Annotated in this window: 41 protein-coding genes, 1 tRNA gene and 3 pseudogenes; 29 read left to right on the top strand and 16 right to left on the bottom strand. The window is 70.6% G+C overall.

Annotated elements, in window-relative coordinates; all coding sequences use genetic code 11:
• The 4 genes from DY240_RS20950 to DY240_RS20935 form a co-directional block, all read left to right on the top strand.
• Positions 1–3,091: DddA-like double-stranded DNA deaminase toxin (locus DY240_RS20950; protein WP_199701910.1), on the top strand; the 3,091-nt coding region annotated here is incomplete at its 5' end.
• A gap of 364 nt (positions 3,092–3,455) precedes the next feature.
• Positions 3,456–3,692, top strand: a complete 237-nt coding sequence (locus DY240_RS20945) for an addiction module protein (RefSeq protein WP_119661783.1) — start codon at positions 3,456–3,458, stop codon at positions 3,690–3,692.
• A gap of 8 nt (positions 3,693–3,700) precedes the next feature.
• Complete coding sequence (locus DY240_RS20940; protein WP_158602926.1) at positions 3,701–4,021, top strand: type II toxin-antitoxin system RelE/ParE family toxin; 321 nt, start codon at positions 3,701–3,703, stop codon at positions 4,019–4,021.
• A gap of 53 nt (positions 4,022–4,074) precedes the next feature.
• Positions 4,075–4,323: a hypothetical protein gene (locus DY240_RS20935; protein ID WP_119661781.1), complete on the top strand. Its 249-nt coding sequence runs from the start codon at positions 4,075–4,077 to the stop codon at positions 4,321–4,323.
• Positions 4,324–4,377: 54 nt separating this feature from the next.
• Here the strand turns inward: DY240_RS20935 and DY240_RS33440 are convergent.
• Together DY240_RS33440 and DY240_RS32945 are read right to left on the bottom strand one after the other, a co-directional pair.
• Positions 4,378–5,094 (bottom strand): annotated as a pseudogene (locus DY240_RS33440) (protein kinase family protein).
• A gap of 207 nt (positions 5,095–5,301) precedes the next feature.
• Entirely contained in the window at positions 5,302–5,553 is a 252-nt protein-coding gene (locus DY240_RS32945) for a hypothetical protein (RefSeq protein ID WP_199701902.1), read from the bottom strand.
• Between the two features lie 401 nt (positions 5,554–5,954).
• Between DY240_RS32945 and DY240_RS20925 the strand changes: the two genes are divergently transcribed.
• The 7 genes from DY240_RS20925 (at position 5,955) to DY240_RS20895 (ending at position 11,004) form a co-directional block, all read left to right on the top strand.
• Positions 5,955–6,548 carry a PadR family transcriptional regulator gene (locus DY240_RS20925; protein ID WP_119661780.1) on the top strand — a complete coding sequence of 198 codons (594 nt, stop codon included), beginning with the start codon at positions 5,955–5,957 and terminating at the stop codon, positions 6,546–6,548.
• Positions 6,549–6,651: 103 nt separating this feature from the next.
• Positions 6,652–7,617 carry an ATP-binding cassette domain-containing protein gene (locus tag DY240_RS20920; RefSeq protein ID WP_119661779.1) on the top strand — a complete coding sequence of 322 codons (966 nt, stop codon included), beginning with the start codon at positions 6,652–6,654 and terminating at the stop codon, positions 7,615–7,617.
• Positions 7,614–8,456, top strand: a complete 843-nt coding sequence (locus tag DY240_RS20915) for an ABC transporter permease (protein WP_119661778.1) — start codon at positions 7,614–7,616, stop codon at positions 8,454–8,456. Before DY240_RS20920 ends, DY240_RS20915 begins: the two co-directional genes overlap by 4 nt.
• A gap of 103 nt (positions 8,457–8,559) precedes the next feature.
• Entirely contained in the window at positions 8,560–8,982 is a 423-nt protein-coding gene (locus DY240_RS20910) for a DoxX family protein (RefSeq protein WP_119661777.1), read from the top strand.
• A 27-nt stretch (positions 8,983–9,009) separates the two neighbouring features.
• Positions 9,010–9,843 (top strand): alpha/beta fold hydrolase, encoded by an 834-nt coding sequence (locus DY240_RS20905; RefSeq protein WP_119661776.1) that lies wholly within the window; start codon positions 9,010–9,012, stop codon positions 9,841–9,843.
• Between the two features lie 142 nt (positions 9,844–9,985).
• Positions 9,986–10,570 carry a recombinase family protein gene (locus tag DY240_RS20900; RefSeq protein WP_119661775.1) on the top strand — a complete coding sequence of 195 codons (585 nt, stop codon included), beginning with the start codon at positions 9,986–9,988 and terminating at the stop codon, positions 10,568–10,570.
• A 44-nt stretch (positions 10,571–10,614) separates the two neighbouring features.
• Positions 10,615–11,004, top strand: a complete 390-nt coding sequence (locus DY240_RS20895) for a hypothetical protein (RefSeq protein WP_119661774.1) — start codon at positions 10,615–10,617, stop codon at positions 11,002–11,004.
• Between the two features lie 106 nt (positions 11,005–11,110).
• On the opposite strand, the gene DY240_RS31445 is transcribed toward DY240_RS20895, so the two are convergent.
• Complete coding sequence (locus DY240_RS31445; protein ID WP_147375422.1) at positions 11,111–12,160, bottom strand: hypothetical protein; 1,050 nt, start codon at positions 12,158–12,160, stop codon at positions 11,111–11,113.
• A 171-nt stretch (positions 12,161–12,331) separates the two neighbouring features.
• Between DY240_RS31445 and DY240_RS20880 the strand changes: the two genes are divergently transcribed.
• Both DY240_RS20880 and DY240_RS20875 read left to right on the top strand, forming a co-directional pair.
• Positions 12,332–12,688, top strand: coding sequence for a type II toxin-antitoxin system RelE/ParE family toxin (locus DY240_RS20880; RefSeq protein WP_119661789.1), 357 nt, complete (start codon positions 12,332–12,334; stop codon positions 12,686–12,688).
• Complete coding sequence (locus tag DY240_RS20875) at positions 12,685–13,005, top strand: helix-turn-helix domain-containing protein (RefSeq protein WP_119661771.1); 321 nt, start codon at positions 12,685–12,687, stop codon at positions 13,003–13,005. Before DY240_RS20880 ends, DY240_RS20875 begins: the two co-directional genes overlap by 4 nt.
• 1,509 nt (positions 13,006–14,514) lie before the next feature.
• Here DY240_RS20875 and DY240_RS31440 read toward each other — a convergent pair.
• Entirely contained in the window at positions 14,515–16,056 is a 1,542-nt protein-coding gene (locus DY240_RS31440) for a DUF5343 domain-containing protein (RefSeq protein WP_147375421.1), read from the bottom strand.
• A 1,234-nt stretch (positions 16,057–17,290) separates the two neighbouring features.
• Here DY240_RS31440 and DY240_RS34165 point away from each other — a divergent pair.
• Both DY240_RS34165 and DY240_RS34160 read left to right on the top strand, forming a co-directional pair.
• Positions 17,291–18,112: pseudogene (locus DY240_RS34165) on the top strand (recombinase family protein); the annotation flags it as partial.
• Positions 18,113–18,270: 158 nt separating this feature from the next.
• Complete coding sequence (locus DY240_RS34160) at positions 18,271–18,894, top strand: hypothetical protein (RefSeq protein ID WP_407659357.1); 624 nt, start codon at positions 18,271–18,273, stop codon at positions 18,892–18,894.
• On the opposite strand, the gene DY240_RS20860 is transcribed toward DY240_RS34160, so the two are convergent.
• Positions 18,850–18,934, bottom strand: a tRNA-Leu gene (locus DY240_RS20860). The two genes, DY240_RS34160 and DY240_RS20860, sit on opposite strands and share 45 nt — an antisense overlap.
• Before the next feature lie 209 nt (positions 18,935–19,143).
• Here DY240_RS20860 and DY240_RS20855 point away from each other — a divergent pair.
• The 5 genes from DY240_RS20855 to DY240_RS20835 are packed head-to-tail and all read left to right on the top strand — an operon-like array spanning position 19,144 to position 27,014.
• Positions 19,144–22,809, top strand: coding sequence for a nitrate reductase subunit alpha (locus DY240_RS20855; RefSeq protein WP_119661769.1), 3,666 nt, complete (start codon positions 19,144–19,146; stop codon positions 22,807–22,809).
• Positions 22,809–24,470: a nitrate reductase subunit beta gene (gene narH, locus DY240_RS20850; protein WP_119661768.1), complete on the top strand. Its 1,662-nt coding sequence runs from the start codon at positions 22,809–22,811 to the stop codon at positions 24,468–24,470. The genes DY240_RS20855 and narH overlap by 1 nt, the downstream gene beginning before the upstream one ends.
• Positions 24,467–25,096, top strand: a complete 630-nt coding sequence (gene narJ / locus DY240_RS20845) for a nitrate reductase molybdenum cofactor assembly chaperone (RefSeq protein ID WP_119661767.1) — start codon at positions 24,467–24,469, stop codon at positions 25,094–25,096. Before narH ends, narJ begins: the two co-directional genes overlap by 4 nt.
• Positions 25,093–25,806 (top strand): respiratory nitrate reductase subunit gamma, encoded by a 714-nt coding sequence (narI, locus tag DY240_RS20840; RefSeq protein ID WP_119661766.1) that lies wholly within the window; start codon positions 25,093–25,095, stop codon positions 25,804–25,806. The genes narJ and narI overlap by 4 nt, the downstream gene beginning before the upstream one ends.
• Positions 25,803–27,014, top strand: a complete 1,212-nt coding sequence (locus DY240_RS20835; protein WP_119661765.1) for an MFS transporter — start codon at positions 25,803–25,805, stop codon at positions 27,012–27,014. The genes narI and DY240_RS20835 overlap by 4 nt, the downstream gene beginning before the upstream one ends.
• A gap of 27 nt (positions 27,015–27,041) precedes the next feature.
• Here the strand turns inward: DY240_RS20835 and DY240_RS20830 are convergent, their stop codons facing one another.
• The 4 genes from DY240_RS20830 to DY240_RS20820 all read right to left on the bottom strand — a co-directional run bounded on the left by DY240_RS20830 (position 27,042) and on the right by DY240_RS20820 (position 29,325).
• Complete coding sequence (locus DY240_RS20830; RefSeq protein WP_119661764.1) at positions 27,042–27,614, bottom strand: SH3 domain-containing protein; 573 nt, start codon at positions 27,612–27,614, stop codon at positions 27,042–27,044.
• Between the two features lie 300 nt (positions 27,615–27,914).
• A complete protein-coding gene (locus tag DY240_RS31435; protein ID WP_147375420.1) occupies positions 27,915–28,235 on the bottom strand; it encodes a sigma-70 family RNA polymerase sigma factor family protein in 321 nt (106 codons plus the stop codon).
• 125 nt (positions 28,236–28,360) lie between these two features.
• Positions 28,361–28,624: a hypothetical protein gene (locus DY240_RS34155; protein WP_199701898.1), complete on the bottom strand. Its 264-nt coding sequence runs from the start codon at positions 28,622–28,624 to the stop codon at positions 28,361–28,363.
• Positions 28,534–29,325 (bottom strand): RNA polymerase subunit sigma-70, encoded by a 792-nt coding sequence (locus tag DY240_RS20820; protein ID WP_199701896.1) that lies wholly within the window; start codon positions 29,323–29,325, stop codon positions 28,534–28,536. Before DY240_RS20820 ends, DY240_RS34155 begins: the two co-directional genes overlap by 91 nt.
• A 311-nt stretch (positions 29,326–29,636) precedes the next feature.
• Between DY240_RS20820 and DY240_RS20815 the strand changes: the two genes are divergently transcribed.
• Together DY240_RS20815 and DY240_RS20810 are read left to right on the top strand one after the other, a co-directional pair.
• Positions 29,637–29,978 carry an ArsR/SmtB family transcription factor gene (locus DY240_RS20815; protein ID WP_119661762.1) on the top strand — a complete coding sequence of 114 codons (342 nt, stop codon included), beginning with the start codon at positions 29,637–29,639 and terminating at the stop codon, positions 29,976–29,978.
• Positions 29,975–30,463, top strand: coding sequence for an SRPBCC domain-containing protein (locus DY240_RS20810; RefSeq protein ID WP_119661761.1), 489 nt, complete (start codon positions 29,975–29,977; stop codon positions 30,461–30,463). Before DY240_RS20815 ends, DY240_RS20810 begins: the two co-directional genes overlap by 4 nt.
• On the opposite strand, the gene DY240_RS20805 is transcribed toward DY240_RS20810, so the two are convergent.
• From DY240_RS20805 to DY240_RS20785, 5 genes are all read right to left on the bottom strand, one after another.
• Entirely contained in the window at positions 30,454–31,677 is a 1,224-nt protein-coding gene (locus DY240_RS20805) for an MFS transporter (RefSeq protein ID WP_199701894.1), read from the bottom strand. The two genes, DY240_RS20810 and DY240_RS20805, sit on opposite strands and share 10 nt — an antisense overlap.
• Positions 31,678–31,719: 42 nt before the next feature.
• Entirely contained in the window at positions 31,720–33,135 is a 1,416-nt protein-coding gene (locus tag DY240_RS20800) for an MFS transporter (RefSeq protein ID WP_199701888.1), read from the bottom strand.
• A 104-nt stretch (positions 33,136–33,239) separates the two neighbouring features.
• Complete coding sequence (locus DY240_RS20795; protein WP_119661760.1) at positions 33,240–34,460, bottom strand: RNA polymerase sigma factor; 1,221 nt, start codon at positions 34,458–34,460, stop codon at positions 33,240–33,242.
• On the bottom strand, positions 34,457–34,792 hold the full coding sequence (locus tag DY240_RS20790) for a YciI family protein (RefSeq protein ID WP_119661759.1): 336 nt from the start codon (positions 34,790–34,792) through the stop codon (positions 34,457–34,459). Before DY240_RS20790 ends, DY240_RS20795 begins: the two co-directional genes overlap by 4 nt.
• Positions 34,793–34,833: 41 nt before the next feature.
• Entirely contained in the window at positions 34,834–35,301 is a 468-nt protein-coding gene (locus DY240_RS20785) for a nitroreductase family deazaflavin-dependent oxidoreductase (protein ID WP_119661786.1), read from the bottom strand.
• A gap of 131 nt (positions 35,302–35,432) precedes the next feature.
• Between DY240_RS20785 and DY240_RS20780 the strand changes: the two genes are divergently transcribed.
• From DY240_RS20780 to DY240_RS20750, 7 genes are read left to right on the top strand one after another with little or no spacing between them, the layout of a single operon-like run.
• Complete coding sequence (locus DY240_RS20780) at positions 35,433–35,873, top strand: helix-turn-helix domain-containing protein (RefSeq protein WP_199701887.1); 441 nt, start codon at positions 35,433–35,435, stop codon at positions 35,871–35,873.
• A complete protein-coding gene (locus DY240_RS20775) occupies positions 35,870–36,748 on the top strand; it encodes an alpha/beta fold hydrolase (RefSeq protein WP_119661758.1) in 879 nt (292 codons plus the stop codon). The genes DY240_RS20780 and DY240_RS20775 overlap by 4 nt, the downstream gene beginning before the upstream one ends.
• Positions 36,745–37,113, top strand: coding sequence for a GatB/YqeY domain-containing protein (locus tag DY240_RS20770; RefSeq protein ID WP_119661757.1), 369 nt, complete (start codon positions 36,745–36,747; stop codon positions 37,111–37,113). Before DY240_RS20775 ends, DY240_RS20770 begins: the two co-directional genes overlap by 4 nt.
• Positions 37,114–37,157: 44 nt before the next feature.
• Positions 37,158–38,045 carry an AAA family ATPase gene (locus DY240_RS20765; protein WP_119661756.1) on the top strand — a complete coding sequence of 296 codons (888 nt, stop codon included), beginning with the start codon at positions 37,158–37,160 and terminating at the stop codon, positions 38,043–38,045.
• Positions 38,042–39,184, top strand: a complete 1,143-nt coding sequence (locus DY240_RS20760) for a vWA domain-containing protein (protein ID WP_119661755.1) — start codon at positions 38,042–38,044, stop codon at positions 39,182–39,184. The genes DY240_RS20765 and DY240_RS20760 overlap by 4 nt, the downstream gene beginning before the upstream one ends.
• A 14-nt stretch (positions 39,185–39,198) precedes the next feature.
• Positions 39,199–40,305: an XdhC family protein gene (locus DY240_RS20755; RefSeq protein WP_119661754.1), complete on the top strand. Its 1,107-nt coding sequence runs from the start codon at positions 39,199–39,201 to the stop codon at positions 40,303–40,305.
• A complete protein-coding gene (locus DY240_RS20750; protein WP_119661784.1) occupies positions 40,295–40,879 on the top strand; it encodes a nucleotidyltransferase family protein in 585 nt (194 codons plus the stop codon). The genes DY240_RS20755 and DY240_RS20750 overlap by 11 nt, the downstream gene beginning before the upstream one ends.
• Positions 40,880–41,058: 179 nt before the next feature.
• Here DY240_RS20750 and DY240_RS20745 read toward each other — a convergent pair whose 3' ends face one another.
• Complete coding sequence (locus DY240_RS20745; RefSeq protein ID WP_119661753.1) at positions 41,059–42,471, bottom strand: YlbE family protein; 1,413 nt, start codon at positions 42,469–42,471, stop codon at positions 41,059–41,061.
• Positions 42,468–43,632: pseudogene (locus DY240_RS20740) on the bottom strand (DUF1116 domain-containing protein); the annotation flags it as partial. The gene DY240_RS20745 and the pseudogene DY240_RS20740, both read right to left, overlap by 4 nt.

Raw genomic sequence — 43,632 nt, 5'->3', positions numbered from 1 at the left:
CGCCGCCGGTGCCGCCGGGCGGGCCGCGACCGCGGCGGCGCAGGCGCATCTGAAGTCTGACGAGGCATGGGCGGCCGCGGCCGCGGCGGAACTGGATGCGAACGCCGCCGCCGCGGCAGCGGATCACAACCGGTTCATGCAGCAGTACGGCCCCCAGATCACGGCCCTGATCTCGCCCATCAACCAGATCGAGGACGTCACCGAACAGGCGCTGGCGGCCGTCGCCGCCGCGGAGTCGGCGAGCGCGAACACCGAGGCGGCCGGGCGCGCCGCGGAGGCCGCCGGCCGGTACGCGGGGGCGGCGAGCGCCGAGGCCCAAGCCGCGTTCGCCGCGGCCGGGCGGGCGCGGGCGAGTGCGGAAGAGGCACGGCGAGCGACGGCCGAGACGGTGCGGCACGCGAACATCGCCAAGGACGCGGCCGGCAAGGCGCGCGACGCCGCCACCCGTGCGGTGTCCTATGCGGAGGCGGCGGCGAGGGCGGCGGAGAGCGCCGCCGAACACGCCGGCAGCGCCGTCAATGCGGCGGAGCTGGCGACGGAGCACGCGAACAACGCCTTCCGCGCGGCGGAGGACGCCTTGCGAGCGGCCGAGACGGCCCAGACTGTCTACGCGACGGCGCGTGAGGGCGACGCCGCACGGCTCCAGGACGAGTTCGAGATCCAGCTGTCCTTCGCCCGATACCACAGCGCTGAAGCCGCCCAGGTGCGGCTGGAGGACGCGAACGGCTTCGACGTGCCCATGCGGGAGTACCACACGGCGGAGATCGACGCGTTGATCGCCGAGGCCGCCGACCCGCGGACCGACGAAGCGGTGGCGGTCGGCAAGGCTCGCCAGGTCGCCCGGTACTTCGCGACCGTGCCGGGCACATGGACCAGCGCGGCCGCCATGGCCGCCCTCGGGGAGGACGACGACGTCCTCGTCCTCGAGTTCGTCCGGGCCGGGCTCGCCGCCGCTGAGGAGCAGGACGACCGCACCACGTTGACCGGTCTCATGGTCACCGGCACCGACGCCATGCGGGCCGCGGCGCAGCAGGCCCTCGACGGTGACTGGGCCGCCGTCGTCGCGTTCCTCGCCGATCCGGACTACCCCGAGCGGGCCGGCGAGGACCGGTTGCGCGTCGGGCGGATCCTCGCCGAGGCCCGCGCAGCCGGGCATGCCCAGACCGAGGAAGCGGCGAACACCGCCCTGCGCTCGACAGACCCCGAGGCGCTCGAGAAGTTCCTGGCGTCGACGTACAACACCGCGCACGCGATGGACATCCGGGCGCGGGTCGGCGCGATCGCCGGCAACGACTCCTACGGCACCGAGGTACGCAACGGCGCTCGAGTCGCGCTTGCCGGCACGACGGCGATGCAGGTCGACTTCCTCGAGGTGGAGCGGCACCGCGCGGCCCAACGCGACTACGCGACCGCGACCCACAACTACATCGCCACCTCTCTGATGATCGAGACGGCACGGATCGCGCAGCGCGCCGTCGAGCTCGCCCGCACCGCGCAGGCCGCGGCGGCCCGGGCCCGCGGCGACGCGGAGGAGGCGATCGGGCACGCGAACGCCGCCGACGTCGCCCGGGAGCAGGCGCGGACGTTCGCGGTCCAGGCCGTCGGCCACGCCCAGGACGCCGCCGCGTCCGCGGAACGAGCCGCGGAGGCCGTCCGCACCGCCGCGGCCGCGACCCAGCAGGCCCAGCTGTCGGCCGGCCAGGCGTCGCTCTCGGCGCGGTGGGCCCGCGCCTCGGCCGTCTCGGCGGCTCAGGACGCGGCCAGCGCGTTCGCGGCCTACGACGCCGCGTATGAGGCACACCTCCGGGCCCACGGTAGCGCGTCCGAGGCGGCCCGGATCGCCGTCGAGGTGTTCGAGACCTACCGGCGGAAGGCCGAGAGCAAGCTGGTCCAACTCGAGGCGGCGTGGCGGGAGTCCTGCGAGCACGGACCCGAGATCGGCGGGCCCGGCTACCACGACTGCGACCGTCGCGTCGAGGACATCCTCAACGATCCCAACGGGCCGCTGCACGACCCCGACGGGTACGCGAAGGACCGCATCGCGCACTGCCGGAAACAGTTCGTCGGCCGGGCCCAGGAGGCCTGCCTGTCGATCGTCCTGAGCCCGATCTTCAGCTACGCGGCAAAGGGAATCGCGGGCCGGGAGGCCCAGGCCCACCGTCTCTACGAGGAGTACCTCACGGCCACCGGGATGGACCTGGTCGATGCCGCCATGAGCTTCTTCGTGGTCAGGGACTGCCTGGCCGCCACCAAGGGAGAATTCAAGGAGTTCGGCCAGGGCGTATCGGACTGTCTCAACGGGGTCTGGGAGCTCAAGGATCCCGACTGGAACAAGCACTCGAGCAAGTGGAACGGCACGTTCATCGAGTCGTTGGTTCCGGAGGAGCTCCGGTTCGCTCAGGACACCTCGCCCTGGGGCCCGATGTTCCTGCTCGAGAGTGGCTATGACAAGACCATCACGCTCGCGGTCGAGGAGTCGGCGCTGGCGACGTCACTCCTGCGCCTTCTCCCCATCGGCTGCGTCGTCGACGGCGGCGACTGCCCCTACGCGGACGCCGCGCGCCGCCTCGAGCTCCTGAGCGAGTCGATCAAGCCCGAGAACAACCAGGGCTACATCGTCGACGAGTCCGGGCGGGTCCTCGACGCTAGCGGCCTGCCCATCGCGAGCCTCCCGCCGAGCGACGATCTCGAGGCGTGGGCGAACTACACCGTCGAGAGCGGGCTGCACGAGGACCTGGCGGCGCTCGAGCAGCGCATCGGGCTGCTGTTCAGACAGACGTTCGGGCTGCCCATGGCGCCTCCGGCGTGGCATCTCGAGACGCAGCTCGCGTATCGCGTGTCGACACGGGAGGTGGCGCTGCGCGACAACACGCTGCGGCTGGTCATGAACAACCCGGGCGGTCCCTGCGACGCGGTGCCGATCGAGGGCACCGGTCCCGACGAGCAGCGGCAGGTCGTGGCGGGCTGCATCCAGGCCGTCAAGCTGCTGCTCCCGGCCGGCACGACCATGATCATCTACTATCCCGACCCGGAGGACCCGGCAGAGCTGCTGACGGTCACGGTACGTGGCATCGGCCGGTGGCTGGACTGAGCCGGCCTCGCCACGCTCGGATCATCCAGACCGGCGGGCGAGTCGAGCGGCGGGTGCGGCAGCACGGCGTGCCCACCGACAGCGTGGTCGACACGATGCCGGGCACGGCGGAGGACGAGAAGCAGCTCAAGGCGACCGGCCAGTGCCTGCGCTGTGGAACGCTGCTGGCGCCCGAGTGCCTGGGTGCTGCGCCACAGCGGCGCCGACGAACCGAATGTTGACTGCTCACCGTCAACTCGCCCGCGATACGTTTCCTGTCGCTCGTGGCGACCGGCCAAGGCCGGAAACGGGGAGCGGCTCGTCCGAGCCGAGGCGGACCGAGCTGGGACTGCGGTGAGGCACCGCTGACGCCTACAATGGGCCCATGACCAGCCAGGCTCAGGAACTTCTTCGCGCCGCGCTCGCGCTGCCGGTCAACGACCGTGCCGATGTCGCGGCCGAGCTGCTCGCCAGCCTCGACGAGCCAGCCGACACCGATCGGCAGGCTGTCGAGGATGCCTGGGCACACGAGATCGAGCGCCGCGCGCGTCGAGTGCTGGCCGGCGAGTCTGCCGGTGAGCCGTGGGGGGACGTCCGCGCACGACTCATGCCGAACACCTGACTCCGCCGTTGAAGCATCAGGTACGGATCGAGCCGGAAGCCTCCGCCGAGTTCGAGGACGCCATCCCCTGGTACGACAAGCAGCACGCCGGCCTCGGTGCAGACTTTCTCGGCGCGGTGGATGCGACCATCGCCCATGTCGACCGGTGGCCTGAGAGCGCCCCGCCCATGCTTCACGTTGCCGCGGAGACCCCGGTTCGTCGCGTGCCCGTGCCGCGGTTCCCGTACGGCGTCGTCTACCTGGTTGTCGACGACACGATCCGGATCCTCGCCTTCGCCCACGAGCGACGTGAGCCGAATTACTGGCATAGCCGAACGGGCGGACGATAAGCGGCTTCCGCACGTAACACGTACTTGCAAGAGCGTCGGCAGGAGTTGGGGCGATGAGCCGGTACCGCAAGTGGCGTGACACCGACCGCCTCGAGCGCGCTGTGGAGACCGCTGGTGGTCCGGAAATCTTCGACGACGAGTTCGGCAGCTACACGGCCGGGCTCAACGGCTGGCGGCTCGTCGCTGATTTGGTCGGCGTTCCGGTGCAGCGCGTAGTTGACCAAGTTCGGTGGAAGGAAGCGATTTCGGCTCAGGAGCTCATCGCGAACGATGGCCGGAACATGGATTCCGTCCAGTACTGACTTCGGTATCCGCATCTGTGATCTAGTGCGACGCCGACCCCAACGATCCGCTGGTCAGGCCGGCGCGTCGGTGGGCGTCGCCACAAGCGCTTCGGTATCAGCGATGAGATCGAGGACCGACTGGTAGCGCTTGTCGGGGTCGTGGTCGGTGCACTTCTTCACGATCTCGGCTGCAGCATCGTTGCCGTGTCGCAAAGCCTCCCTGCCGGTGAAGATGAACGACAGGACCCACCCGATCGCATAAGTCTCGTTGGTGACGTTGTAGTCCTTGAGGCTCTCCAACTGCGGGTCCCGGATGGTGCCGCGTAACTCAGTCTGGGTCATGGTGAAATCCGACGTCGCCTCCTTGACAAGGCCGAAGTCCGAGAGCTTCACGAGTACGGCTCCGCTGGAGTACACCTTCAGGAGAACGTTCTGCAGACTGATGTCGCGGTGCAGTTAGCCCTGGCTGTGGATGTAGTTGAGGCCGTACAGGAACTGCAGCGCGATGCGCTTCCTTGTCGAGAATGTCAGCTTGCTGTTGCGCCTTTTCACATAGTCGCCCAGCGTCTCCTCGCAGAACTCCATCCGATACTCGTTGCGGTCCTCGTAGTAACGGAACACCTGGACGACGTACGGGAAGCTGAGGCGCTTCATCACCTCGAACTCCAGTTTGAACCTAGCCAAGTCGCGCTCGGAGATGTCGCGCCTGGCGAGCTTGACAGCGAACTTGACGTCGTACTCCGGATCAACGTACGAGTAAACGTGGGCGTATGACCCTTCGCCGACCATCGTCAACTTCACCTTCTCCCACTGGTTCGCGAGTGGGATGGAGTCGGTCTGTCGAGTGAAGACCCGCTCGAACTTGATGATCTTGATCTGCTCGAAGTCCTCCGGGACGGCGCTGCCCCCGCTGCGGGACAGCCATGGCTCGCACCGCTCGAGTGCTTCCTGGTAGGTCGGGTCGAACGTGACGTCGATGCCGGCTCCCTTGAGGCTCTACGGGTCTGTGTTGATCTCGTCGATGAGCGCGATCAGGTCGCGGCTCGGGGGGTCGGCCCAGTAGTGGTGGGTGCTCCGCGCACGGTCGTTGATGCCGTCGAAGTGCTCGTTGAGCCGCTTGTGCAGCACGCTGAACATGTGGCCGAACTCGACGTCCTCCTCGTAGAGGCGGTCGAACGTCGCTGAGCTGGCCTGCTCTTCGTACTTCGCCTTCATGCCCGCGAGCATGAGCTCATTGGGCGTTGCCATCCTGCTGATCTCCTCCGCGGAAGGTTCTGTGCCTGCGCGGAGCCAACCTACGCCGTTGCTACGACATTTCGCGTCAGCTGACCTGCCGCGTCATTTGGGCCGAGTGACGCAATGGCGTGACATCCTTGGCCGTCGCGTGCCAGCGATCGCGCCGATCGCCGACCGCGATCCGGTCATCCGAACCATCTGGCCGCCAGTCGTCCCAGAGTCGAGACCGCCGTGCGGAGCAGATCGGATGGCGTGCCTGCGTAGTCGACCTGGTCATCGCTAGACATCGCAGCCCGACGGGTCTGCTGACACCACCCGGACCAGGAGGGCACCCTAGTGTTGGTGGGACTTGACACCACCCTGGCGGGCGCGCAAGCGGAGCGAGTCCGAGCAGGTTGAGCGGAGGTGGGCGTATGTCGGCGACGAAGCTCCTGGTACTCGGTATCGTGCACCTCTCCGGCGGCGCGCATGGCTACCAGGTGCGGTCGGAACTGCAGAGCTGGGGTGCGGAGATTTGGGCCAAGATCAAGCCCGGCTCGATTTATCACGCGCTGAAGAAGGCGGCGGCTGATGGCCTCCTCACCGAACACGCCGAGCCGGGCAACTCCGGGCCGGAGCGCGTTTTGTACCGCGCGACAGCTCGGGGACGTGACGAGATAGTCGAACTGGTCCGCGACGGTCTGCGGCGCACCCACGACCCGGCCATGCTCGACGCGGCCATCGCCATGTTGCCCATGCTGACCAGGGCAGATGCCATCGCGCACGTTAACGAGCGGGTTGCGCGCCTGGAAGCGGAGCTCGTAGAGCAGGCCAAGGGGTGGGAGAACCCGAACCCCGACATTCCCGAGCACGTCCGCGATCAGGCCGAACTGTGGGCGGGACACGCACGCACCGAACTGGAGTGGGCGAAGAGCCTGAGCAAACGACTGTCTGAGGGCGCCTACACCATGGCCGATGATCCGGGTTCGTGGCGAACGGTCCACGATCCCCTCAAGATGCGCTTCTAATCAACCTTGACTAGACGTTTCCCCCTCGCGTACTCTGGCCAAGTAGTCAAACTTGATTAGCTCGGCCAATCCGTTCGCAACACCGAGAGAAGGACTCGAACCCATGGGAAAGCTCGCGATCGAGACGAGAGGGTTGAAGAAGAGCTTCGGCACGACCCACGCGGTCGCCGGTGTGGATCTGGCCGTGAGCGCCGGCGGCGTGTACGGCGTGCTCGGCCCGAACGGGGCGGGCAAGACCACCACGATCCGCATGCTGGCCACGCTCCTGCGCCCCGACGCCGGAGAGGCGCAAGTGCTCGGCTACGACGTCGTGCGTGACGCCCAGGCGGTGCGAAGCAGGGTGGGCCTCACCGGGCAGTTCGCGTCGGTCGACGAGGACCTCACCGGGGTGGAGAACCTGTTGCTGCTCGCCAGGCTGCTCGGCTACTCACGCCGCCGAGGCAGGGAGCGGGCGACCGACCTGCTCGACGCGTTCGGTCTTGCCGAGGCGGCCGACCGGCAGGTGAAGAAGTACTCCGGCGGGATGCGCCGGCGCATCGACATCGCGGCGAGCCTTGTCGTCACCCCCGAACTGATCTTCCTCGACGAGCCCACGACCGGGCTCGACCCGCGCAGCAGGAACCAGGTCTGGGAGATCGTCAGGGGCATGGTCGCCGAGGGCGCCACCGTGTTGCTGACCACGCAGTACCTCGACGAGGCCGACCAGCTGGCCGACCGCATCGCGGTGATCGACCACGGGAAGGTCATCGCCGAGGGCTCCAGCGGCCAGCTCAAGGCATCGTTCGGCGCCGGCTCGCTGCACGTACGCCTCCGTAGTCCCGAGCAGCGGGCCGAGGCCGAGCGGGTCCTCGCCACCGCTCTCGAGGTGCAGGTCGAGCCGTCCGCCGACCCGGTCGCGCTGTCCGCGCGGATCTCCGACCCCGAGCGGGTCGCCCGTTCCCTCGCCGAGCTGTCCCGCGGCGGCATCGACGTCACCGAGTTCGCGCTCGGTCAGCCGAGCCTGGACGAGGTGTTCCTCGCCCTGACCGGACACGCCCCCGAGGAGACACCCGAGGAGGATGCCGCATGAATGCCACGTCCGCGGAGCAGGCGTCGGCGCCGGTCACCGAGGACGCGCTGCGCAGTGTGCTGGCCGGCGAGCGGCCGTCTCGCCCCGGTCCGGTGCTCACCTCGTTGACATTCGGCTGGCGCGCCCTCCTGAAGATCAAGCACGTGCCCGAGCAACTCGTCGACGTGACCATGTTCCCGATCATGTTCACGTTGATGTTCACCTACCTGTTCGGTGGTGCGCTCGCCGGGTCGACTCAGGAATACCTGCAGTTCCTATTGCCGGGCATCCTGGTGCAGGCGAACGTCATGATCACCATGAACACCGGCATTACGCTGAACACCGACATTCAGAAGGGCGTTTTCGACAGATTCAGGTCGCTCCCGGTGTGGCGACCGTCGCCGCTGGTCGGCGCTCTGCTCGGCGATCTGGTGCGCTACTCGATCGGGTCGGCGATCGTCATCATGCTCGGCCTGGTCCTAGGGTTCCGGCCGGAGGGTGGCGCCGTCGGGGTGGTGCTGTCGGTCGCGTTGCTGCTGGTGTTCTCGTTCTGCCTGTCGTGGCTGTGGACGATGCTCAGCCTGATCCTGCGCACGCCGAACTCGGTGGCGGGGGTCAGCATGATGGTGATGTTCCCGCTGACGTTCGTGAGCAACATCTTCGTGGACCCGAAGACGATGCCCGGGTGGTTGCAGGCGGTCGTCGAGGTCAACCCGATCACCCACCTGGCGACCGTGGTACGCGGCCTGATGCACGGCTCGGTGCCCGCCGGGGAAATCGGCTGGGTGCTCGTCTCGTCAGTACTTCTCGTCGCGGTCTTCGGTCCCATCACCATGGTCCTCTACCGCAACAAGAAATAGATCCCGCTACCGCGAGCACTTGGTCGACATCAACTCCGACAACTCGGCCCGCTCGGCCAACGCCATCACCGGTACCAGGCCCGGACACGACAAGGAGAGACGCGTGAGCGCCATCCCCAAGAACAACTCGGAAACCGTTGTGCACACGCCCGGGCGGGCGAGCAGCATCGGGGTCTGGATTCTGCAAGTCGTGCTGGCGGCGATAATCGCCGGCGGCGGAATCTCGAAGCTCGCCGGCGACCCGGTCATGGTGGACATGTTCGCCGACATCGGGGCTGGCCAGTGGCTCCGGTACCTGGTCGGAGCGCTGGAGGTCGCGGGAGGGGTTGGACTTCTGATCCCGGCTCTGGCGGGCCTGGCCAGTCTCGGGTTGGCGGCATTGCTGACCGGTGCTGTCATCACCGATCAGTTCGTGCTCGAGCAGAGCCCTTGGCTGCCGCTCGCCTTACTCGTCGTCGCGGCCGTGATCGCAAGGACGCGCTGGTCGCGCACCGAGGCCGTCGTCGGCACGCTGCTCAGGCGCTGAGACAAACCTCTCGAACGGAGATGTGAGATGAACGAGATGGCGTTTCGCGTGACATCAAACGATGGCACCACCATCGCCTACGACAGGGAAGGAAGCGGTCCGGCCGTCATTCTGGTGGGCGGAGCACTCGACGTGGGGGTGGAGAACGCTCCCTTGGTGCCTGCTCTCGCCGAGCACTTCACGGTCTACAACTATGCCCGTCGGGGACGCGGCGCGAGCGGCTTCACCGAGCCGTACGCCGTGGAAAGGGAGATCGAGGACCTGGATGCGTTGATCGCGGAGGCGGGCGGCTCGGCACACCTGTTCGGGGCGTCCTCTGGCGGCGCGCTGGCGCTGGAAGCCGCCGCGGCAGGGTCAGCCATCGACACGATCGCCGTCTGGGAGGTGCCCTACGCGGTCGGGGACGACATCCGCCCGCGATTCGAGGAGTACATCGCAGACACCCGACGCGCCTTCGATGCCGGGCGAGACGAGGAGGTTCTCGAACTGTTCATGCGCATGACCGGCGCCTCCGACGACAACATCGCGGCCAGGAAAGCGGCAGGCAAGCAGACGGCGCATTGGGCGGATTCGGTCGCCCTCGCGCCCACGCTGGTCCACGACAGCGTCTTCCTCAACCGCTACCAGTTGCCGGCCGATCGACTGGCAACGGTCACCCAACCGGTCCTGGTCATCACCGGAGGACCGATCACGGTCCCCTACATGGCAGGCCTGCCCTCGGACTTCTTCGACCGCGCGGCCGACGAGCTCGCAGACCTACTACCCCACGCTCAACGGGAGACCCTCGAGGGGCCGGATCACGTCGTCGACCCACAGACCGTCGGCCCGCTGTTGCTACGGTTCTTCAGCACCGAACACTGAGGGGCCCGCGAGGTGCTGCAGGAAGACCGACCTCCGCAGTCACGATGCCGAAGTCCAGCGCGGCCAGAGCTACCAGCTGGTCGACGCCGGCCCGCATCCGAACCCGGCCAAAGCGGCGCTCGGGCAGCATCTGAGGAAGCTGGTGCCCGACCCGGTCACGGCGGCGGTGGTTGTCCTCATTTTCGAGATGTACCGCGACGGCTTCGGACTGCGTGCCATCGCCCAGCACCTCACCGATCAAGGAATGCCGTCACCGTCAGAGCACGACCCCCGTCGGAACCCGCATCGCGACCCGCGCGGCTGGGTGCACGCGACGGTCCGGGCCATCTTGGCCAATCCTGCCTACCGCAGTGTGCGTGTGTGGGGGAAGCAGGAGAAGTTCGAGTCGCTGGTCGACCCGACTGATGTGGCGGCCGGCTACGTCACTCGGATGCGGTGGCGCGATCCCGAGACATGGGTGGTGCCGGAGAAGCGGACCCACGAGCCGATCGTCGATGACGAGCTGTTCGAGGCGGTGCAGCGGCGGCTGCACGGGGGCCGGCGGCCGCGGATCACGCGCCGTGCTCAGGCTCAGCGCGCCTACCCATTGTCCGGGCTGCTGCACTGTGGTCTCTGCGGGTTCAAGATGGAGGCGCAGCACCGCGCCTCCAGGTCGGGTGATGGGCCGGGTGGGAATCGCTACCGCTGCCGGCCGAGTGGCTGGCAGCCGGCCAGGAAGCCGCAGTAGGCGAGAACCCGGCCGCCGCGGCTCTGCACGGCCGGATCAAGGAGTTGGACCGCAAGATCGAGAACCTCGTCGTCGCGATCGAGAACGCTCCTGAGAGCGCTGCCGTCCTCGCCAAGAAGCTGGCGCAGCGCACGAGCGAGCGAGACGAGGCGGCAGCCAGGCTCAAGCGCCTCACGACGACGGCCGAGCTCACTGTGGTCGACATCACGACACTGATCGACCAACTCGGCGGCATCGTCAAGGCGCTGAGGCACGCGACGGCCGAGGAGCGCGCCGAGATCTACGAGGCGCTGGCGCTGAAACTGACCTACGAACCAGAACCGCGCCTGGTCAGAGTAGATGTTGACCAAGCGCTGGGGGTATGGATGTGTCCGAGGGCCGATCTGGACCACAACCCCACCGTCGTCCTACGGACGAAGTTCGCCCTTCGGTAGGAACCGCCGACTGAATACTCCGCACGGCCCAAATCGGCAGTGGAGCTACAACAGTCGATCTTGGTTCGCAGACGCTTCTGCCCGTACGGCTTGGACGAAGTCTTCGTCAGGATCGTCTGCGTCGGCGGAGACGTCGACGTTGCTGCCTGCGTACTCGTGAAAGAGCAGCCTGCAGCCGCGAATACCGTCGAGCAGGTCCTCCAGAAGATCGTGCGCGGGTTCGCGCGGGATCCAAGGGTGTGGCTCGTGGCATCAGGCCTGCCAGCAACTCATGATCTCCGGGTCCGAACCGCTCGGCTTTTCGTCGAGCCTCCTTGATCTGTTCGACCAGCAGTTCGGGGTCGGGCAGCTTGCCTTCTGCCACCGTCATCGCAGCCCTGATCAGGTCCGTGACGATTGCACGCGGCATCTCTCCGCCGTAAGCCCGTTCGAGGACCAGGGTTGGCGTCTCAACGGCGAGCGCCTCGATGTTGTCTGCCTCGCGCACTACGGCAGTCGGATTGCAGTCGGCTACTTCGCCAGCCACCACCGCTGCCGCCTGGAGCCAGTGAGCCGCAGCAACCGCAGCGGCCGCAGGATCGACGACTTCGAAGAGCCTCGAGGAGCCGTGAGGGTTCTCTTTGAACAGCTCGTTTGCAGCGCTCACCTGCAGAGGCGAGACGTCGGCGCGTGACAGCGCAACCGCCTGCCTCCCCCGCCCCGACAGGTCGCCGCGCTCGGCTTGTTCAACCGCGGCCAACTCGGCCGCGACGTCGGTCTCGATGTGAGCGGCCAGCACGGGTTCTTGGACCGCATGAAGTGCGCGACCCACTCGGTGCGCGGCTTCCTCGACGAGAATGTACGACTGATCAATGTAGCCATCGTGCGGCAGATTGGGGTTCCTGAGCGCTTCGAGCACATCGGTGAACGCGTCGCGCTCGCCCTGCCGACGCCAACCCTCGCTATTGGGCTCCAGGCTGTCGGCAGCGCTTGCCGGATGGGTGTAGGTCCGCCACAACAGCCTCGAGAGGTTCGACAGGCTCTCCGCGAGCGGCAGTAGATCGCTCTGCCGACCCGACACAGGGGCGTCCCCGAGCGTGTGGGCGACCAGGCCGGTACCGGTGTCCCAGGTCGTGATCAAGACGCCTTGTTTCTCGTCATAGGCGTAGAGCGTCATGTAACGATCTTGCCGGAGTCGATAGGTTCCCGCTGGAGTGTCCGGACTGGTTCACTCTGCGGCTGTGATCACAAGGCCGCGGCGGGTGGCCCAGCAGCCGGCACTGGTTTATAATTTTCTAAACGCGGCTCGCCGGGGTAGGAGGTGTCGGTGGAGGCCTGGGAGATCCTCATGACAGATGAGGTCGAGCAGTTCCTTGACGCGTTGTACGAGACTGACCGCGAGACGCACAAGCTGGTCAACCAGGCCATTCTGGTGTTGGAGCACAACGGGCCGGCCGAGGGACGACCGCTGGTGGACACGATCGCCGGGTCGTCGCTCCCGAACCTGAAGGAGCTGCGTCCCGGATCGGTGGGCAAGAGTGAGATCCGTATCCTGTTCGTCTTCGACCCGTGGCGATCGGCGATCCTGCTGATCGCCGGTGATAAGGCTGGTCAGTGGCAGCGCTGGTATCGGCAGGCGATCCCGCTCGCGGAGCAGTTGTACGAGACATACTTGCAGGAGCGTCGGAGGGAGATGGGACGATGAGCGGGTACCGCAAGTGGCGCGACACCGATCACCTCGAGCGCGCTGTCGCGACCGCGGGTGGTCCAGAAGTTTTCGACGACGAGGTTCAGCGGCTGCGCGACCAGGCCCGGGGTTGGCGGCTTGCGGAGCTGCGCAAGCGGCGGGGGCTGACGCAGGCGCAGGTTGCAACGCGGATGGGCATTTCGGTGTCCAGGGTGTCGCAGATCGAGAAGGGCGACGTCTCAACCCGAGACGTCATGGACCGCTACGTCGCCGCGCTCGGCGGAACACTCAACCTTGTCGCTGACTTCGGTGACGAACAGCTCAAGGTTGGCTGACAAGCCCCTCCGGGCGCTCGCCGCTATCCAATCCTCTAGCGGATGTGGTCTTCCAACTCATGCCGCGGTAAGAGTGCCTCGGCAACGCTCTTTCGCTCGATCGCTTGGTGCACCTCGCGTCCTTCGCGGCGCTATGACACACCTCGATGCGGGGCTGCAACCCTCCTATCATGCCGGACAACGGACGCAGGCGTCGAGGGCGTTGGAAATGGCGGCGTTTCGCCGCAAGTGGGGACTGAGGTGGCGCCGGTTGCGGCAGTCTTCGCGATCCGGCCCACCATCTGGTAGACATCGCTGCGGTCATTTGGCCGGCCGGTCATCGGTCGCAGCATGAGCGGTCCCTTGGACCCGTTCACCGCGGAAAAGCTTCGAGTACACGCAGCACCGGAACCGTGAGGAGCATGGTGGCGGGATTGTTGTCCTTTCCGATCAAGTGGCGGGCGCGGTAGCCGGGGCGAGGCCTCGGTGCAATCCTCGATTTCCGCTGCGGCGGCATCGGGGACGCGGAGGGCATTAATCCCAGCAGGCCAAGCCTACTCCGTTTAGAGGCCAGGCACAGCTGGCGTTAGGACATCCCCATCTACGATCCACCATGTGGCCCTTATGCTTATGATAAGAGACTGAACTATGGCGTAGTCCCTGACGGCTTCTAGGGTTTCGCCTGGGATGTCCGCGGCTTGTCTCACATTTCCAATCCAGGAATCGACCAGACGCGATCGGCTCGCTGCAATCTCACGACATACACGCGAGAGCGCTGCTAGGTGCTCGCGCAGGCCATCTCGCCTCGCGAGTTCACCTCTACCAGTCGGTGGCGCTGGCGCAAACAAGGCTCCGAATGATGCGAACAGCAACTCCTCACCGTCCGGGTTCGCGCGACCCACGGTACCTGGCCGAATGTAGGTCCAGACGGAATGTCGGCCCAGGCGGGTGGGTGAGACGAAACCTGTGGAAGCCACCACACATTCTTCCAATTGCGCCCGCTCCAAGTCGGCCAGCCGATGAAGCGCTGGTGATGCGTACATGATCGTAGCGGCGCCAGCGAGCTGAGTCTCGAGCCGACGAAGTTGCTTGTGCTGATGTTGGAGGCGTGTGAATCGGTAGTACGGCTGGTTCCACAATCGATACTGTGATGCGCTGCTCCCTTGAAGGTACTCTGGCCGCTTGAACTGGACGATGAAGCTCACGGGATGTTCTGGCAGCTTGCCAAGGTCAGGTCGCATGCGTCGTGCAGCAGGCGACCAGTGATCCGGGACAAGGCGGATTCCCGGTGGTCGCGGAATGGCTAAGATTCGCCAAAGCACGTGGTTGGCTCCCGGTGTCGCTACCGCGTCGTACCCAGTGAGCTTCTCAAGTACCTGTCCGGACGCGAATACTGGCCCCGACGAGCCCAGTTCGACGTTGAAAGCGCACTCGTACTGCTTCTCCTCAAACTCAGCCGCAGTCACGTCTGCACTATTCCTGTTGGTCGTTGATCGAGGTCTCTATGGCCGCTGCGCTCCACCTCGCCAGCTAGTCCTCGATGGTGAGTTCGGCGTCGATAAATCCGCGGGTCGCGGCTTCCGACAGATCTAGACGCTCCCGCTCGGCGTTCGCCGCTTGGGACCGCTTGTTCGTTAGCTGCTTCTTGCGTTTCTCGATCTCGTTCAGACGCTCACGCAGCGTCACCAGCGCTGAAGACTCCTCGTAGGCAGCTACAGCCCTGAATACGGGAACCTCGCCGACCGGCGGCTTGGGATACCGCGGCTGTTCAGTGAGCATGCGGATCAGTTGTTCGAACGAGTCTGGGTCGACCGGATCGACCGACACCCTCGCGACCCGTTGCAGGTCGGGGGGTACGACATTGGAGCTGACCTCCGGGAACATGACGATGACGACGCGGCGCTGCCACGCGTCTTGATCGTGGGTGAACAAGCCCTTTAGGGTGTCGGCCTCCGCGGCCGCGCCTGCTCCCTCGCGCGGCGAGTTGGTCCCGCTCCAACGCTCGGCCCAAGCCTCGGACATCACGATCAGCGTGTACTTCGCCCTCTGAACCTGGAGGGGGCCGTAGCGTGTCCAGTCCTCGGGCTCGTCCAGGTGAAACAGATCAACGTCAGCGCGGATGCCAAAGCGCCGTAGGAGAGCAGCAAACGCCGCTACCTGCGACTCCCAGTCGCCGGTTTGCTCCCTACTCCACGAGGCATGCGAATGCGCCCAAGACACAAACGCCGTTGGTGGCTCGACGCCGCCGTCGACCGTTACCGGCGGGGGCGGGTCGGGCTCCTCCGCTGCTGCGCTTCGCGGCGCTGGCGGCGGCGTGAGAGAGCCGACAGCGGCTTGGACCTCTCGGACTAGGCGGAGGCCGCGCTTCACCTCCTCACTCACGGCCATAAAGGTGCTTGGCCATGCTCTTGAAGATCGTGTCGATCTGGGTGTCTGACGCGTCTGCAGAGATGTGAATCTGCATATCAATATGGAGGTTCGGGCCGAAGCTACCGCCCGGCGGGGGCGACATTTGCTGAGGTTCAGTCTGGACCGCAGCGTCTTCCTTGGGCTTGTCGGCGAGCTTGGCGGTAGCCCTCGTGGTAGGCGCCGCCGCCGCCTTCTTCGGAACGGCCTTTTTGCCGCATCCTCGGGCGATGGAAGGTCCGCCTTTAACAGGAGTAGGTAGAGCTTCGCCTGCACCTTTGCCGTCGAGGCTCCGGTGCCCGCGTTGCGCATGAACCACGCAGCGACCTTATCGGGATCCTCGTCCGGGTTGTCCCACGCGGTAAGGAGGGTAGGCGGATAGAGCTTCTCCAGAATCCGTCTGCATGCTGAGGGGTAGGTCTCGTCGTCACGCAGATCGTGAACGAGTTCGGCATTGGGCTTGCCGTCGTTGTTGATCAGCCCGACCGCTCTGAGTTGGGGCACTGTGTTCCGAGCGACCTTCTCTGAGGTACCCAAAGCAGCCATGACCCAGTCGACGTCGATGCTGCTCGGCAGCGACTGGCGAAGCTTCGCGCGGATGCCGAACCACTGCGCGGACGTCATGTACGGGTATGAAACCTTCGCTCCGGACTGGTCGTCAGCCATGTTCAATCTCCTCGAGAGTCGCGCCCGCAAGTATCTCATGCCATATCCCGACAACGCCGGCACAAAGGCCGTGTCGTCTGGATCCGTTCTAGCAGAACGGTCGGACACATCACTCGATCAGAAACTCAACGGCACCTTGTGGATGGCGAGACCATCTCGCGGTCGGCGCGGGCCAGGCGGGCTGGCTGACAGTATCCTCAGACTTCGGGTCCGCCGCCGCAGCGGCCGTCAGGGCGGGTGGGACGCCGACAACGGTGAGCCTCGATTCGGGCGCGCCATCGGCTAGCGAACGACGTCGACACGGCCCGCAGGTAAGGGATGGCCGGTGTCTATTTGGCGGTGTGAGGCAATGTCGTGACGTCCGAGGCTGTATCGTGCCGATCGCCGGCGGCGGTCCGGTCATCTGAACGGTCGGTCGGTCGTGCCGGATTCGGCGAAGTCCGCAGGAGCGCTGTCGACGTCATGCCGCACGGCGATCCTATGGATACTGCACACTTGTAGCCAAGTCTGGGAAGCCATCGGATCCGGGCTTCAACCCTGTGACCAGCGGGGCCCTGTCAGCGCAAGGGTGGTTGCTTAAGAGGATCCCCAATCGGAAGGCCAATCGGAACCCCGACTGGATGAACGATCTGACGGTCCCGATCCCGGAGATATGCTCCTGGCGGGAGCGCACTGTCCGTCTGCACTGCTGGCCGTTCGTCCGCAGCCTGTGCCGTCGACGTCAACCGCGCTGGGAGCACTGCGCGTCCCCGCGCAGGATCGCGGCGCGGAGTTCAGGGCATGGACAGCGAACCAGAACTCCGGTCGCCTCGGCCGTGCGGACCATCCGGCTCGTCGGACTTGACGTCTGCATGGAGCGGAGCGTCCATGGATGGGCGACGAGACCATTCCTGTGGATGTTGCGCAGGTGGCTGCAAGCCAAGCCGGACCGGCGCGACGGTCAGGCGGACGGAACGCTCTGGTGATGCTCGTAGGAGGGCTCGCTGTGGCCACGAGCATGCGCGGCGGCTGCGGGTCGTTGTGCCGAAGGAGGCACCGGCTCTCGCGCCGGCCGTCGCCCGGGCGCTGCTTCGGCTGCTGCGCAACGCGTCGCACCGCCCGCCAGCCGAGCAGACCGGCACGGACGCAGCAGAATCCCAGAAGGAGAGGAGGCGCGCGTGTCGCGACAGTTCGCGTTCTACGGGCGCGTGTCGACTGAGGACCAACAAGACCCCGAAGCGTCTCGGAACTGGCAATGTGCGCGCGCCCGGGCGCTGACAGAGCGGCACGGCGAGATCGTCACCGAGTTCTTCGATGTCGGCCAGTCGCGTTCGATCCCGTGGAGCGCCGCCCAGAGGCGAACGCCCTGCTGGCGCAGCTCAAGAACCCCGATCGCGGGTTCGACGGCGTCGTCATAGGCGAGCCGCAGCGGGCGTTCTACGGCAACCAGTACGGCCTGACCTTCCCGGTCTTCACGCACTACGGCGTCCAGTTGTGGGTGCCTCAGGTCGGCGGTCCGATCGATCCGGAGTCCGAGGCGCACGATCTGGTCATGTCGGTCTTCGGCGGGATGAGCAAGGGGGAGCGCAGCCGGATCAAGGTCCGCGTCCGTGCGGCGATGTCCGCGCAGGCGCAGATCGAGGGACGCTTCCTCGGCGGCCGTCCACCGTACGGATACCGGCTCGCCGACGCCGGCCCAAATCCGAACCCGGCCAAGGCCGCCGACGGCAAGCGGCTGCACCGCCTCGAACCGGACCCCGTCGCCGCGCCCCTCGTGGAGCGGATCTTCGTCGAGTACGTCGCCGGGCGGGGCATGTTCGCGATCGCCGAGGCGCTGACACGTGACGGCATCGCGTCGCCGTCGGCACATGATCCGGCGCGTAACCGGCACCGTAGCGGCAGCGCCTGGTCGAAGGGCGCCGTCCGAGTCATCCTCTCCAACCCGCGCTACACCGGCCGGCAGGTGTGGAACAGACAGCGCAAGGACGAGGTCCTCATCGACGTCGACGACGTCGCACTCGGCCACGAGACGCGGATGCGCTGGAACACTCCCGACGCCTGGGTCTGGTCCACCGAGGTCGTCCACGAACCGCTCGTCGACACCGAGACGTTCGAACAGGCTCAGCGGCTCCTCGCCGCCAAGGGAGCAGGACGCAAGACCCGCGAGCGCCACCACACGCGCCACCCGTACGCGCTGCGCGCGGCCTGCTCCTCTGTGGCGTGTGCGATCGGCGCATGCAGGGCCAGTGGAACCACGACGAGGCCTACTACCGCTGCCGCTACCCGCAGGAGGACGCGCTCGCGAACACGATCGACCATCCGCGCAACATCTACCTCGCCGAACGAGACGTGCTCCCGCGGCTGGACGACTGGCTCGCGCAGGCATTCGCGCCTACGCGCCTCGAGACCACGATCGACCAGCTCTACGAGGCGCAGGACGACCAGCCGAGCACGACCGACGACGCCGATGCCGTCCTTGCCGATTGCGACGCCAAGCTGGCCCGCTACCGTCAGGCACTCGAAGCCGGCGCCGACCCGGCCCTCGTCGCCACCTGGACGGCCGACGTCCAGGCCCGCAAGGCTGCGGCTCTCGCCCGCAAGCGATCACGTCGGCGGCAACAGCGGATGACGAGGGCCGAGATCGAAACGCTCGTCGACGCGCTCGGCAACCTCCACACCGTGCTGAGCGCAGCCGATCCGAACGACAAGGCGGAGATCTACCGACAGCTGAACCTGAGGTTGACCTACCGGCCGGAGAAACGGCTCGTCCGAGCCGAGACCACACTCCACCCTGGAGCGTGGGGTTCTGGTGAGTGTCCGAGGGGGGACTTGAACCCCCACCCCCTTGACGGGGACTAGCACCTCAAGCTAGCGCGTCTGCCTATTCCGCCACCCGGACTTGCGGCGCTTCGTGGAGCGCCAGCGGCTGCGTAACCATACCAAACCCGTGGGGCCCTCTGTCCAACTCGGGGCGGACCGCGAGGCGCGACCAGTGTGAAGAGAGTTTCGTGTGATCCGTCTCTCATCGTCGTGATCTTGTCTATGCTCGATCGCAACGCCTCGTGCAGGGGAAGGCGGGGCTGCGACCACGAGGAATCGAGGTGGCAGATGGCCGGGCCGGCGCCACGACCAGGGGTGGACGGGCCGGCGTCGGCGGCCCTGTTGAAGGCGGGCCGGTTCTTCAGCCGCTGGGACGAGTCCGACGACGGGCGGGTGGTGTTCCGGGAGGGCGGCCGGCAGGGCGATGTGTTCTATCGGGACCGCTGGAGCCACGACAAGGTCGTCCGGTCCACGCACGGCGTGAACTGCACGGGGTCGTGCTCGTGGAAGGTGTACGTCAAGGACGGCATCATCACCTGGGAGACCCAGCAGACGGATTATCCCTCGGTGGGGCCGGACCGACCCGAGTACGAGCCGCGCGGCTGCCCGCGCGGCGCGGCGTTCTCCTGGTACACCTACTCACCCACGAGGGCGCGCTACCCGTACGTCCGCGGCGTCCTCCTGGAGCTGTACCGCGAGGCGAAGCAGCGCCTCGGCGACCCGGTCCTCGCCTGGGCGGACGTCACCGGCGACCCGGCCAAAAGGCGCAGCTACCAGCAGGCCAGAGGCAAGGGCGGGCTGGTCCGGGCGACCTGGGACGAGGCGATCGAGATCGCCGCCGCCGCGCACGTGCACACGATCAAGGAGTACGGGCCGGACCGCTGCGCCGGCTTCTCGCCGATCCCGGCGATGTCGATGGTCTCGCACGCCGTCGGGACGCGTTTCATGCAGCTCATCGGCGGCGTCATGACGTCGTTCTACGACTGGTACGCCGACCTCCCGGTGGCCAGCCCGCAGGTCTTCGGCGACCAGACCGACGTGCCGGAGTCGGGGGACTGGTGGGACGCCACGTACCTGATGATGTGGGGCTCGAACGTCCCGGTGACGCGCACGCCCGACGCGCACTGGATGGCCGAGGTCCGCTACCGCGGCACCAAGGTCGTCACCGTCAGCCCCGACTACGCCGACAACACCAAGTTCGCCGACGAGTGGCTGCCGGCCCAGGCGGGCACCGACGCCGCCCTTGCGATGGCCATGGGCCACGTCATCCTCAAGGAACACTTCGCCGACCGGCGCACTCCGTTCTTCGAGGACTACGTCCGCACCTACACCGACCTGCCGATGCTCATCCGGCTGGACGAGCACTCCGACGGGCTCACCCCAGGCAAGTTCCTCACCGCCGCCGACCTGGGCGGGGCGACACCCGAGGACCAGTGGAAGACCGTCGTGCTCGACGAGGCCACCGGCGAGCTACGCGTCCCGAACGGCTCGATCGGCTTCCGGTACGCCGAATCGGGCAAGGGCCGCTGGAACCTCGACCTCCACGGCATCACGCCCGCCCTCACCATGCAGGGCGACGACGCCGAGAACGTCGAGGTGCTGCTGCCCGCCTTCACCAACCCCGACGGCTCCGGCGACGTGCTCCGGCGCGGCGTCCCGGCCCGCCGGGTCGGCGGCCACCTGGTGACGACGGTGCTCGACCTCATGCTCGCCCAGTACGGCGTCCAGCGCGACGGCCTGCCCGGCGACTGGCCGACCGGCTACGACGACAGCAGCACGCCGTACACGCCGGCCTGGCAGGCGGAGATCACCAGCGTCCCGGCGGAGCAGTGCATCCGCATCGCCCGCGAGTTCGCCGCCAACGCCGAGGAGTCCGGCGGCCGCTCGATGATCATCCTGGGCGCCGGCGTCTGCCAGTGGTTCCACGGCGACGCGACGTACCGGGCCATCCTCGCGCTGCTCATCCTCACCGGCTGCATGGGCCGCAACGGCGGCGGCTGGGCGCATTACGTCGGGCAGGAGAAGTGCCGCCCGATCACCGGCTGGATCTCGCTGGCCAACGCGCTGGACTGGTCGCGCCCGCCGCGCACCATGATCGGCACGGCCTACTGGTACATGCACACCGGCCAGTGGCGGGGCGACGGCTACTCGACGGCGTCGCTGGCGTCCCCGCTCAGCACCACCACAGAAGAGAAGCACACCGCCGACGCCATCGCGGAGTCGGCGAAGCTCGGCTGGATGCCGTTCTACCCGCAGTTCGACGCGAACCCGCTCCAGGTCGCCGACGACGCGACGGCGGCGGTCGAGAACGGCACAGCACGAGACCCCGCCGACTACGTCGCGCGAGCACTGGACGACGGCACGCTCACCCCCGCCATCCAGGACGTCGACGACCCGCGGAACTGGCCGCGGACGCTCGTTCTCTGGCGCTCGAACCTCATGGGCTCGTCGGCGAAGGGCAACGAGTACTTCCTCAAGCACCTGCTCGGCACCCACTCCAACGTCATGGGCACCGAGAACCCCAACGCCCCGCGCCCACGCGACATCGCCTGGCACGACCAAGCCCCGGAGGGCAAGCTCGACCTGCTGCTCTCGGCGGACTTCCGCATGACGTCGACGACCCTGCTCTCCGACGTCGTGCTGCCGGCCGCCACCTGGTACGAGAAGCACGACCTCTCGTCGACGGACATGCACCCGTTCGTGCACGCGTTCACCCCGGCCATCGACCCGCCGTGGGAGGCGAAGACCGACTTCGACGCGTTCCACCTGCTGGCCCGCAAGCTCTCCGAGCTGGCGACACAGCACCTGGGCACCCGCCGCGACCTCGTCACCGTCCCCCTCCAGCACGACACCCCCGGCGAACTCGGCCGGCCACACGGCAGAGCCGACGGCACCAGGCCGGTCGTCACCGTCGTCGAGCGCGACTACACCGCCATCGCCGACAAGCTGGCCGCCGTCGGCCCGCTCGCCGACACCCTCGGCTTCACCGTCAAGAACGTCACCTACCGGCTCGAGGAGCAGACCGCACGACTGGCCAGGGCCAACGGCGTCATGCTCGGCGGCGCCGCCGACGGCCGCCCGGCCGTCGACACCGACGAGAAGCTGGCCGAGGCGATCCTCATGTTCTCGGGGACGACCAACGGCGAGCTGGCCGTGCAGGGTTTCCGAACGCTGGAGGAACGCGTCGGCAAGCCGCTGGCCGACCTGGCCGAGGGCTCGGAAGAAAGACGCATCACCTTCGAAGACACGCAGACCGCCCCGGTCCCCGTCATCACCTCGCCCGAGTGGTCCGGCTCGGAGACCGGCGGCCGGAGGTACGCCCCGTTCACCGTCAACATCGAGCGGCTCAAGCCGTTCCACACGCTCACCGGCCGCATGCACTTCTACCTCGACCACGACTGGATGCTGGAGTACGGCGAGGCGCTGCCGATCTACCGCCCGCCGCTGGCCCTGCACCGGCTGTTCGGCGAGCCGCGGCTGGGCCCGGACGGCGCCAGCCAGGTCACCGTCCGCTACCTGACGCCGCACTCGAAGTGGTCGATCCACTCCGAGTACCAGGACAACCTGCTCATGCTGTCGCTGTCGCGCGGCGGCCCGGTGGTGTGGATGAGTCCCGCCGACGCCGCCGCCATCGACGTCAAGGACAACGACTGGGTCGAGTGCGTCAACGCCAACGGCGTCTTCGTCGGCCGCGCCATCGTGTCGCATCGGATGCCGCAGAGCGTCGTCTACGTGCACCACGCGCAGGAGCGCACCATCGACGTCCCGAAGTCGGAGGCGACCGGGCGGCGCGGCGGCATCCACAATTCCGTCACCCGGCTGCTGGTGAAGCCGACGCACCTGATCGGCGGCTACGCCCAGCTCTCTTACACGTTCAACTACCTCGGCCCGACGGGGAACCAGCGCGACATGGTCTCGACCATCCGCAAGCGCTCTCAGGAGGTGACGTACTGATGCGGGTCATGGCGCAAATGGCGATGGTGATGAACCTCGACAAGTGCATCGGGTGCCACACCTGCTCGGTCACCTGCAAACAGGCGTGGACCAACCGGGCCGGCACGGAGTACGTCTGGTTCAACAACGTCGAGACCCGGCCCGGACAGGGCTACCCCCGTCGCTACGAGGACCAGGACCACTGGAAGGGCGGCTGGACGCTCAACAAGCGCGGCAAGCTCGAGCTGCGCACCGGAAGCCGGGCGAGACGGCTGCTCGGCATCTTCGCCAGCCCGGTGCAGCCGGAGCTGGCCGACTACTACGAGCCGTGGACCTACGACTACCGCACGCTCACCGAGGCGCCGCTGGGCGACGACTTCCCGGTCGCCCGGCCGAAATCGCTCATCACGGGTGAGGACACCAAGGTCACGTGGTCGGCGAACTGGGACGACAACCTCGGCGGCACCAGCGAGCTCGGCCACCTCGACCCCATCGTCGAGAAGGTGCGGCGCGAGTCGGAGGAGAAGATCCGCTTCGAGTTCGAGCGGACGTTCATGTTCTACCTGCCGCGCATCTGCGAACACTGCCTGAACCCGTCGTGCATGGCCTCGTGCCCGTCCGGCGCCATCTACAAGCGCAGCGAGGACGGCATCGTGCTGGTCGACCAGGACCGCTGCCGCGGCTGGCGGCAGTGCGTCACCGGCTGCCCGTACAAGAAGATCTACTTCAACCACCGCTCCGGCAAGGCCGAGAAGTGCACGTTCTGCTACCCGCGGGTCGAGGTCGGGCTGCCGACGGTGTGCTCGGAGACCTGCGTGGGCCGGCTGCGCTACCTGGGGCTGTTCCTGTACGACGCCGACGCCGTCACCGCGGCCGCGTCGACCCCCGATCCGCAGGACCTGTACGAGGCGCAGCTGGGCCTCATGCTCGACCCGTCCGACCCCGCGGTGGTCGCGGCGGCGCGGGCCGGCGGCATCCCGGACGACTGGATCGACGCCGCCCGGCGCTCGCCCGTCTACGCGCTGGCCAAGACGTACCGCGTCGCGCTGCCGCTGCACCCGGAGTACCGGACGATGCCGATGGTCTGGTACGTGCCGCCGCTGTCGCCGGTGGTCGACCTACTGTCGTCGCAGGGCCACGACGCCGAGGACCGCGCGACGCTGTTCGGCGCGATCGACGCGCTACGCATCCCCGTCGAGTACCTCGCCGAGCTGTTCACCGCCGGCCGGACGGCGACGGTGACGGCGGTGCTGCGCAAGCTCGCCGCCATGCGGGCCTACATGCGCGACGTGACGCTCGGCCGCGACCCCGACCCGTCCATCCCGGCCTCCGTCGGGATGACCGAGGAGTCGCTGTACGCGATGTACCGGCTGATGGCCATCGCCAAGTACGACGAGCGCTACGTCATCCCGACCGCGCACGCCGAGCAGGCGCACGACCTGGAGGAGCTCGGCTGCTCCCTCGACGTCGAGGACGGCCCCGGCATGTACGAGTCCGGGCCGTTCGGCGAGGCCAGCGGGCGGCCGGTGCCGGTCGCCGTCGAGACGTTCCAGGCGCTGAAGCAGCGGCAGACCACCGACACGCCGCCGGGCGACCTGAGCGGCCGGGTCAACCTGCTCAACTGGGACGGCAACGGCCGGCCGGAGGGCCTGTTCCCGCCGCGCAAGGACGGAGCGTCGTGATCGGCCGCCGGCGGGACCGCGCCGCCGACCACCGCGTCGTGCACCAGGTCGCCTCGTGGTGCCTGGACTACCCCGACGCGACATTGGTGCAGCGGCTGCCACTGCTGGGCCGGGCGCTGGCCGAGCAGTCGCCGTCCGACGCCGTCGCCCGCCTGTCGGCGCTGGTGGACCACCTGGGCGGGCGGCCGCTCGCGGACCTGCAGCGCGACTACGTCGACGTCTTCGACCTGAGCCGGGACCGGGCGCTGCACCTGTCGTACTGGACCGACGGCGACACCCGGCGGCGCGGCGAGGTGCTCGCCCGCTTCAAGGCCGCCTACCGGGCCAGCGGGTTCGTCGTCGACCTGCACGGCGAGCTGCCCGACCACCTGCCGACCGTGCTCGAGTTCGCCGCGATCGCCGACCCCGCCGCCGGTACCGCGCTGCTGCAGGAGTACCGGCCGTCGCTGGAGCTGCTGCGGTTCGCGCTGCTCGACCTCGGCACGCCGTACGCCGACGGCGTCGCGGCGGTCTGCGCGACGCTGCCGGGGGAGTCGCCGCCGGACCGCGCCGCCGTCCACGCCGCCGCCCGGCCGCCCGTCGAGACCGTCGGTCTGGAGCTGCAGCCGTACGGAGACCGGCCGTGAACGCCGTCCTGTGGGGTGTGCTGCCGTACGTCATGGTGGTCGTGCTGGTCGCAGGGTCGATCTGGCGCTACCGCTACGACAAGTTCGGCTGGACGACGCGGTCGTCGCAGCTCTACGAGTCGCGGCTGCTGCGCATCGGGTCGCCGCTGTTCCACTTCGGCATCCTCGTCGTGATCGTCGGGCACGTCGGCGGGCTGGTGATCCCGGAGTCGTGGACCGAGGCGGCCGGAGTCAGCGAGGGGATCTACCACGTCAACGCGCTGGTGTTCGGCGGCATCGCCGGCGCCTGCACGCTGGCCGGCATCGCCATCCTGATCTACCGGCGCCGCAGGACCGGGCCGGTCTTCATGGCCACCACCGCCAACGACAAGGCGATGTACGTCGTCCTGGTCGCCGCGATCGCGCTGGGCCTGTGGACGACGCTGGTCAGCGTCGGTGCCGGTTCGGAGGCGCACGACTACCGCGAGTCGGTGTCACCGTGGTTCCGGTCGCTGTTCGTGCTGCAGCCCGACGTCGACTCGATGGCCGCCGCGCCGGTGGAGTTCCACGTCCACACGCTGGTCGGCATGCTGCTGTTCGCGATCTGGCCGTTCACCCGGCTGGTGCACGCGTTCACCGCGCCCGTCCACTACCTGTTCCGGCCCTACATCGTCTATCGCAGCCGGGATGCCGTCCCGCCGGCGCCCGGCTGGACGAGGAGTCGACGATGAACAGTCCCGAGCTCCGCGCCGGCCAGACCCGCAACCTGGTGCTGGCCACCGTCGCGTTCGCCGTCAGCTTCTGGGCGTGGAACATGATCGCGCCGCTCGGCGTGCGCTACACCGGCGAGCTGGGCCTGTCCGCCGGCCAGAAGTCGCTGCTGGTGGCCACGCCGGTGCTGGTGGGCTCGGTCGGGCGGATCCTGGCCGGCGCGCTCACCGACCGGTTCGGCGGCCGGCTGATGTTCCCCGTCCTCATGGTGGCGTCGGCGCCGTTCGTGCTGCTGGTGGCGGCGGCCGGCGAGGCGGAGTCGTACGGGCTGCTCCTGGTGTTCGGGTTCTTCCTCGGCATCGCCGGCACGACGTTCGCCGTCGGCATCCCGTTCGTCAACTCGTGGTACGAGCAGTCTCGCCGCGGCTTCGCGACCGGCGTGTTCGGCGCCGGGATGGGCGGGACGGCGCTGTCGGCGTTCTTCACCCCGCGGTTCGTCGACTGGTTCGGCTACGTCGCGACGCATGTCGTCGTCGCCGTGGCGCTGGTGGCGATGGCGACGGTGTGCTGGCTGCTGATGCGCGACGCTCCGGGCTGGACGCCGAACACCGCGCCCGTGGTGCCGAAGCTGGCGGCGGCGGTGCGGCTGCCGGTGACATGGCAGATGTCATTCCTGTACGCGGTCGCGTTCGGCGGGTTCGTCGCGTTCTCGACCTACCTGCCGACCTACCTCAACGACATCTACGACTTCGACCTGACGGCGGCCGGCACCCGCACCGCCGGGTTCGCGCTGGCCGCCGTCGTCGCCCGTCCTCTCGGCGGTGTGCTGTCCGACCGGATCGGGCCGCGGTCGGTCGTCGCGATCTCGCTGGCCGGCACGGTGGTGCTGGCGATCGTCGTCGCGTTCCAGCCGCCGGTCGAGGTGCCTGCCGGCATCGCGTTCGTCGCCCTCGCGTTCTTCCTCGGCCTGGGCACCGGCGGCGTGTTCGCGTGGGTCGCCCGGCTGGCCCCGCCGGAGAAGGTCGGGACGGTCACCGGCGTCGTGGGTGCGGCCGGCGGACTGGGCGGGTTCTTCCCGCCGCTGGTCATGGGGGCGACGTATGAGGTGCTGCTGTCCGGCTACGGGGTGGGGCTGACGCTGCTGGCCATCACCGCCGCCGGCGCACTGGCGTTCACGCTGCTCGGGGTGCGGGCACGGACGGCGACGGCGCCGCCCCGGTTGTCGTGAGGGCGGCGCCGTCTTCCCTGGGAGGGCTCAGCAGTACGGCGGAGCGGACCCCACGTTCGTCACGTAGCGGGCCGCCACCCACTGGCCGCCGCCGTCACCGGTCAGTTGGTACCAGCGCCGGTTGCCGTCGATGCTCTGGGAGTCGACCTTGCAGACGATGTGCAGGGTCGAGCCGCGCGGTGCGGAGCTGACCTTCGGGTCGGAGGTGTGCGGGCCGCTGCGTACGGACAGCGACGTCGACGAGGAGACCCGGCCGGTGTACTCGTGGCCGTCGCCGCAGAACCGCGGCGCGGCGCCGACGTTGGCGACGTAGCGGGCGGTGACCCAGCGGCCGCTCGACAGCTTGTACCAGAGGCTGTTGCCGCCGACCGTCGGGCCGTACACCTTGCACTGGATGGAGATGGTGGCGCCCTTGGCGTACGACCCGACCTTGGGGGCGTACGAGGTGGGTGCGCTGCGGACGTTCACGCCCTCGGTGGTGCGGCCCGTGTACGTCGTCGCGGCCTCGGCGGCCGTGCCGGTCGCGAGCAGGCCGAGTGGGACGATGCCGGCCGTGGCGAGCGCGATCGCCGCCCGCCGGAGCCGTTGCCGGATGATCATGATGGACCTCCTGACGTCGCCGAACGCGGCCCCCGTGGCCGGGTGTCGGCTCTCACCATCAATCACTCCTCAGCGTGGCCGTCGGTTGCACGCGGCGACGGGGATTCTCGTGGATCCGGGGGCGGTTATCGACGCAGGTCAGTGAACGGACCGTTACTTAGTGCGACAAGGCGGTCACGCTGGGCTACCATGGAGATACACGGGGCCGCTCCGCCTCTTGCCCCCCAACTGGCGGAGCGGCCTTCTGCTGTCCCGGCGCGGCCGGCGCGCTGCCCCACTCCGGATGGGTGGGCGACACCGTCAGGGCGGGTCGGCGGGCAGGCCGAGGCGGGGCAGCAGCTCCGGGTCGATGAACGAGCTGAGCTGCGTCACCAGCCCGTCCCGGAGGCTCAGCACGTTCACCGCGCCGAGCCGGAACGCGCCGTCCGCAGGGTCGCGCCGATAGCAGGCGAACCCGAGCTGGCCGTTGAACCAGGCCGGCCGCAGCCGCCACGGCGTCTCGAACACCCGCTCGGCGAGGAACCGGCCGACGTCGGTGTTAGCCGACGCCGATATTGCCGACTCTGCGGCCTGGGGGATGCCGATGAATGCGTGGGGCGTGTGTCGTGGTGTGGTGGTCATGGTGGCGGCGTCGTGGTCACGGTGTCGTGGTCGGCAGGTGATGCCGTCGCGGCCTGGATGGGTGAGGGATCCGCGTCGTCCTGGCTACCCGGATCCCTCACCCATCAGCGGCCTGCAGCTCGTCGTCATCGGCACCGGCGGTCGACGGCGACACGACCGGTGCGCCCGGCCTGGCTGGCACCACACGACTGGGTTCGTCGGCACCGTGAGGGGCCACGGCCGCGCGCGTGGCCGTCGGCACGATGCCGGCTCCATCGCGAACGCCAGCGACCTTCCCACCGGCACGACCAACGTCGGCTCACGACGTCGGCGCGGCCGTCGAACCAGGTGGGGAGCGGCGGCATCGTGAAGCGGGCGTCCTCGGCCAGCAGCGACAGCAGCGCCGGCACGTCGGCCCGCTCCCAGGCGGCGACGAACGCGTCGACGAGCTCGCGCCGCCCCGACGCGCCGAGGGCGGACAGCTCGTCGCGCTGGCTGACGGAGGGCAGGCGGTCGCCGACGGAGGCGCGGGCGCGCTGTTCACCGGCGCCGGCGTGGTGTCGAGCAGGTCGGCCGCCTCGGCCGCGGAGTACTGCAGCACCTCGCGCAGGATCAGCACCGCCCGCTGCGTCGCCGGCAGGTGCTGCAGTGCCGCCACGAACGCCAGCTCGACGCCCTCGCGCTCGACGTACGCCTCCGCCGGGTCGGTCCCGCGATCCACGACGTCGCCCTCGGTGGGCAGGGGCTCCAGCCACACCGGCCCGGGCACCGGCTCGCCGAGGTCCACCACGCTGGTGCGGGCCGGCCCGTGGTCGGGGGAGAGCAGCCGCCGTGGCCGCTTCGAGCTCAGTCGCAGGCTGGCGTGCGTCGCGATGCGGTACAGCCAGGTGCGCAGCGAACTGCGTCCGGCGAACCCGCCCAGTCCGCGCCACGCACTGAGCAGTGACTCCTGCACGGCGTCCTCGGCGTCCTGGACGGAGCCGAGCAGCCGGTAGCAGTGCGCCGTCAGCTCCCGCCGGTACGGCGCGACCAACTGGTCGAACGCCGCGGAGTCGCCGTCGCGGGCGGCAGCCAGCAGCCCCGCCTCGTCCGGCCCGCCTGGCAGCTCCATGTCCCGGAGGGTAGCCGCAGTCCGGGGCGCGGTGACGGGCCGAGCTGGCCGGGCCGGACGGCGAAGGCGTGACCGTGGTGACCGGCGCCGCACAGGCGGTCACTGTGTGCTGCCAACGATCGCTGAGCCCGCAGCCGCCCAGCGTCGGGAGCATCGTTCACGGTCACGGGACCTCGCATGGGTCGGCAACCCTCCGCCGATCCGGCCCGTGCCCCTATGACGCGCGCCGGCGCCGACTGGTTCACACGACCGATTGACTTTTTGTGGCGCGAGACCTATTTTCCTGTGTAGTTAATTAACCGGAGGGGAAAATGACGGTCGACGCCGATCCGCTCACCGCCACGTTCGCCGCGCTCGCCGACCCGACCCGACGCGCCATCCTGGCCCGGCTGACCCGCGGCGAGGCCACCGTCGGCCAGCTGGCCGAGCCGTTCGACGTGTCGCTGCCGGCCATCTCCAAGCACGTGAAGGTGCTGCAGAGGGCCGGGCTCGTCGAGCAGACGCGACGGGCGCAGTGGCGGTCGTGCCGGTTGCGGCCGGAGCCGCTGCGCGACGTCGTCACCTGGATGGAGCAGTACCGCGACTTCCTGGGCGACAGCCTCGACCGGCTGGACCACTACCTGACGGACCTGCAGAAGGGAGATCGGCCATGACCCGACGCGAGCTGGGCGACGCCGCCACCACCGTCGTCGCCGAGGGATCGGAGCTGCTCATCGAGCGCGTGTTCGCCGCGCCGCGCGAGCTCGTCTGGGCCGCCATGACGGACCCCGCGCACCTGGCGCGCTGGATCGGCCCGCACGGCACCACCACCGAGGTCGTCGAGTTCGACGTGCGGCCCGGCGGCCGGTGGAAGTGGGTCAACCGGTACGACGGCGGCGAGATCGCGTTCCAGGGCGAGTTCCTCGAGGTCGACCCGCCGAAGCGGCTGGTGCGGACGACGGCGCCGGAGATGGAGCCGGCCGGCGGGCCGCCCGCCGTCGAGACCATCACGTTCGAGGAGGTCGACGGCGGCACCCGGGTGCACTGGCTGACGACCTTCCCGGCGCCGGAGGTGCTCGACCTCGCCGTCGACTCCGGCATGACGAAGGGCATCCTCGAGCAGTTCGAGCGGCTGGCCGCGCTGTTGGTTCAGGGCTGACGGCGGCGGAGCGCGCGGGGGAGCGTGGCGGCGACGGCGACCGTGGCCAGCGTGCCGCCCGCTCCGGCGACGACGAACGTCACCGGCACCGACGTCGCGTCCAGCAGCAGGCCGCCGGCCACGTACGACAGGCCGGCGGCCAGGCCGATGGCGCCGTAGAGGTTGCCGAACACCCGGCCGAGCATCGTGTCGGGCACCAGCCGGGGGAGCAGCGTGTTCGTCGCGACGTCCATCGCGGCGATGCCGAGGCCGCGCACCGTCTGCAGCGCGAACGCCGCCGCGACCGCCCACGCCAGCCCGGTGAGCAGGTTCCCGACGCTGCTGACGGCGAACCCGGCGACCAGCAGCCAGAGCAGCGACGCCCGCGCCGACCACCGGGCGAGCAGCGCGTACCCGGCGAACAGCCCGATGCCGACGGCGGCGAGCAGGGTCGCGCTCGCGGAGTCGCCCGCGTCGAAGGTGTCCTTGGCCAGGACCACGAGCGCGACGTCGTCGATCCCGTTGAACGCGACGACAGCGCAGAAGCCGAGGCCGATGATCCGCAGCGCCGGCTCCCGCCACAGGTGCGCCACCCCTTGGCGGGCACCGCGCAGCAGGCCGGCGCCGGGTTCGCCGTTCGTGCCGGCTGCTGACGGCGGCAGCGGCGGCAGGCGGAGGAGCAGCAGCGCCGACAGCAGGAACGTCGCGGCGTCGACCAGCAGCACGCCCCGCACGCCGACCAGCGGGAACAGCGCCGCCGCGACCAGCGGGCCGGCCGCCTCGCCGCCGTTCGTCGCCAGTCCTAGTGCCGAGTTCGCCGCGGCCTGGTGACGCGGCGGCACCAGCGTCGCGACCGCGGCCCGCGACGCCGGCAGGAACACGTGCCCCGCCACCGCCCGGACGCCGACCAGCGCCAGCAGCAGCGGCAACGGCGGCAGCGACACGGCGATCGCGGCCAGCAGCCCGGCCTGAACCAGCTCGCAGCCGATCATCACCCGGCGCCGGTCCCACCGGTCGCTTACCCCGCCGGCGAGCGGGCTCAGCAGCGCCGGCGCGAGGTCGCCGACCAGCAGGAGCAGCGCGACGGCGAGCGCCTGACCGGCGGTGTCGGCCACGTGCAGCATCAACGCGACCAGGCTCAGCGAGTCGCCGAGGAACGAGACGGTCCGTGCGGCGAACAGCGACCGGAACGCCGGATCGCGCCGCAGCAGGCTCCCGCCGTCCGTTCGCGTCACGACCACGAGGATCGGCCATCGGAGGGCGCCGGCTCAAGGCGGTCATCCGCGCCGGCCGGTGAATCCGGCGGCCGCGGCCACCACGCCGAGCACGGCGAGGACGGCGACGAACCCGAACGCCGCGCGGAACCCGTCGAGGCCGGAACCGTCGAGGGCGGACCCGGCGACGAGCACGGCGGACACGACGGCCACGCCGGCGGCGCCGCCGATCTCGCGCATCGTCTCGACCAAGCCGGACGCCAGCCCCGCCGCCGACTGCGACACGCCGGACAGCGCGCCGATCTGCACCGCCGGCCCGCACAGCCCGAAGCCGAGCCCGGCGAGCAGGAAGGCCGGCAGCAGGTCCGCCGCGTAGGTGGCGTCCGCGGGAACGCGGGCCAGCCACAGCGCGCCGACGCTGAGCAGCGACAGGCCGCTGACCAGCGACGTCCGCGCCCCGGCCCGCGCCACCAGCCGGGCGCCGCCGATGGCGGCCACGACGACGGTGACCGTCGTGGCCAGCCAGGCCAGCCCGGTGGCCGCCGGCGAGTACCCCAGAGCCTGCTGCATCAGCAGCGAGCCGATGAAGATGAAGGCGAGCAGCGCACCGAAGGCCAGGAATCCGGTGAGGTTCGCGGCCACGAGCGTGCGGTTGCGCAGCGTCGAGCCCGGCACCAGCGGGTCGGGGGAGCGGCGCTCGATCCGCACGAACGCCGCCAGCAGCACGGCGGCCGCCGCGAACAGCGCCAGCGTCGAGGCGGACGTCCAGCCGTGGCCGGTGGCGTGGTGCAGCGTGTAGACGAACAGCAGCAGGGCACCGGTCACCGTCGTCGCACCGGCGATGTCCAGCCGGCCGGTCCGCTCAGCCGGCCGGTCGGCGGCCAGGAACACCGCCGCCAGCACGATGAGCAGCACGCCGGCCGGGACGTTGAGCAGGAACGCCCAGCGCCAACCCGGACCGGCGGTCAGCAGCCCGCTGGCGACCACACCGACGGAGCCGGCCGCGCCGCCGACGGCGCCGAACAGGCCGAGCGCCCGGTGCCGGGCCCGTCCCTCGGGGAAAGTGACGGCCAGCAGCGACAGCGCCGCCGGTGCGGTCAGCGCGGCGCCGAGGCCCTGGGCGGCGCGGGCCGCGATCAGCAGCTCGGCCTCGTGGGCGGCGCCGGCCAGCAGCGACGCGACGGTGAAGACGGCCAGCCCGGCGACGAAGATCCGCCGGCGGCCGAGCCGGTCGGTCATCCGCCCGCCGAGCAGCAGGAACCCGCCGAGCAACAGCCCGTACGCGACGACGACCCACTGCAGCGCGCCGTACCCGGCGCCGAGGTCGCGCTGGATGGAGGGCAGCGCCACGTTCACGATCGCGGTGTCCAGGCCGACCATCGCCTGGGCGGCGCAGGCCAGCGCCAGCACGAGCCCCGGCCTGGTCGTCCGCGCGGGCGGCTCTGTGGTGGGCCGGGGCAGGGTCTCGGTGTACGACATCGCTCGTTCCTTCGTCCGTAGGGTCGGTCGCCCCACCGACGAAGGAACCCGCCGCGGATCGACATCCGCCGCGAGAAAATGCGAGGAATCTGCTGCGCCGCAGGTCAGAGAGCGTTCAACCGCGCAGTCAGGTAGCGGCGGTCGGCGTCGGACGGCGCCAGCCGCACCGCCTCCTCGTAGGCCGCGCGGGCCTCGGCGGTGCGGCCGTCCCGGCGCAGCAGGTCGGCGCGGGTCGCGGGCAGCAGGTGGTAGCCGTCCAGCCGGCCCGACGCCGCGAGCTCGTCGACCAGCGCGAGACCGGCCGGGATGCCGTCGGCCATGGCGACCGCCACGGCCCGGTTCAGCTCCACCACCGGTGACGGCGCCAGGCGGCCGAGCTCGGCGTAGAGGGCGGCGATCTGCGGCCAGTCGGTGCCGGCGGCGTCGGGGGCGGTGGCGTGGCAGGCGGCGATGGCGGCCTGCACCTGGTACGGCCCCGTGCGGCGCGTCGCGAGGGCTTCGTCGAGGACGGCGACGCCCTCGTCGACCAGCGCGCGGTCCCACCGGGACCGGTCCTGCCGCTCCAGCGGGACGAGCACGCCGTCGTCGACGCGCGTCGCCCTGCGGGCCTCGTGCAGCAGCATGAGCGCGAGCAGGCCGCGCGGTTCCGGCTCGCCCGGGAGCAGCCGGGCCAGCACGCGGGCGAGGTGGATGGCCTCCGCGGCCAGCGCGCGGCGCCCGTCCCGTTCGTCGTAGCCCTCGTTGAAGATCAGGTAGAGCACCGCGAGGACCGCGGCGAGCCGCTCGGGCAGCAGCTCGGCGGGCGGGACGCGGTACGGGATGCCGGCCTCGGCGATCTTGCGCTTGGCCCGGACGATGCGCTGGGCCATGGTCGCCTCGGCGGTGAGGAACGCCCGGGCGATCTCCGCGGTGCTCAGCCCCGCCAGCGTGCGCAGCGTCAGGGCGACCCTGGCCTCGAACGGCAGCGCCGGGTGGCAGCAGGTGAAGATCAGCCGGAGCCGCTCGTCGGGGATGTCCTCGGCCGGCGACTCGTCCGGCTCGCGGGCCAGCACGGCGAGCTGGCGCAGCTTCGCCCGCCCGGCGGTGTCGCGGCGCAGCCGGTCGGTCGCGCGGTGCCGGGCCGTCGTCGTGAGCCAGGCGCCCGGCCTGCGGGGGATGCCGCCGCGCGGCCACGCCGTCAGCGCGGCGGCGAACGCCTCCTGCGCGCAGTCCTCGGCCAGGTCCCAGTCGCGGGTCAGCCCGATCAGCGTCGCGACGACCTGACCCCACTCCTCCCGGTACGCCGCGTCGACCGCGGCGCGCACGGCCTGGACGTCGGCCGTCATTCCCAGACCGCGCGGATCTCGACGCTGCCCCACCGGGCGTACGGATGACCGGCGGCGATGGCGATGGCCTCGTCGAGGTCGGCGCAGTCGACGACCACGACGCCGCCGACGAAGTCCTTGGTCTCGGCGAACGGCCCGTCGGACACGAGCGTCTCGCCGTCGCGGAACCGCACCGTCGTGGCGGTGGAGGTCGGCCGCAGCCGCGCCCCGAACACCTCGGCGCCGCGGCGCTCGAGGTCGGCCTCCCACGCCTGGTGCACCGGGTCGGCGGCCATCTCCTCGGTGCTCGGGGACCTCGTTTCGTCGTCGCAGATCAGCAGCATGTACTTCATGCCGGAGAGTCTGGCACCGCGCACCGACAGCGCGAACGGGGTCAGCGCTCGGTGAGCCGGACGATCGGGTACCGGCGCTCGCTCTTGGCCTGGTACTTCGCGAACCGCGGGTTGGCGGCGACGATGCGCTGCCAGGCGTCGTCGCGCTCGGCGCCGTCGAGCGTGTGCGGCGTGACCGGCCGCGGCCGCTCACCCGGCAGCTCCACGGACACGCGGTCAGGGTGCGCCGTCAGGTTGCGGTACCAGTTCGGGTCGGCGCTGCCGCCGCCGGACGCGACGACCAGGCGGGCGCCGTCGCCGTCGGGGTACCACGCGATCGGGGTCAGGTACGGCTGCCCGCTGCGGCGCCCGGCGGTGTGCAGGACGAGGACGTCCATGCCCATCATCCGGCCGGTGCCCTTGCGGCGGATCTTCTCGACCGTCCTGGTGTTCATGCGGCGCTGGAACCACAGCGACAGGCGGCCGGGGGTGCCCTTGGGGCGGGTCTGCTTGGTGGTGTCGTTCGTCATGGCCATCACGCTAGAAGCGCGGCCGCGTCGGACGCTTCTCGATTCCTGACCGATCGTGGCCGCTCCGCCGTACTGCCCCATCCTTCCTTATCCGGTTGCTTGATCGGGGCTCTTGCGGAAGGATAGGGAAGGTGACGACTGGAACGCTCTACTCCGCCGAGGACGTCGCCGCCATGCTCGGCCTGCATGTGCGGACCGTCCGCGGCTACGTCCGCGACGGCCGGCTGCCGGCGGTGCGCATCGGCAAGCAGTACCGCATCGCCGCCGAGGACGTCGACGCGCTCACCGGCGGCCGCACCGCGGCGGTACGCGCGCCGTCGCCGGCCGCGGCGCCGCGGGTCGAGGTGTCGGCGATCGTGCAGATCGACGGCGTCGAGCGCCCGGCCGTCGACCGCCTGACCACCCTCGTCACCGGCGCGGCGGCGGGCCGGCCCGGCGACTCCGCCCGGCTGCACGTCCAGACCGTGTACGACCCGCGGCGGAACAGTCTCAAGATCGTGGCCATCGGCAGCCCCGCGGATACGGCGGCGCTGGTCGGTCTCGTCGGCTCGTTCACGGAGTCGGAGCTGTGACCGCGATCTACCGCTCCGACGACGCGCGCCAGTCGGTCGAGGCGGGCTACCGCGCCCTGCTCGACCGCTGGCCGGTCCCGTCGACGCGGACGACCCTGCCCACCCGGCACGGCGACACGTTCGTGCTGGCCTGCGGCCCGGAGGACGCCGCGCCGGTGGTGCTGCTGCACGGCGCCGGGTTCAACTCGGCGGCGTGGGCCGGTGACGCCGCGCTGTGGGCGCGGACGCACCGGCTGTACGCGGTCGACGTCCTGGGCGAGGCGGGTCTCAGCGCACCGGCCCGGCCGTCGCTGGCGTCGGACGCCTACGCCGAGTGGCTCGACGACGTGCTCGACGGGCTCGGCGTCGCCCGGACGGCGTTCGTCGGTGCCTCGCTCGGCGGCTGGCTGGCGCTGGACTACGCGCTGCGCCGGCCGGGGCGGGTGCGGCGGGTCGCGCTGCTGGTCCCCGGCGGGATCGGCCGGCAGAAGTACGCGGCGGTGCTCGCGTCGGCGTTCCTGATGCCCTTCGGCGAGCGCGGCCGGCGGGCGGCCCTCGATCTGGTGGTCGGGCCGCGGCCGAGCATGGAGGAGTCCGCCGACGACCCCGCCATGCTGCGTGCCCTCGGCGACCAGCTGCTGCTCATCCAGCGCGGCTTCCGCTACCGGCGCGACCCGCTGCCGACCTTCACCGACGACCAGCTGCGAGGCCTCGCCGCACCGTTGCTGGTCGTCGCCGGCGCGAAGGACCGCATGCTCGACTCGCCCGGCACCGCGCGACGTGTCCGGCAGCTGCTCCCGGACGCCGACGTGGTCCTGCTGCCCGGCGTCGGCCACATCCCGACGGGCTACGCCGAGCCCGTCCACCGCTTCCTCACGAACGGAGACCCACGATGACCACCGACGCCGACGCGCTGCGGGCCGCGCTGCGCGCCGATCTCGTCGCCGCGATGAAGGCGCGCCGGCCCGAGATCGTCAGCGTGCTGCGCACCGCGCTCGCCGCCGTCGACAACGCCGAGGCGGTCGACCTCACCGGACCGGCGCCCGCGGTGACCAGCGAGCACGTCGCCGGGGCCCACGTGGGGCTCGGCGCGGCCGACGTGCGGCGGCGCGAGCTGTCCGGCGACGACGTCCGGGCGATCCTGCGCGCTCAGGTGACGGAGCGCCGCACCGAGGCCGGCCGCTACGACGCCCACGGCCGCCACGAGGCCGCCGACCGGCTCCGGCGCGAGGCCGACGCGCTCGCGTCGTACCTCACCTGACGCGCCCCCGGCGTGGAGCGGCAGGCTCGGCGTAGCGTTGGCTCATGGCGGACACCGAGAGCGCGGTGACGACGCCCGGCGACCTCGCCCGGCGGCTCGACGCCGCGGGCTACCTGGCCGACGAGGGGCTGGCGACGGCGGCGTTCCTGGCGCTGCGCATGGGCCGGCCGCTGTTCCTCGAGGGCGAGGCCGGGGTGGGCAAGACCTCGCTCGCGCAGGCGCTGGCCGAGGTGCTCGGCGCGCCGCTCATCCGGCTGCAGTGCTACGAGGGCGTCGACGCCGCGCAGGCGCTGTACGACTGGGACTTCCCGCGCCAGCTGCTGCACCTGCGCGCGGCCGAGGCGGCGGGCGTCACCGACGTCGACCGGCTCGAGCACGAGCTGTACGACCGCCGGTTCCTGCTCGCCCGGCCGCTGCTGCGGGCGCTGGAGACGACGCCGTCGGTGCTGCTGGTCGACGAGGTCGACCGCGCCGACGACGAGTTCGAGGCGTTCCTGCTGGAGGTGCTCTCCGACTTCACCATCTCGATCCCCGAGCTGGGCACCGTCCGCGCCGAGACGCCGCCGGTCGTCGTCGTCACCAGCAACCGCACCCGCGAGGTGCACGACGCACTCAAGCGGCGCTGTCTCTACCACTGGCTGGCCCACCCGACGTTCGAGCGCGAGGTCGCGGTCATCCGGCGGCGGCTGCCCGGGGTGAGCGAGCGGCTGGCCGACGACGTCGCCCGTGCCGTGCAGCGGCTGCGCGACGCCGACCTGCTGAAGCCGCCCGGTCTGGCCGAGTCGATCGACTGGGTGACGGCGCTGACGGCGCTGGGCGCGACGGAGCTGTCGCCCGACCTCGCCACCCGGACGCTGGGTGCGGTCCTCAAGTACCAGGAGGACACCGAGCGGATCATGGACGAGGTCGCGGAGCTGGTCGGCCGGCCATGACGCCCTCGCCGGCGGTGACGGAACCGGTCGTCGGGTTCGCCCGGCGGCTCGCCGCGGCCGGCGTCGAGGTCCCGCCCACCCGGGTGCACGCGACGCTCGAGGCGCTCGACGTCCTGGGCGCGGGTTCGCTGCGGTCGGTGTACTGGGCGGGGCGGGTGACGCTGTGCGCGTCGCCGGAGGACGTCGAGCGGTACGACCGCGTCTTCGCCGCGTACTTCGGCCGCCGCCCCGACCGCCCGCCGCGGCGGGTCACCGTCCCGCCGGTCACCCGGCTGGCCGCCCTGCCCGACGACTCGGGCGACGGCCGGCACGGCGACCCCGAGGACGACGCCGATCCCGAGCGGCAGCGGGTCGCCACCGCCAGCCGCATCGAGGTGCTCCGGCACCGCGACGTGACCACGCTGGGTGCGGCGGACCGCGCGGAGGTCGACCGCTACGTCAGCGCACTGCGGCCGGCCGCCCCCGACCGCACCACCCGCCGGCTGCGCCCGTCGCCGTCGGGGCCGGTCGACGCCCGCCGCACGGTCCGGAGCCTGCTGCGCCATGGCGGCGAGCCGGTCGACCTGCGGCGGCACCGGCACGGACGGCGGCAGCGGCGGCTGGTCTTCCTCATCGACGTCAGTGGATCGATGGCGCCGTACGCCGAGACGCTGCTGCGCTTCGCCCACGCCGCCTGCCGCGTCCGTCCCGGAACGGAGGTGTTCACCGTCGGTACCCGGCTCACCCGGGTCACCCGCGAGCTGCGGCGACGCGAGCCCGCGGCGGCGCTGGCGGCGGCATCGGCGGCCATCGACGACTGGAGCGGCGGCACCCGCCTTGGCGACGAGCTGAAGGAGTTCCTCGACCGCTGGGGGCAGCGCGGCACGGCCCGCGGCGCCGTCGTCGTCATCGGCAGCGACGGCTGGGAGCGCGGCGACCCGGCGCTGCTCGCCGCGCAGATGGCCCGGCTGGCGCGGCTGGCGCGGCGCATCGTGTGGGTGAACCCGCATCGGGGATATCAAGGATACAGTCCTAGTACCGGCGGCATGCGGGCGGCGCTCCCGCACGTCGACCGGCTCGTGGCCGGCCACTCGCTGGGCGCGATGGAGGAGCTGGCCCGGCTGCTCGCGCGGCCGCGGGGCGTTCGAGAGGGGTGGTGACGGTGCGAGAGGTGATGCGGGAGCTGGTGGCCGCCGTCGGCGACGGCGAGCGCACCGGGCTGGTCACCGTCGTCAGCACGTTCCGGTCCGCGCCGCGCCAGCCCGGCGCGTCGATGGCGGTCACCCAGGCCGGCGAGGCGGTCGGCAGCGTGTCCGGCGGCTGCATCGAAGGCGCGGTGTACGAGCTGGCGCAGGAGGTCATGGCCGGCCGGCCGCCGGTGCTGCAGCGCTACGGCGTCAGCGACGACGACGCGTTCGCGGTCGGGCTGACCTGCGGCGGGATCATCGACGTGTTCGTCGAGGCGGTCGACCGCGACACCTTCCCGGCGCTGCTTGACGTCGCGGAGAGCGTCGAGGCGTCCTCGCCGGTCGCGGTCGCGACCGTCGTCGCCGGGCCGGGGGAGATCGGCGCACACCTCGTCGTCTGGCCCGACCGCGTCGCGGGGTCGCTGGGCGGCGCGCGGCTCGACGACGCCGTCGCCGACGACGCCCGCGGCATGCTCGACCAGGGGATGACCGGCATCCGGCGGTACGGCGCCTCCGGCGAGCGGCGCCTGGACGACCTGCAGGTGTTCGTGCAGTCGTTCGCGCCGCGGCCGCGGATGCTGGTGTTCGGGGCCATCGACTTCGCCGCCGCTCTCGTCCGCGTCGGCCGGTTCCTCGGCTACCACGTGACGGTGTGCGACGCCCGGCCGGTGTTCGCGACGCCGCGACGCTTCCCCGACGCCGACGAGGTCGTGGTCAAGTGGCCGCACGACTACCTCGCATCGACGACCGTCGATTCGCGCACGGTGATCTGCGTGCTCACCCACGACCCCAAGTTCGACGTGCCGCTGCTGGCCGCCGCGGTGCGCACGCCGGCCGCGTACATCGGGGTCATGGGGTCGCGGCGCACCCACGACGACCGGCTGGAGCGGCTGCGCGCCGAAGGTCTGACCGAGGCCGAGCTGGCCCGGCTGGCGTCGCCGCTGGGCCTGGACATCGGCGCCCGGACGCCGGAGGAGACGGCGGTGTCGATCGCCGCCGAGATCATCGCGTCGCGGTGGGGCGGCTCGGGCCGGCGCCTGCGCGACACCAGTGGACCGATCCACCGTGAACCGCTCGCGGCGGATGCCCTCTGACGGCGCGGCCGTCGCCGGCCTGGTACTGGCGGCGGGTGCCGGCTCGCGGTACGGCGGGCCGAAGGCGCTGGTGGAGTACGAGGGCTCGCGGCTGGTGGACCGCGCGGCGGAGCTGCTGTCCGGCGGCGGCTGCGCCCCGGTCGTCGTGGTGTCCGGCGCGGTGCCGCTGACCGTGCCCGGCGCGATCGTCGTGCACAACCCCGACTGGGCGACCGGCATGGGGTCGTCGTTGCGGGCCGGCCTGCGGGCACTGAGCTGGTCGGCGGCCGAGGCGGTGGTCGTCGCGCTGGTCGACCAGCCGTGGGTCGGGGTGGAGGCCGTGACGCGGCTGCGCTCGGCGTGGACGGCGTCGGGCGGCGCCCTGTCCGTCGCCGTGGCGACCTACGGCGGCGCGCGCGGCAACCCCGTCCTGCTGGCCCGCCATGTGTGGGACGAGGTCGCGGCCCTGGCCGTCGGCGACGTCGGCGCCCGCCCCTTCCTGCGGGCCCACCCCGGCCTCGTCACCCCCGTCGACTGCACCGGCACCGGAACCCCCACCGACGTCGACACCCCCGCCGACCTCCCCTCGGAATGATCACGTTCAGCATGAAATCCCGTGCTGTACTACGCCTGCAAGCGTGTCGACGCTGGGGTAACCGTGGTGGTGTGCTCGGCAATCGCTTTCCGGCGTATCAGCCGGGCCATCACCACGATCACCCGAGCGTCACGAGGCCTGCAATCGTGGTACAGCACGGGATTTCGTGCCGAACGTGATCATTCCGGGGCCGACAGCGGGGGAGCGGCCGCGGCGAGGGCGGACAACGCCGAGGTGAAGCAGTCCATCGGAGGTTGCACCAGCCCCGCGCCGACCTGGCCGGTTCCGGCGACCCGGCCGGCGATCCCGGTGTTGATCTGCGGCAGCACGCCGGTCCGGGCCACCAGCGTGACGTCGATGCCGGTCGGTGCGCCGCGGAACTCCAGGATCGGGATGGCGTACGCCGGGTTCTCGCCGAGGGTGATCTCGTACATCAGCCGGCTGGTCGCCAGCGCGTCCGGGACCGACCCGCCGACGAACCGGACGATCGCCGGTGCGGCCGCCATCGCGAACCCGCCCAGCCCGATCGTCTCGGTGATCGCGGAGTCGCCGATGTCCGGGTTCGCGTCGTCCGGCCCGTAGGCGCCGAGATACAGCCCCTCCGGCGTGTTCGCGGGCGCGGTGAACCAGGCCGAGCCGGTCCCGGACACCTGGATGCCGAAGTCGGTCCCATTGCGGGCCATCGTCGTGACGACGGTCGATCCCGGCAGGTCCGCGGCGGCCGCCGTCTGCAGCTTCCCGGCCGGCATGACGAGGTTGAGGAAGAAGTGGTCGTTCCCGCCGACGAACTCCACCGCCGCGGCGACGTCCGAGGACGGTGCGCCACTGTCGACCAGCGCGGGCAGCAGGTCGCGCAGCAGCATGAGGGTGCCGGCGCGGTTGCGGTTGTGGCCCTCGTCGCCCATCTGGACCATCTGCGCGACGATCGCCTTGACGTCCACCGGTCCACGCCGCCGCACGGCGGTCTGCAGCAGCGGGCCCAGGACCGACGCCATCCAGCGCAGCCGCTCGATGACGTCCGGCCCGTAGGCGCCGTAGCGCAGCACCGTCCCGAGGCCCTCGTTGAGCGAGCACCACGCGGTCCGGTCGTGCGCCGGGTCGCGCAGCTCGAACAGCCACATCGACGGCGACACGACCCCGGCCATCGGGCCGACGCCGCCCCGGTCGTGACACGGCGCCCACTGCACCCCGTCGCCCGCGGCCAGCAGCGCCTCGGCCTCGGACGGCGTCGCCGCCAGGCCCTCGAACAGCGCCGCGCCGATCAGCGCGCCGCGCAGCGGTCCGGACGCTCGCTCCCAGGTGATGGGCGGCCCGGCGTGCAGGAACTGCCCCGGCTCCAGCCCGAGCACGTCGCGGGCCGGGCGGACGTCGACGAGCTCGGCGCCCGCCTCGAGCATCCGGGACAGCGCCAGCGCGTTCGCGTCCGGCCGCCGAGGGTCGGCCAGCACCCGGGTGAGGGCGTCCTCCGTCCCGGCCACCGGCGGCCGCCAGTCGACCGTCGTCACGGGCACCGCCTGGGCGGCCAGCGCGGCCGCGAACAGGTCGACGCCGGCGCTCACGACGCGCGGCTCCGCACCCAGCAGGTCGGTCATGCGGCACCCCCGTCCACCAGCGCGATGGCCGCCCGGGCGGCAGCGGCGCTGGACAGGTGCACCGACGCTCCGGCGTCGCGCAGCGCCCGCGCCTGCTCCTCCAGTCCCTGCGGGTCGTCGGCGGTGCCGACCAGCGCGACGACGACGGCGAGGTCGCGGCCGCGCGCCCCGGCGACGTTGCGTGCCCGGACGATCGCCGGGGCCAGCTCGGCGGCCGGGTCGGGGTGCGCGCCGTGGCCGAGCACGACGTCGAGAAGGACGACGCCGCAGGACGGGTCGCGCGCCTCGGCCAGCAGCCGCTCGATCCGCAGCGAGTGGTCGATCATCGGGTGCGGCCGTCCTCGCGTGAACCTGTCGTCGCCGAAGTCGACGAACCTGTGCTCGCCGGCCGGGAGCGCCGTGGCGGCCAGCAGCCGTGCCTCCTCGCAGAGGGTGCCGCCGGCGAACAGCCCGCGGATCGACGGGTACGGCCCGGCCGCGGGCGCCGCCGGCCAGAACCGCGGCGGCTGCCATTGCGCCCCGGCCGTGGTCACGACGGTCTTCGCGACGGCGGTGAGGTCGGGCCGGCCGGGCCCGAGCAGGGCGAGGACGACCGGCTTGCCGAGCTTCTCGGCCCGCTCCTGGACGGCGTCGGCCACCTCCGGAGCCGGCGGCTTGCTCACCACGACGACGACCTCGGTGGCGTCGTCGTCGGCCAGCAGGTCCAGCGCCGCCAGCGTCGACGCGCCGCCGACCGCGGCGGACAGGTCGCGGCCGCCGACGCCGAGGCAGTGGCTGATGCCGACGCCCGCGCCGTCGAGCAGACAGAGCAGCTGCTGCGCGCCGGTACCGGACGCCGCGACGATGCCGACCGGCCCGGGCCGCACGACGTTGGCGAACCCGAAGCCGACCCCGCCGACCACCGCCGTCCCGCAGTCGGGGCCCATGACCAGCAGACCGCGCTCACGGGCCTCCTGCTTGAGGCGGAGCTCCTGCTCGACGGGCACGTTGTCGGAGAACACGACGACGTGCAGGCCGTGCTGCAGCGCGTCCATCGCGTCGGCGAACGCGTACGTTCCCGGCGTCGAGACGAACGCGACGGTGGCGCCGTCGCGGCGGGCGGCCGAGCCGACGGTGCGCGGTGCGGGCGCGGCGCCGAACCCGCCGGCCCCGGGGCCGTCC

The organism is Jiangella rhizosphaerae, from assembly GCF_003579925.1.
GTDB lineage: Bacteria > Actinomycetota > Actinomycetes > Jiangellales > Jiangellaceae > Jiangella > Jiangella rhizosphaerae.
This window is presented reverse-complemented; position numbering and strand designations above follow the sequence as displayed.

Excerpts from the sequence above, each read along its gene's own strand:
- DY240_RS20945 (WP_119661783.1), top strand. The coding sequence starts at position 3,456 with ATGACCAGCCAGGCTCAGGAACTTCTTCGCGCCGCGCTCGCGCTGCCG.
- DY240_RS20935 (WP_119661781.1), top strand. The coding sequence starts at position 4,075 with ATGAGCCGGTACCGCAAGTGGCGTGACACCGACCGCCTCGAGCGCGCT.
- DY240_RS32945 (WP_199701902.1), bottom strand. The coding sequence starts at position 5,553 with ATGGCAACGCCCAATGAGCTCATGCTCGCGGGCATGAAGGCGAAGTAC.
- DY240_RS20925 (WP_119661780.1), top strand. The coding sequence starts at position 5,955 with ATGTCGGCGACGAAGCTCCTGGTACTCGGTATCGTGCACCTCTCCGGC.
- DY240_RS20920 (WP_119661779.1), top strand. The coding sequence starts at position 6,652 with ATGGGAAAGCTCGCGATCGAGACGAGAGGGTTGAAGAAGAGCTTCGGC.
- DY240_RS20915 (WP_119661778.1), top strand. The coding sequence starts at position 7,614 with ATGAATGCCACGTCCGCGGAGCAGGCGTCGGCGCCGGTCACCGAGGAC.
- DY240_RS20905 (WP_119661776.1), top strand. The coding sequence starts at position 9,010 with ATGAACGAGATGGCGTTTCGCGTGACATCAAACGATGGCACCACCATC.
- DY240_RS31445 (WP_147375422.1), bottom strand. The coding sequence starts at position 12,160 with ATGACGCTCTACGCCTATGACGAGAAACAAGGCGTCTTGATCACGACC.
- DY240_RS20880 (WP_119661789.1), top strand. The coding sequence starts at position 12,332 with ATGACAGATGAGGTCGAGCAGTTCCTTGACGCGTTGTACGAGACTGAC.
- DY240_RS20875 (WP_119661771.1), top strand. The coding sequence starts at position 12,685 with ATGAGCGGGTACCGCAAGTGGCGCGACACCGATCACCTCGAGCGCGCT.
- DY240_RS31440 (WP_147375421.1), bottom strand. The coding sequence starts at position 16,056 with ATGGCTGACGACCAGTCCGGAGCGAAGGTTTCATACCCGTACATGACG.
- DY240_RS34160 (WP_407659357.1), top strand. The coding sequence starts at position 18,271 with ATGCAGGGCCAGTGGAACCACGACGAGGCCTACTACCGCTGCCGCTAC.
- DY240_RS20855 (WP_119661769.1), top strand. The coding sequence starts at position 19,144 with ATGGCCGGGCCGGCGCCACGACCAGGGGTGGACGGGCCGGCGTCGGCG.
- narH (WP_119661768.1), top strand. The coding sequence starts at position 22,809 with ATGCGGGTCATGGCGCAAATGGCGATGGTGATGAACCTCGACAAGTGC.
- DY240_RS20835 (WP_119661765.1), top strand. The coding sequence starts at position 25,803 with ATGAACAGTCCCGAGCTCCGCGCCGGCCAGACCCGCAACCTGGTGCTG.
- DY240_RS20830 (WP_119661764.1), bottom strand. The coding sequence starts at position 27,614 with ATGATCATCCGGCAACGGCTCCGGCGGGCGGCGATCGCGCTCGCCACG.
- DY240_RS31435 (WP_147375420.1), bottom strand. The coding sequence starts at position 28,235 with ATGACCACCACACCACGACACACGCCCCACGCATTCATCGGCATCCCC.
- DY240_RS20820 (WP_199701896.1), bottom strand. The coding sequence starts at position 29,325 with ATGGAGCTGCCAGGCGGGCCGGACGAGGCGGGGCTGCTGGCTGCCGCC.
- DY240_RS20815 (WP_119661762.1), top strand. The coding sequence starts at position 29,637 with ATGACGGTCGACGCCGATCCGCTCACCGCCACGTTCGCCGCGCTCGCC.
- DY240_RS20810 (WP_119661761.1), top strand. The coding sequence starts at position 29,975 with ATGACCCGACGCGAGCTGGGCGACGCCGCCACCACCGTCGTCGCCGAG.
- DY240_RS20800 (WP_199701888.1), bottom strand. The coding sequence starts at position 33,135 with ATGTCGTACACCGAGACCCTGCCCCGGCCCACCACAGAGCCGCCCGCG.
- DY240_RS20795 (WP_119661760.1), bottom strand. The coding sequence starts at position 34,460 with ATGACGGCCGACGTCCAGGCCGTGCGCGCCGCGGTCGACGCGGCGTAC.
- DY240_RS20790 (WP_119661759.1), bottom strand. The coding sequence starts at position 34,792 with ATGAAGTACATGCTGCTGATCTGCGACGACGAAACGAGGTCCCCGAGC.
- DY240_RS20785 (WP_119661786.1), bottom strand. The coding sequence starts at position 35,301 with ATGACGAACGACACCACCAAGCAGACCCGCCCCAAGGGCACCCCCGGC.
- DY240_RS20770 (WP_119661757.1), top strand. The coding sequence starts at position 36,745 with ATGACCACCGACGCCGACGCGCTGCGGGCCGCGCTGCGCGCCGATCTC.
- DY240_RS20765 (WP_119661756.1), top strand. The coding sequence starts at position 37,158 with ATGGCGGACACCGAGAGCGCGGTGACGACGCCCGGCGACCTCGCCCGG.
- DY240_RS20760 (WP_119661755.1), top strand. The coding sequence starts at position 38,042 with ATGACGCCCTCGCCGGCGGTGACGGAACCGGTCGTCGGGTTCGCCCGG.
- DY240_RS20755 (WP_119661754.1), top strand. The coding sequence starts at position 39,199 with ATGCGGGAGCTGGTGGCCGCCGTCGGCGACGGCGAGCGCACCGGGCTG.
- DY240_RS20750 (WP_119661784.1), top strand. The coding sequence starts at position 40,295 with ATGCCCTCTGACGGCGCGGCCGTCGCCGGCCTGGTACTGGCGGCGGGT.
- DY240_RS20745 (WP_119661753.1), bottom strand. The coding sequence starts at position 42,471 with ATGACCGACCTGCTGGGTGCGGAGCCGCGCGTCGTGAGCGCCGGCGTC.